Source organism: Bacillus sp. FJAT-27001, from assembly GCF_019039175.1.
GTDB lineage: Bacteria > Bacillota > Bacilli > Bacillales > Bacillaceae > Bacillus > Bacillus velezensis.
The window spans coordinates 282,477-340,147 of record NZ_JAHOAA010000001.1 but is presented as its reverse complement, the minus strand read 5'-3'; the positions used below and the strand labels follow the sequence as shown (position 1 = coordinate 340,147).

39 protein-coding genes (2 of these 39 cut by a window edge) are annotated in these 57,671 nt (G+C 46.5%); 37 read left to right on the top strand and 2 right to left on the bottom strand.

Going from position 1 to position 57,671, the window contains the following annotated elements:
• From BGM27_RS01050 to mutL, 27 genes are all read left to right on the top strand, one after another.
• Positions 1-587, top strand: the 3' portion of a protein-coding gene (locus BGM27_RS01050) for a ClpP family protease (RefSeq protein ID WP_003154162.1). The gene continues 151 nt to the left of window position 1, outside the view; only the last 587 of its 738 coding nucleotides appear in the window; its start codon lies off the left edge, out of view; its stop codon occupies positions 585-587.
• Positions 584-793: a YlzJ-like family protein gene (locus BGM27_RS01045; RefSeq protein WP_003154161.1), complete on the top strand. Its 210-nt coding sequence runs from the start codon at positions 584-586 to the stop codon at positions 791-793. The genes BGM27_RS01050 and BGM27_RS01045 overlap by 4 nt, the downstream gene beginning before the upstream one ends.
• Positions 794-927: 134 nt before the next feature.
• A complete protein-coding gene (locus BGM27_RS01040) occupies positions 928-3,288 on the top strand; it encodes an FtsK/SpoIIIE family DNA translocase (RefSeq protein ID WP_007409812.1) in 2,361 nt (786 codons plus the stop codon).
• Positions 3,289-3,412: 124 nt separating this feature from the next.
• The gene (locus BGM27_RS01035) at positions 3,413-4,138 is read left to right on the top strand and encodes a GntR family transcriptional regulator (protein ID WP_007409813.1); all 726 of its coding nucleotides are present in this window, start codon (positions 3,413-3,415) and stop codon (positions 4,136-4,138) included.
• A gap of 111 nt (positions 4,139-4,249) precedes the next feature.
• Entirely contained in the window at positions 4,250-5,479 is a 1,230-nt protein-coding gene (bcbE, locus tag BGM27_RS01030) for a bacillibactin exporter BcbE (RefSeq protein ID WP_007409814.1), read from the top strand.
• Positions 5,480-5,585: 106 nt separating this feature from the next.
• Entirely contained in the window at positions 5,586-6,041 is a 456-nt protein-coding gene (locus BGM27_RS01025; protein WP_003154157.1) for a MarR family winged helix-turn-helix transcriptional regulator, read from the top strand.
• Positions 6,041-9,160: an MMPL family transporter gene (locus tag BGM27_RS01020; RefSeq protein WP_007409815.1), complete on the top strand. Its 3,120-nt coding sequence runs from the start codon at positions 6,041-6,043 to the stop codon at positions 9,158-9,160. The genes BGM27_RS01025 and BGM27_RS01020 overlap by 1 nt, the downstream gene beginning before the upstream one ends.
• Before the next feature lie 151 nt (positions 9,161-9,311).
• On the top strand, positions 9,312-10,592 hold the full coding sequence (yfmF, locus tag BGM27_RS01015; protein WP_007409816.1) for an EF-P 5-aminopentanol modification-associated protein YfmF: 1,281 nt from the start codon (positions 9,312-9,314) through the stop codon (positions 10,590-10,592).
• Complete coding sequence (gene yfmH / locus BGM27_RS01010) at positions 10,589-11,875, top strand: EF-P 5-aminopentanol modification-associated protein YfmH (RefSeq protein WP_007409817.1); 1,287 nt, start codon at positions 10,589-10,591, stop codon at positions 11,873-11,875. The genes yfmF and yfmH overlap by 4 nt, the downstream gene beginning before the upstream one ends.
• A gap of 59 nt (positions 11,876-11,934) precedes the next feature.
• Complete coding sequence (gene ymfI, locus BGM27_RS01005; RefSeq protein ID WP_007409818.1) at positions 11,935-12,663, top strand: elongation factor P 5-aminopentanone reductase; 729 nt, start codon at positions 11,935-11,937, stop codon at positions 12,661-12,663.
• A 75-nt stretch (positions 12,664-12,738) separates the two neighbouring features.
• Positions 12,739-12,996, top strand: a complete 258-nt coding sequence (locus tag BGM27_RS01000) for a DUF3243 domain-containing protein (protein WP_003154150.1) — start codon at positions 12,739-12,741, stop codon at positions 12,994-12,996.
• Positions 12,997-13,123: 127 nt separating this feature from the next.
• Positions 13,124-13,915: a DUF3388 domain-containing protein gene (locus tag BGM27_RS00995; protein ID WP_007409819.1), complete on the top strand. Its 792-nt coding sequence runs from the start codon at positions 13,124-13,126 to the stop codon at positions 13,913-13,915.
• Between the two features lie 18 nt (positions 13,916-13,933).
• Positions 13,934-14,830: a helix-turn-helix domain-containing protein gene (locus tag BGM27_RS00990; RefSeq protein WP_007409820.1), complete on the top strand. Its 897-nt coding sequence runs from the start codon at positions 13,934-13,936 to the stop codon at positions 14,828-14,830.
• Positions 14,831-14,902: 72 nt separating this feature from the next.
• Positions 14,903-15,484 carry a CDP-diacylglycerol--glycerol-3-phosphate 3-phosphatidyltransferase gene (gene pgsA, locus BGM27_RS00985; protein ID WP_007409821.1) on the top strand — a complete coding sequence of 194 codons (582 nt, stop codon included), beginning with the start codon at positions 14,903-14,905 and terminating at the stop codon, positions 15,482-15,484.
• A gap of 17 nt (positions 15,485-15,501) precedes the next feature.
• Complete coding sequence (locus BGM27_RS00980) at positions 15,502-16,752, top strand: competence/damage-inducible protein A (protein ID WP_007409822.1); 1,251 nt, start codon at positions 15,502-15,504, stop codon at positions 16,750-16,752.
• A gap of 170 nt (positions 16,753-16,922) precedes the next feature.
• Complete coding sequence (gene recA, locus BGM27_RS00975) at positions 16,923-17,966, top strand: recombinase RecA (protein ID WP_003154145.1); 1,044 nt, start codon at positions 16,923-16,925, stop codon at positions 17,964-17,966.
• 167 nt (positions 17,967-18,133) lie between these two features.
• Positions 18,134-19,315: a serine hydrolase domain-containing protein gene (locus BGM27_RS00970; RefSeq protein WP_007409824.1), complete on the top strand. Its 1,182-nt coding sequence runs from the start codon at positions 18,134-18,136 to the stop codon at positions 19,313-19,315.
• A gap of 292 nt (positions 19,316-19,607) precedes the next feature.
• The gene (gene rny / locus BGM27_RS00965; protein ID WP_003154140.1) at positions 19,608-21,167 is read left to right on the top strand and encodes a ribonuclease Y; all 1,560 of its coding nucleotides are present in this window, start codon (positions 19,608-19,610) and stop codon (positions 21,165-21,167) included.
• A gap of 60 nt (positions 21,168-21,227) precedes the next feature.
• Positions 21,228-22,022 carry a TIGR00282 family metallophosphoesterase gene (locus tag BGM27_RS00960; RefSeq protein ID WP_003154137.1) on the top strand — a complete coding sequence of 265 codons (795 nt, stop codon included), beginning with the start codon at positions 21,228-21,230 and terminating at the stop codon, positions 22,020-22,022.
• A gap of 199 nt (positions 22,023-22,221) precedes the next feature.
• On the top strand, positions 22,222-22,482 hold the full coding sequence (spoVS, locus tag BGM27_RS00955) for a stage V sporulation protein SpoVS (RefSeq protein WP_003154135.1): 261 nt from the start codon (positions 22,222-22,224) through the stop codon (positions 22,480-22,482).
• A gap of 257 nt (positions 22,483-22,739) precedes the next feature.
• Positions 22,740-23,786, top strand: coding sequence for an L-threonine 3-dehydrogenase (gene tdh / locus BGM27_RS00950; RefSeq protein ID WP_020954011.1), 1,047 nt, complete (start codon positions 22,740-22,742; stop codon positions 23,784-23,786).
• Between the two features lie 12 nt (positions 23,787-23,798).
• Positions 23,799-24,977: a glycine C-acetyltransferase gene (locus BGM27_RS00945; protein ID WP_113629803.1), complete on the top strand. Its 1,179-nt coding sequence runs from the start codon at positions 23,799-23,801 to the stop codon at positions 24,975-24,977.
• A gap of 142 nt (positions 24,978-25,119) precedes the next feature.
• Positions 25,120-26,649 carry a tRNA (N6-isopentenyl adenosine(37)-C2)-methylthiotransferase MiaB gene (miaB, locus tag BGM27_RS00940; protein WP_007409828.1) on the top strand — a complete coding sequence of 510 codons (1,530 nt, stop codon included), beginning with the start codon at positions 25,120-25,122 and terminating at the stop codon, positions 26,647-26,649.
• 2 nt (positions 26,650-26,651) lie between these two features.
• The gene (ricA, locus tag BGM27_RS00935; protein ID WP_003154113.1) at positions 26,652-27,083 is read left to right on the top strand and encodes a regulatory iron-sulfur-containing complex subunit RicA; all 432 of its coding nucleotides are present in this window, start codon (positions 26,652-26,654) and stop codon (positions 27,081-27,083) included.
• A 252-nt stretch (positions 27,084-27,335) separates the two neighbouring features.
• Positions 27,336-27,881, top strand: coding sequence for an outer spore coat protein CotE (gene cotE, locus BGM27_RS00930; protein ID WP_003154111.1), 546 nt, complete (start codon positions 27,336-27,338; stop codon positions 27,879-27,881).
• 118 nt (positions 27,882-27,999) lie between these two features.
• Complete coding sequence (gene mutS / locus BGM27_RS00925) at positions 28,000-30,585, top strand: DNA mismatch repair protein MutS (protein ID WP_007409829.1); 2,586 nt, start codon at positions 28,000-28,002, stop codon at positions 30,583-30,585.
• Between the two features lie 15 nt (positions 30,586-30,600).
• On the top strand, positions 30,601-32,478 hold the full coding sequence (mutL, locus tag BGM27_RS00920; RefSeq protein WP_007409830.1) for a DNA mismatch repair endonuclease MutL: 1,878 nt from the start codon (positions 30,601-30,603) through the stop codon (positions 32,476-32,478).
• 50 nt (positions 32,479-32,528) lie between these two features.
• On the opposite strand, the gene BGM27_RS00915 is transcribed toward mutL, so the two are convergent.
• Positions 32,529-33,134: a site-specific integrase gene (locus BGM27_RS00915; RefSeq protein ID WP_007409831.1), complete on the bottom strand. Its 606-nt coding sequence runs from the start codon at positions 33,132-33,134 to the stop codon at positions 32,529-32,531.
• 437 nt (positions 33,135-33,571) lie between these two features.
• Here BGM27_RS00915 and BGM27_RS00910 point away from each other — a divergent pair, with 437 nt between their 5' ends.
• Positions 33,572-33,874, top strand: a complete 303-nt coding sequence (locus BGM27_RS00910; protein WP_007409833.1) for a hypothetical protein — start codon at positions 33,572-33,574, stop codon at positions 33,872-33,874.
• Between the two features lie 1,226 nt (positions 33,875-35,100).
• On the opposite strand, the gene BGM27_RS00905 is transcribed toward BGM27_RS00910, so the two are convergent.
• Positions 35,101-35,310 (bottom strand): hypothetical protein, encoded by a 210-nt coding sequence (locus tag BGM27_RS00905; RefSeq protein ID WP_007409837.1) that lies wholly within the window; start codon positions 35,308-35,310, stop codon positions 35,101-35,103.
• A 963-nt stretch (positions 35,311-36,273) separates the two neighbouring features.
• Here BGM27_RS00905 and BGM27_RS00900 point away from each other — a divergent pair.
• The 9 genes from BGM27_RS00900 to BGM27_RS00860 all read left to right on the top strand — a co-directional run.
• Positions 36,274-36,951 (top strand): MBL fold metallo-hydrolase, encoded by a 678-nt coding sequence (locus BGM27_RS00900; RefSeq protein WP_003154103.1) that lies wholly within the window; start codon positions 36,274-36,276, stop codon positions 36,949-36,951.
• Positions 36,952-37,265: 314 nt separating this feature from the next.
• Entirely contained in the window at positions 37,266-38,135 is an 870-nt protein-coding gene (fabD, locus tag BGM27_RS00895; protein ID WP_007409838.1) for an ACP S-malonyltransferase, read from the top strand.
• A 136-nt stretch (positions 38,136-38,271) separates the two neighbouring features.
• Positions 38,272-39,246 carry an acyltransferase domain-containing protein gene (locus BGM27_RS00890; protein ID WP_007409839.1) on the top strand — a complete coding sequence of 325 codons (975 nt, stop codon included), beginning with the start codon at positions 38,272-38,274 and terminating at the stop codon, positions 39,244-39,246.
• A 1-nt stretch (position 39,247) separates the two neighbouring features.
• The gene (fabD, locus tag BGM27_RS00885; RefSeq protein ID WP_007409840.1) at positions 39,248-41,488 is read left to right on the top strand and encodes an ACP S-malonyltransferase; all 2,241 of its coding nucleotides are present in this window, start codon (positions 39,248-39,250) and stop codon (positions 41,486-41,488) included.
• 65 nt (positions 41,489-41,553) lie between these two features.
• On the top strand, positions 41,554-41,802 hold the full coding sequence (locus BGM27_RS00880) for an acyl carrier protein (protein WP_007409841.1): 249 nt from the start codon (positions 41,554-41,556) through the stop codon (positions 41,800-41,802).
• A gap of 51 nt (positions 41,803-41,853) precedes the next feature.
• Positions 41,854-43,116: a hydroxymethylglutaryl-CoA synthase family protein gene (locus BGM27_RS00875; protein ID WP_007409842.1), complete on the top strand. Its 1,263-nt coding sequence runs from the start codon at positions 41,854-41,856 to the stop codon at positions 43,114-43,116.
• A complete protein-coding gene (locus BGM27_RS00870) occupies positions 43,113-43,886 on the top strand; it encodes an enoyl-CoA hydratase/isomerase (protein WP_007409843.1) in 774 nt (257 codons plus the stop codon). The genes BGM27_RS00875 and BGM27_RS00870 overlap by 4 nt, the downstream gene beginning before the upstream one ends.
• A 9-nt stretch (positions 43,887-43,895) precedes the next feature.
• On the top strand, positions 43,896-44,645 hold the full coding sequence (locus tag BGM27_RS00865; protein WP_003154094.1) for a polyketide synthase: 750 nt from the start codon (positions 43,896-43,898) through the stop codon (positions 44,643-44,645).
• Between the two features lie 39 nt (positions 44,646-44,684).
• Positions 44,685-57,671, top strand: the 5' portion of a protein-coding gene (locus BGM27_RS00860) for a non-ribosomal peptide synthetase (RefSeq protein WP_020954016.1). 1,965 nt of this gene lie beyond the right edge of the window; only the first 12,987 of its 14,952 coding nucleotides appear in the window; its start codon is at positions 44,685-44,687; its stop codon lies beyond the right edge, outside the window.

The following is a 57,671-nucleotide window of genomic DNA, read 5'->3' as shown; positions in this document are numbered from 1 at the left end:
AAATTGAGGGGCACGTCCAGCTCCCGCCGCAAAATAAAACAACCAAATATGAACACGTCATTCCGCAAATCGTCGCCATTGAGCAAAATCCGAAAATCGAAGGACTTCTGATCATCTTAAACACCGTCGGAGGCGATGTGGAAGCGGGGCTTGCGATTGCGGAAATGCTCGCATCCTTATCAAAACCGACCGTCTCAATCGTACTCGGCGGGGGACACTCGATAGGTGTGCCGATCGCCGTGTCATGTGATCATAGTTTTATCGCGGAAACAGCGACTATGACCATTCACCCCGTTCGGCTTACAGGTCTGGTTATCGGGGTTCCGCAAACATTTGAATACTTGGACAAAATGCAGGAGCGGGTCGTCAACTTTGTGACCCATCATTCAAATATTTCCGAAGAAAAATTCAAAGAGCTGATGTTTTCAAAAGGAAACTTAACCAGGGACATCGGGACGAACGTAGTCGGGAAAGATGCGGCTGATTACGGATTAATTGATGCCGTGGGCGGCGTCGGACAGGCGATAAAAAAGCTGAATCAGCTGATTGAGGAACGAAAGGGCGAGGAAGGAAGGATGATTCAATGATCCTTTATACCGTCATGCCCCAAGAAGTCGTTTACGGTCAGGATATAGAGCAAAGCGTGCATGAACAGGTAGATTATGCCGGCGTGCCGCTGCTAGTTGAGATGAAGGGAAATGAAGCTGAAGTCGTACAGATTTTAAGTACGAACCCGATGGATTTCTTGAATCCGGACATCGCTCCGGGACAAAAAATCAAGCTGAAAATCTAACCGGCATTCAGTCCGTTTCTCGGGGGCAAAATATGCTATAATAGGGGAATCCTACAGAAAAATGCAGCCGGCAAAAGGCTGCTTTTCTTCATGATGTATGATTTTACATTTTTTAACGCAGTAAGGTGATGAGTGTGGCAAAGAAAAAACGGAAATCTAAAAAGAAACAAGAGAGTAAGCTCAATCTAAAATACGAACTAAGCGGACTGCTCTGTGTTGCAATCTCGATTATTGCTGTTTTGCAGCTCGGCGTTGTGGGACAGACATTTGTGTACTTGTTCCGTTTTTTTGCCGGAGAGTGGTTTATTTTATGCTTAATTGCGCTCTTCCTTCTCGGAATTTCGCTGTTTTGGAAAAAGAAGAGTCCAAGCCTTTTAACGAGAAGAAAGGCAGGGCTGTACTGTATTATCGCCAGTATATTGCTGCTGTCTCACGTGCAGCTCTTTAAAAATCTGTCTTATCACGGGTCGATTCGGTCGGCAAGTGTCATCGGCAACACGTGGGAGCTGTTTATGATTGACATGAAACAGCAGGCTGCTTCCCCTGATTTGGGCGGCGGCATGATCGGCGCGGTACTGTTTGCAGCTTCCCACTTTTTATTTGCATCAACGGGTTCACAGATCATGGCGATCGTGCTGATCTTAATGGGGCTGATTCTTGTAACGGGCCGTTCACTGCAGGAAACGCTCAAAAAGTGGACGAGCCCCGTCGGCCGGTTTATCCGCAGTCAATGGCAGGCATTTCTTGAGGATATGAAAACAGTCAGAACGAACATGTCTTCACCGAAAACAAAAACAAAATCGGGCAAAAAACAAAAACGGGTTCAAAAGAAAAAAGAAGAGCCTGAACCGGAGGAAGAGGATGAGGAAATCATTTCGCCGATCATCCATTCAGAGCCGATTATTTCAAGCTTTTCAGACCGTCAGGAAGAGCCCGCCGAACCGCTGATCCCGGAAAAAACGCAGGAGGCTGCACAAGCGGCAAAAGATGAGCCTTCCGGCGGCGCTCAAGACAGTGGCGAAACGGCTGCGGCTCCGCCGATGACGTTTACAGAGCTTGAAAATAAAGATTATCAAATGCCTTCACTGGACATACTGGCTGACCCGAAACATACCGGCCAGCAGACCGATAAGAAAAACATTTACGAGAATGCAAGAAAACTCGAACGGACTTTTCAAAGCTTTGGTGTAAAGGCGAAAGTGACGCAGGTTCATCTCGGTCCGGCGGTCACAAAATATGAGGTGTACCCGGACGTCGGGGTCAAAGTCAGTAAAATCGTGAATCTGAGCGATGACCTCGCGCTCGCGCTTGCCGCGAAGGATATCCGGATCGAAGCGCCGATTCCGGGTAAATCGGCAATCGGCATCGAGGTGCCCAATGCTGAAGTTGCGATGGTTTCGTTAAAAGAAGTGCTTGAATCCAAGCTCAATGACAAGCCGGACGCGAAGCTTCTGATCGGCTTGGGACGAAATATTTCCGGGGAAGCCGTGCTTGCCGAACTGAACAAAATGCCCCACCTGCTCGTAGCGGGGGCAACGGGAAGCGGAAAAAGCGTCTGTGTCAACGGTATTATTACGAGCATTCTGATGAGGGCCAAACCGCATGAAGTGAAGATGATGATGATTGACCCGAAAATGGTTGAGCTGAATGTGTATAACGGCATTCCTCATCTGCTTGCGCCGGTCGTGACAGATCCGAAAAAGGCCTCGCAGGCTTTGAAAAAGGTCGTCAATGAGATGGAGCGCCGCTATGAGCTGTTCTCCCATACGGGTACGAGAAATATAGAAGGCTATAACGATCATATTAAGCGGTCAAATGCCGAAGAAGAAGTCAAGCAGCCTGAGCTGCCGTACATCGTCGTCATCGTTGACGAGCTTGCCGATCTGATGATGGTCGCTTCTTCCGACGTGGAAGATTCAATTACGAGACTTTCACAGATGGCGCGGGCGGCGGGAATTCATTTGATTATCGCGACACAGCGGCCTTCAGTCGACGTTATTACCGGTGTTATTAAAGCCAACATCCCGTCAAGAATCGCCTTCAGTGTCTCCTCTCAGACCGATTCACGGACAATTTTAGACATGGGCGGCGCTGAAAAGCTTCTGGGGCGCGGAGACATGCTGTTTCTGCCTGTAGGCGCAAATAAGCCGGTGCGTGTGCAAGGGGCATTCTTATCCGATGAAGAGGTTGAGCATGTCGTTGATCATGTCATTACGCAGCAAAAAGCGCAGTACCAAGAAGAGATGATTCCGGAAGAAGTTTCGGAAACACACAGTGAAGTAACGGATGATCTCTATGACGAAGCGGTCGATTTGATTATCGGCATGCAGACGGCATCAGTCTCCATGCTCCAAAGGCGGTTCAGAATCGGATATACGAGAGCTGCCCGTCTGATTGACGCAATGGAGGAACGGGGCGTCGTCGGGCCGTATGAAGGAAGCAAACCGAGGGAAGTACTATTATCTAAGGAACAATATGATGAGCTCTCTTCTTAAAAAGGAGAGAGTTTTCACTGAAAATGATATCACCAAAATCATTCCTATTTATTTTTTTATTAAAACATGATATAGTTGTCCCAATTGTTCAATAATTTATGAAAGTGGTTTACGGAGGGGAAACATGTCTACAAAAGCTGACAATCGTCACTTGTATCTAAAAGTGATTGAGCGAATCAAAGAGGATATACAAAACGGAATTTACACCGAAAAGGAAAAGCTTCCTTCTGAATTTGAGCTTTCAAAATCAATGGGTGTCAGCCGGGCAACTCTGCGTGAAGCTTTGCGTATCCTTGAAGAGGAGCATGTGATTATCAGAAGGCACGGTGTGGGCACTTTCGTCCATACAAAACCGCTGTTTCTTTCAGGTATTGAACAGCTCAACAGCGTGACGAAAACGATTCAGCAGGCGAACATGGTGCCGGGTACGATTTTTTTGTCGTCTCAGGTCATCACGCCGTCTGATGAAGATATCGCTAGATTCCGGCTTGAGCCTGAGCAGGAGCTTTTTTATTTGGAACGCGTGAGAACGGCAAGCGGCACTCCGGTCGTTTACTGTTTAGATACGATTCCGATGCACATTCTGCCGAATTCTTTCTGTCATGAACAGGAGTCTATTTTTGATCTTTTGGAAAAAAACTCCGGGTCTGTAATCAGCTATGCCGTTGCTGATATCGAACCGATCGGATATCACGATACGATTTCACCGGTTTTGGAATGCGAGCCGGAGACGGCGCTTTTATTGCTGAAGCAAACCCACTATAATCAGAATGATGAACCTGTGCTGTATTCATTAAATTATTTCCGGGCTGATAAGTTCAGTTTTCATGTTGTAAGAAAACGTTTTTAAGACAGACGCGTCATGTGTCTGTTTTTTTATTTGCCGTTTCAGTACATACTTTGTTTTCTGCAAGGCACAATAAAACAGGAAACAACCAAGTATAGTGAATGGGTGAATAAGTTGAGTAAGAAGAAAAATGGAACGAAAAATATCATTGCTCTGGCTTCTGTACCGCTCGTGATGACACTCGGGAATTCCATGCTGATTCCTGTGCTTCCGATGATTGAAAAGAAGCTGTCCATATCGTCTTTTCAAGTATCGTTAATTATAACGGTCTATTCGATTGTGGCGATTATTTGTATTCCGATTGCCGGATATCTGTCCGATAAATTCGGAAGAAAAAAGGTTCTTCTGCCTTGTCTTCTCATAGCCGGTGCGGGCGGAGCGCTTGCCGCGATAGCTTCCACCGCGTTCAAGCATCCTTATCCCATTATCTTGGCGGGGCGGGTGCTGCAGGGAATCGGTTCGGCGGGGGCGGCTCCTGTAGTGATGCCGTTTATCGGTGATTTATTCAAAGGGGATGATGAGCGGATTACCGCGGGGCTCGGCGATATTGAGACGTCTAACACTGCCGGGAAAGTAATAAGCCCGATTCTCGGTTCGCTCTTGGCTGCATGGTTTTGGTTTATGCCATTTTGGTTCATTCCGTTTTTTTCGCTCATCAGTTTTTTTCTCGTATTGTTTTTGGTGGCAAAGCCGGAGGAACAAAAAGAAGCGCCTTCTATTTCCGAATTTGTGAAAAATGTCGGCCGCATATTTAAGCGTGACGGACGCTGGCTCTTTACGGTTTTTATCATCGGCTGCGTGATTATGTTTTTGCTGTTCGGGGTTCTTTTTTATTTATCAGACTCACTGGAGAAGAAATACGGCATTGACGGTGTGGCTAAAGGAGCGCTTTTGGCAATCCCGCTTTTATTTCTATCCGTCAGTTCATATATAGCAGGCAGGAAAATCGGAAAAGACCAAGGCAAAATGAAGTTTTGCATCGTTTTCGGAATGAGTGCCGTGACACTGTCGTTTATCGGCCTATGGTGGAATCACAGTTTTTATTTATTATTTATCTTTTTGTGTGTCAGCGGTATCGGTATCGGAATGGCATTGCCGGCTTTAGACGCTGTCATCACAGAAGGCGTAGACAACGAGGAATCGGGAACCATTACCTCATTTTATAACAGCATGCGGTTTATCGGAGTAGCGGCGGGACCGCCGATCTTTGCTGCCCTGATGTCAAATGCAGGCTGGCTGATTTTTATTTTATCCGCTTTTTGCGGCATTGTGTCTGTATTTTTAGCGCTGTTAAATATCTCATCACAAGCAAAAGAAAAAAAGGAATCATTAAAGACGGTGTAATCTGCACTGTCTTTCTTTATTTTATTTTGAAGATTGACATGATACCGTCAAGTCGTTATCCTTTTTAATAGTTAAACATATTAACTATCGGAAGGAGGGGGAAAAGGTGCATGAAGAAAAAGTAAAGCAGCTGATTCAGCGTTATTCCGATGTATACCTGCACGTCTTAAAAAAAATTGACAGCATTATCGCTGAAAAAGTGAACAAAGAACTGACATTGGATCAATATTACATCCTCCGCTATATTATGCTCAATCCCGATTGCAAATCAATTGAACTGGCCGCGGTGTGCCACGTCAATAAAAGCGCCATTACATCTATGACGAACCGCCTGTATGAAAAAGGCTACATCAATAGAGAACGCAGCCAAAGCGACCGCCGGAGCATACTTTTAAATGTCACGGAAAAGGGGACGGAAGTATTTCACCGTGTGGAGCGGCGGATTGAGGAACTCGTCCGATCATATATTATGTATTTTGATGAAGACGAGGCGGAGATGTTCGTGAATACATATGAAAAATTATATCGATTGATGATGACTGAGGAGGATCAGCAGACATAATGAAAAACATTATCCGAGCCCGCTGGATCATCGCCGCGGTGTGGGTCGCCGCAACGGTGATATTTATGCTTACAGCGCCTGATATGGCTGAATTGACACGGGAGAAAGGGCAGATTTCCGTACCGGACGGATATTCCTCTTCTTACGCCCATGAATTGCTTGATGAAATGTCTGATTCCGATGCACCGTCTTCTTCTGCCGTCATCGTATTTCACGAAAAAGGCTTAATGACAGACAAAAAAGATCGTCTGGAAGAAGCCGTCAGCACTTTGTCTGAACATAAAAAAGCGCTTCAGATTAAAACGGTGACTTCATACTTCGGGGAGAAAAATGACGACATTAAAAAACAGCTGCTGTCAAAAGACAGACAAACGATGCTCGTTCAGCTGCAGCTTGATACATCCAAAAACGATATCATCGAAATAAAAAATAAAATTGATAAAGAGCTGAAACCGTACGGCGTATCATACGGCATTACAGGCCAATCGCTGATCGACGAAGATGTGTTAAAAAGCTCACAGGACGGCTTGAAAAAGACTGAATATATAACGGTCGCTTTTATCCTGATCGTGCTGATCCTTGTATTTCGGTCAGTGGTCGCTCCGTTCGTGCCGCTTTTATCAGTATTGATATCTTATTTAGTCAGCCAGTCGATTGTCGCATTTTTAGTCGATCAGCTGAATTTTCCGCTCTCAACTTTTACGCAGATTTTTATGGTTGCGATTATGTTCGGGATCGGCACAGACTACTGCATTCTGCTTCTCAGCAGATTTAAAGAAGAACTGTCGCATGGCGCTGACATAAAAGAAGCGATCGTCGTCACCTACAAAACGGCCGGAAAGACGGTTTTGTACAGCGGCGGTGCGGTGCTGATCGGATTTGCCTGCATCGGATTTGCGACATTTAAGCTGTATCAGTCGGCAGCGGCCGTTGCGGTCGGTGTCGCGGTGCTGCTGCTTGCGCTCATGACGATCGTGCCGTTTTTTATGGCTGTTTTAGGAAAAAGCCTGTTTTGGCCTGTTAAGGGCGATATTTCGCATCCTCAAAGCAAAGCATGGGAAACGTCAGGGCGGTTTTCATTTAAAAGGCCGCTCATCAGTCTTGCAATCGTTGCGGTATTCACCGTCCCGCCTATCCTTCTTTACAAAGGTTCGCTGTCTTACAACAGTCTTGACGAAATCGGGGATAAATATGAATCCGTGCGCGCGTTTCATACGATTTCAGACGCATTCGGCCCGGGAGAACTTCTTCCGGCCACAGTCGTCATCAAAAATGATGAGACATTAAATACCGAAAAACACCTGATTGATATCGAAAAAATCAGCAGAGAACTTGAAAAAACAGAGGGTGTAAAAACGGTCAGAAGCGCCACGCGCCCTGCTGGAAACGGATTGAATCAATTATTTGTCACAAATCAGGCAAAGCAGCTTCAAGAAGGGCTTGATAAAGGCAATACAGGACTTGAAAAAATCACGGACGGATTAGGGCATGCCGCAAAGTCGTTAGCTGATTCACAGCCGCAGATCGAAGAGTCGGGCAAAAGCGTCAATCAGCTTATTGACGGAACATTGTCTCTGAAATCCGGGCTTTCTGATATAGGAGAAAACCTGAATAAACTGCAGGCTGGCGTGAACGAGAATAAAGCCGGCGTCGCCCAGATGAGAAAGCAGATTGAAGAGCAAAAACAAATGCTGACTTCACAGCTCAAACAAAACAGCGGTCTCGCTTCAGAAACGCAAAACGCTTTAAAATTGGTAAAAACCGTCCTGCCGATGAAAGATGAAGCCAGCAGACAGCTTGCCGATTTGAACAAGCAGCTTGCCCGGCTGCCGTTTGCAAAATTGGAAGCGTCAATACCGTCAGTCAAAACCGATCCCTCTTACCAAGAAATCAAATCGGCCTTTACGGGTGTACAGTCAGCCGTTTCCAAGGCAAACGCGGATGCAGAAGCGTTTTCTAAACAGGTCGACAGTCAAAAGGCTCATCTGCAGCAAGCGGAAAAACAATTTGCCCGACTGGCAGCCGCTCAGAAGAAGATTGACACTCAAATTAACGCAATGATCAATGGTCTGACCAGTATTGAAAACGGTCTGCAGCAAGTGTCAGACGGACAGGGGGCTCTCGCGGGACAAATGCCGCGCCTTGAATCGGCGGCAGGACAGCTCGCCGAGGGCCAGAAAAAAATGAAGAGCGGTCTCGGTGATTTTTCTTCCCGGCTCAGCGATCTTTCTTCAGGCCTTAACGATAGTGTAAAAGGGCTTAAGAAAGTATCAAGCGGCATGATGGGGGCGAATGATTACCTGGGTGAGCTTCACAAGGCGTCAGACAAAGAAATGACAGGCTGGTTTGTGCCGAAAGACGCGTTGACAAACAGTGATTTCACAAGCGTGTTTAATACGTACATGTCAGATGACAGAAAAACGACAGAATTGACCGTCGTTCTTGATAACAATCCTTACTCAAATACGGCCATTCAAGATATTCAAGCGATCAAAGCGAGCGTAAAAAGGGCCATTCCGAACACGGATCTGAAGAATGCCTCTTTCGGCGTTTCGGGAGTCTCCAGCATGAATGCCGATCTGAAAGAAGTATCGGATTCAGACTTCAAACGGACGGCCATGTTTATGCTGGCGGGAATTTTTCTGATTCTCATCGTGATGCTGCGCTCCCTCATTATGCCTGTTTATTTAGTGGCGTCGCTCGTACTGACGTATTTCGCATCCATCGGCGTGACGGAATACATCTTTACACACTTCTTCGGGTATCCGGGCGTAAACTGGGCCGTGCCGTTCTTCGGCTTTGTCATTTTGATGGCTCTAGGCGTGGATTATTCCATCTTTTTAATGGACCGCTTTAATGAGCTTAAAAAAGAAGGAACGGAACCCGCAATGATCAGCAGTATGAAAAATATGGGTTCCGTCATCATTTCTGCAGCCATTATTTTAGCGGGAACCTTTGCGGCCATGCTGCCGTCAGGCGTTCTTTCCTTATTACAGATTGCAACCGTGGTATTAACAGGCCTTCTCATGTACGCAATTGTCGTCCTTCCGTTTTTTGTACCGGTCATGGTGAAAATATTCGGAAGAGCCAACTGGTGGCCTTTCAATTTGAAAAAATAACGTTCAATGACTCTGCCTGTTTTCGGGCAGAGGTTTTTTGTTTCCTTATAAATCCTCCAGTTGATATAATTACATCTGCGCACTCTTTTTTGCGAATGCTGAAATTTGGTCATAATACATACTATGAAAGAATGAACGAAGGAGGTTTCACATGACTTACGTAAATGAAATGAAGTCAAAGCACGGCGGGATCACCGCCCACATCGTAAAGACCGAGAAATTTAAAACCGTTTCGCTGACGTTTAAAATGCTGGCTCCTTTAACGAAAGAGCTCGTAACAAAAAGGGCGCTGTTTCCGCATGTGCTTCTGCGCGGAACAGAAAGCCGCCCGAAAACCGCTGATCTGCGGTCTTATTTTGATGAGCTGTACGGCACATCCGTTTCAGCTGATCTGACAAAAAAGGGAGAACGTCATGTCATTACGTTCAGACTTGAGATTCCTAATGAAAAGTATCTGAAGGACCGCACACCGTTATTGGAAAAAGGCCTTCAGCTTTTATCAGAGCTTGTCTTTTCGCCCGCTTTGGAAAACGGCGCCTTCCTGCCCCTTTATGTCACGCAGGAAAAACGGACGCTTAAACAGCGGATTCAAGCCGTATATGATGATAAGATGAGATATTCTAATCTGCGTCTCGTTCAGGAAATGTGCAAAAGCGAACCGTATGCCCTTCACGTCAACGGTGAGTTCGATGATGTTGAACACATTACACCGCATGATTTGTATGAAGCCTATCAAAAAGCCATACGCGAAGATCAGCTGGACCTGTACGTCATCGGCGATGTTGATACAGATCAGGTGGAAACGGCCGTTGATACGTATTTTAAAACGGAAGAACGGAAGCTGCAGCCTTTTGAAAGAAGCGCGGCGAATGAACAGCCCGATCCGAAGGAAGTCATTGATGAAGAGGACGTCAAGCAGGGCAAGCTGAATATCGGATTCCGGACCAATACGACATATACAGATCCGGATTATCCGGCATTGCAGGTGTTTAACGGGCTGTTCGGGGGGTTCTCTCATTCAAAGCTGTTTATAAATGTCCGTGAAAAAGCGAGCCTCGCCTATTATGCAGCCTCAAGGGTGGAAAGTTTCAAAGGGCTTTTGATGGTCATGTCGGGCATTGAGGTGAAAAATTACAAGCAGGCCGTCACCATCATTGAAGAACAGTTTCAGGCTATGCAAAACGGTGACTTTTCAGAAGATGATATCGCCCAAACGAAAGCCGTTATTAAAAATCAAGTATTAGAAACCATTGATACGGCATACGGTTTAGCGGAATTTCTGTATCAGCAGGCCTCAGCCCAAGTAGAGATACCGATCGAAAGATTCCTTGACAATATCGAGAAAGTGACAAAAGAGGACATTATCAATGTCGGAAAGAACATTAAGCTGGATACGACTTATTTCTTAAAAGGGACGGGGGGAGCATCTTGACTAAACCGATAAACTTCGAACAGCTTCAGGAAACGCTGTATCATGAAAAAATGGCAAACGGCCTTGATGTCTATGTGCTGCCGAAACAGGGTTTTAATAAAACATACGCCGTGTTTACGACAAAGTACGGTTCCATTGACAATCAATTCGTTCCTTTAAATAAGGAAGAAATGGTACACGTCCCTGACGGAATCGCGCATTTTCTGGAGCATAAACTGTTTGAAAAAGCGGACGGCGACGTGTTTCAGGACTTCAGTAAGCAGGGGGCGTCGGCAAATGCCTTTACATCATTTACACGAACCGCTTATCTGTTCTCCAGCACTTCTAATGTGGAGAAAAACCTGGAAACACTCGTGGATTTTGTTCAGGACCCGTATTTCACGGAAAAATCAGTTGAAAAAGAAAAAGGCATCATCGGCCAGGAAATCAATATGTATGATGATAATCCGGATTGGCGGCTGTTTTTCGGCCTTATCGAAAATATGTATAAAGACCACCCCGTGAAAATTGACATTGCCGGAACGGTGGAGAGCATCTCACATATTACGAAAGATCTGCTGTATGAGTGCTACGAAACGTTTTATCACCCGAGCAATATGCTGCTCTTTATCGTCGGTCCCGTAGATCCTGAAGCGGTCATCAGCCAGGTGCGGAAAAACCAGGAGAAAAAGCCGTTTACAGACCAGCCCGAAATCAAACGTGAAGAAGTTCAGGAGCAGGAAGCGGTTTTCCGCCGGGAGCAGGAATTAAAAATGAACGTGCAAGGCTCAAAATGTCTTGTCGGCTTAAAGGCGAAAGACCCTTATAAAACGGGGCAGGAGCTGTTGAAGCACGAGCTCAGCATGAACCTCATGCTTGAATGTCTCTTCGGAAAAAGCTCACCGCATTACGGTGACTTGTACGACAAAGGCTACATTGATGAAACTTTCAGCTTTGATTACACGGCTGAATACGGATTCGGTTTTGCCTCTGTCGGAGGAGATACACCGGAGCCGGATAAGCTCGCTGACGAATTAAAACACATGCTGCTTGATGCAGAATCAGCCGTGACTGCGGAAAAACTTGATCTTGCGAGAAAAAAGAAGATCGGGTCATTCTTAAAAGCGCTCAATTCGCCTGAATATATCGCCAACCAATTCACACGCTACGCCTTTTTAGATATGAGTCTGTTTGATGTCGTAACCGTACTGGAGCAGATTACGCTGGATGACGTAAAGCGGGTCATTAAAGAAGAACTATCAGAAGACAGGCTGACAGTCTGCAAAGTCGTGCCAAAATCATAACAAAAACATCCCTCACGCCCTGAGGGATGTTTTTCTGGGGAAAGAAGGAGTATTGATTGATGAAACAGACAGCGCTCGTAACCGGAGCAAGCGGCGGAATCGGACAAAGTATAAGTGAAGTCCTCGCAAAAAACGGGTATGACGTCCTTTTGCATTATCATTCTAATAAGGAAGCCGCACACAGGCTTGCGGAAAGGCTGAGCGCATCATTCGGCGTAAAAGCCTCCGTTGTTCAGGCGGATCTGTCCTCACCGGATGGCGCGGAGACACTCAGCCGTTCCGTTAAGCAGCCTGTGGATGCTCTGATATTAAACAGCGGCAAAAGTCATTTCGGCCTGATTACGGACGTTACGGATGACACGGCGCGGGAGATGGTGCAGCTGCATGTAACGAGTCCGTTTCTTTTGGCGCGTAATCTGATGCCCGGCATGATCCGGAAAAAAAGCGGGGGCATCGTCGCGATCGGTTCCGTCTGGGGAGAAACAGGCGCATCGTGCGAGGTATTATACAGCATGGTCAAGGGAGCGCAGCATTCGTTCGTCAAAGCGCTTGCCAAAGAGCTTGCTCCGAGCGGCGTCCGCGTGAATGCAGTCTCGCCGGGTGCCGTTGATACAAATATGCTTGATCAGTTCACGTCTGATGAAAAAGAAGCGTTGGCAGAGGAAATTCCCGCGGGCCGGCTGGCAAAGCCGGAGGAAATCGCCGAAGCGGCGGCCTTTTTATTATCGGACAAGGCTTCCTATATTACGGGGCATATATTATCCGTAAACGGCGGCTGGCACTGCTGAAAAAAATGTGTGTATAGTTTGCATCTGTACGGACAAAATAATTTTGTAACAACAGATGAAATGGAGGAACCCAACATGTCAGTATTAGAAAACTGGGATAATTGGAAGAATTTCCTTGGCGACAGATTGAACTATGCGCAGGAAAAAGGGATGAGTGATGAAACGATCACTGACCTCGCTACAGAAATCGGCGGTTACCTTGCGAACGAAGTCGACTCGAAAAACCATCAGGAAAAAGTGCTTGCTGATCTTTGGAGCGTTGCTTCTGAAGATGAACAGCGCGCCATCGCAAATATGATGGTGAAGCTTGTTGAAAATAACAGCACTCATTAAGAGGGGGGATTTCTCCTCTCTTTTTTTATGTTTTCCTCTATAGAGCAACATTCTTCTTTCTAATTAGAGAAAAATGTTTTATGATAAAGGAAGGTAAAAATTTGCCACAATGGAGGGGGTATATCATTTGGCAAAGCTCGAATGGTATTTTGAATATGAAATTCAAGTGAACCGCCCCGGCCTGCTCGGGGATATTTCATCTCTTCTCGGGATGCTGTCAATTAATATTGTCACAATTAACGGTGTCGACCTTTCCAGAAGGGGAATGCTGCTCAGATGCCGGCATATAGATCAAATTAAACGATTGGAATCAATTTTAAAAACAATGGAGACCATTAAAGTAACGAAGCTGAGAGAACCGAGGCTTCGCGACCGTCTCGCAGTCCGCCACGGAAGATACATTCAGCGTGATGCCGATGACAAAAAAACCTTCCGTTTTGAAAGGGACGAGCTCGGTCTTCTGGTTGACTTTATGGCCGAGCTGTTTAAAAAAGAAGGACACAAACTGATCGGAATCCGGGGAATGCCGAGGGTCGGAAAAACGGAGTCCATCGTTGCGTCAAGCGTTTGTGCCAGCAAAAGATGGCTTTTCGTATCATCAACGCTGCTAAAACAAACGATCCGGAGCCAGCTGGTTGCCGATGAATACAGCACGGAAAACGTGTTTATCCTCGACGGCATCGTTTCGACAAGACGGGGATCTGAGCGCCATCTTCAGCTCGTCAGTGAAATTATGCGGCTTCCGGCGACAAAGGTCGTGGAGCACCCCGATATTTTTGTTCAAAATTCGGAGTATACGCTCGATGATTTCGATTATATTATCGAACTCAGAAATGATCCTGACGAAGTTATTACATATGAACATGCAGAAGAACCGCAAATATTTGATCAGACCGGTTTTTCAAGCTTTGATTTTTAATATTGGAAGGTGTTTGTTGTGACAGAATTAGCAATCCGGCTTAAAGAAGCCAGAGAGGAAAAAGGGATGTCATTGGATGAACTCCAGGCGGCGACGAAAATTCAGAAAAGATACTTAACCGCTCTGGAAGAAGGCAATTATGACGTCATTCCCGGCAATTTTTATGTGCGGGCGTTTATCAAGCAATACGCTGAAGCTGTCGGGCTTGATTCAGATCAGTTATTTGAAGAATATAAAAAAGACATCCCTAACACGTACCATGACGATGTGTCGGAAAAAATCTCCGGTCTCGCCATGCAAAGGGAGCTTCCTAAGTCCGCTTCAAAGGCGGCGGAATGGCTTCCGACCGTCCTTGTCGTCATCGGTGTCATTATCGTCATCGCGATCATTTATGCGATTATTCAGCTCGGAATGAGCAAATCCGGGCAGACAGACGGAGATAAGGCCGTCACCCAAAGTGAGAGCAAGTATGAGATTCCTAAGGATTCTGCGCTGAAAAACGACGGCAATACAAATGACGAAGCGCAATCTGACAGCAAAAAAGACAAAAAGGACACAAAAGCGTCAGAGCAGAAGAAAGAAAAAAGCAGTGAAAAGACGGAGATCAAAGCGGCCGGAACGGAAGGCTCGGCTTCTTCATACAACGTCTCCGGGGCAGATAAGTATAAGCTTGAACTGATTGCTTCTGACAGCGCATGGATCCGCGTCCGTGATGACAGCGGCGGTTCTTTAAAAGAAGGAACGCTGCAAAAAGGCGAAACCTTTAAAAAAGACGTCACGGATCAAAAGCAGATTGAAATCCGCACGGGCTATGCCCCTAACCTGAAAATTAAAATCAACGGAGAGGTTCTGTCCTATGAACTCAATCCGCATGATGTGATGGCGCAGACCATCACAATCAAGATGAAAAAATAAAAGGGGAAAAGTCATCTGAACGATTAAGATGACTTTTTCTTCACGTCCGAGTACATATATTGGAGGGGCTTTATGTTTAACTTACCGAATAAAATCACACTGGCAAGAATCGCTTTAATTCCTGTATTTATGATTATCATGCTTGTTCCTTTTCAGTGGGGCAGCGTTCATATAGGGGATGAATCGATTCCGGTCGCGCATCTTACGGGAGCTGTTTTGTTCATTATCGCATCAACGACTGACTGGGTGGATGGCTACTACGCCAGAAAACTGAACCTCGTGACAAATTTCGGGAAATTTTTAGATCCGCTGGCTGACAAACTGCTGGTGTCCGCGGCATTAATTACGCTTGTGCAGTTTGACCTTGCGCCGGCGTGGATGGTCATCATCATCATCAGCCGCGAATTTGCCGTAACGGGATTAAGACTTGTGCTGGCGGGAACGGGGGAAGTTGTAGCCGCCAATATGCTGGGGAAAATTAAAACATGGGCTCAGATCATCGCTGTTGCCGCGCTTTTGCTGCATAATCTTCCGTTTGAGCTCGTTTCTTTCCCGTTCGGCGATATCGCTTTATGGGTGGCCGTGCTCTTCACAGTCATTTCCGGCTGGGATTATTTTGCGAAGAACTGGGATGCGTTAAAAACATCTAACTAAGAAAGAAGGACTTAAAGATGGAAATAGCAAAAAAAGCAGAAATCATTGCAGTCGGCTCGGAGCTTCTGCTCGGCCAGATCGCCAATACGAACGCGCAGTTTATCAGTAAAGAGCTGGCGGAAATCGGTGTAAACGTGTTTTATCATACCGCTGTCGGTGACAATCCGGAGCGGCTTAAGCAAGTCATCCGCATTGCCGAAGAGCGCTCAGACCTGATTATTTTTTCAGGCGGCCTCGGACCGACCAAGGACGATTTGACGAAAGAAACCATTGCAAACACACTGGGGCGCCCGCTCGTTCTGAATGACGAAGCGTTCCGGTCGATCGAAGAATATTTCGCGAAAACAAAACGGACCATGTCGCCGAATAACCGCAAACAGGCGCTCGTCATTGAGGGCTCAGACGTTTTGGCGAATCATTTCGGCATGGCGCCGGGAATGCTTGCAGAGCACGGCTCAAGGCTTTATATGCTGCTTCCCGGGCCGCCGAGCGAGCTGCGTCCGATGTTTGAAAATGAAGCGAAGCCGCTGCTTCTTAAAAAGCTCGGTTCTAATGAGAAAATCGTTTCAACCGTGCTGCGGTTTTTCGGAATCGGTGAATCCCAGCTTGAAGCTGATTTAGAAGATATCATTGATGCGCAGACGAACCCGACGATTGCCCCGCTCGCTGCTGACGGAGAGGTCACGCTGCGTTTAACGGCGAAACATGCCGACGAAAAAGAAACAGAACGGCTTTTAAAAGAAACGGAAGCCGCCATTTTAGAACGTGTCGGTGAATTTTTCTACGGATATGATGATACGTCTCTGGTGAAGGAGCTTTCAAAAGCATGCAGACAAAACGGAATTACGATTTCTTCTGCCGAAAGCTTTACAGGCGGCCTGTTTTCAGAGTGGGTGACTGATTTAAGCGGTGCGTCTCAACTATTTGCAGGGGGCGTTGTCTGCTATTCCGACAGCGTGAAACAGCATGTGCTCGGCGTGAAAGCTGAGACGCTCGCAGAAAGCGGAGCGGTCAGCAAAGAGTGTGCGAAAGAGCTTGCAGCCGGTGTGAGAAAGCTGACCGGAAGCGATATCGGCATCAGCTTTACCGGGGTTGCGGGTCCCGACCCGCAGGAAGGGCATGCGCCGGGCCGCGTCTTTATCGGCATTTCAGCGGAAGGAAAAGAAGAGGTGCACGAATTTAACTTTGCCGGCTCAAGAACCGGGATCAGAAAGCGCGCCGCTAAATACGGCTGCCATCTCATTTTAAAAATGCTGGATCAAAAATAAAGTTTTAAAGAGCCGTTTTCTCTGATTTTTAAGTTTTATAAGGGAAATTATGCTCTTTTGCAGAAAAGCGAACGCGGAAAAAATCCGAATATGCGTTCGCTTTTTTCTTGGCAAATGCCAGTAAACAAGGTATAGTATATGTAGTGGCAAGATAAAGGAGGAAAAAATAAATGAGTGATCGTCAGGCAGCCTTAGATATGGCTCTTAAGCAAATAGAAAAACAATTCGGCAAAGGTTCCATCATGAAGCTCGGAGAAAAAACGGATACAAGAATTTCAACGGTGCCAAGCGGTTCCCTTGCACTTGATACCGCTCTCGGAATAGGCGGATACCCGCGCGGACGGATTATTGAAGTATACGGACCTGAAAGCTCAGGTAAAACGACTGTAGCGCTTCACGCAATCGCTGAGGTTCAGGAAAAAGGCGGACAGGCAGCATTTATTGATGCTGAGCATGCTCTTGATCCTGTTTACGCGCAAAAGCTCGGTGTCAATATCGAAGAGCTTCTGCTTTCTCAGCCGGATACGGGAGAGCAGGCGCTAGAGATTGCTGAAGCGCTGGTGCGAAGCGGAGCTGTTGATATCGTAGTCGTTGACTCTGTTGCGGCGCTTGTTCCAAAAGCTGAAATTGAAGGTGACATGGGTGATTCACACGTCGGTTTACAGGCGCGTCTCATGTCTCAGGCGCTCCGAAAGCTTTCCGGCGCCATCAATAAATCTAAAACAATCGCAATCTTTATTAACCAGATTCGTGAAAAAGTCGGCGTTATGTTCGGAAATCCGGAGACGACACCGGGCGGCCGCGCGCTGAAATTCTATTCTTCCGTGCGCCTTGAAGTGCGCCGTGCCGAGCAATTAAAGCAGGGCAACGACGTGATGGGGAATAAAACGAGAATTAAAGTCGTAAAAAACAAAGTCGCTCCTCCGTTCCGTACGGCTGAAGTGGACATTATGTACGGTGAAGGAATCTCCAAAGAAGGGGAAATCATCGACCTTGGAACTGAACTGGATATCGTGCAAAAAAGCGGTTCGTGGTATTCTTATGAAGAAGAACGTCTCGGTCAGGGCCGTGAAAACGCCAAGCAGTTCTTAAAAGAAAATAAAGACATCATGCTGATGATTCAGGAACAAATCCGTGAATATTACGGTTTAGACAATAACGGTGTAACGGACAAAGCGGAAGAAGTTCAGGAAGAGATGGAATTAGAAGAATAAAAACACGATCAAAAGAGCGGAATAAGCAATTTCCGCTCTTTTTTTGTGTGTTTCAAAAAAACACTGGCTGTTTCGGAAAATTTTATCTGGAATGTTACAACTTTTTTCACCCTTCACTCGTCTAACATCATGGCGAAAGTTGAAATTATATCTGAGGAGGAAAAAAGATGACGAGCCCCCGCCGCACAAGAATAAATAAAAAAAGAAAGAAGAAGCTGATGAAAACGGGAGGGCTGTTTCTTTTTCTGCTGCTTGTCACTGTTTTTATTATGATCTGGACCGTCACAGCGCATCACCGGGAGAAGGAATCCGTTAAAAACGCTCCCGCCGCTCAATCTGATACTTCAAAAGACCAGACTCAACAGAAAAAAGAAAAGACGCAAAAAGAGAAAACACCTAAATCAATCGATCACAATAAACAGATCAGCAATTACTTGCAACAGATCGGGTTCAGCGGCACAGCAATGATCGTAAAAGATGGAAAAGTTGTGCTGAAAAAAGGCTTTGGCTATGCGGACCGAAAACAAAAAATTAAAAACAATCCGGAGACATCATATTATATCGGTTCTTCACAAAAAGCGTTAATCGCGACGGCTGTCCTGCAGCTTGAAGAAAAAGGGCTGCTGCAGACGAGTGACCCCGTCAGTACATACTTGCCGAATTTTCCTAACGGCACGCGCATCACATTGAAAAACCTGCTCAATCATACGTCCGGCATAAACGGGCATATTGAGGGTCAGGGACCGATTTCTCCAATTGATTTAATCAAGGATATAGAATACCGCGGAATTAAACGGCAGCCCGGGGTTTGGGATTACAGGGATTCCAACTATTCAGTGCTTGCTTATATCGTATCTCAGGTCAGCGGGGAGTCTTATGAACAATATATAAAAGAACACGTGTTCAAACCGGCCGGAATGAAGCATGCCGGATTTTACAAAACATTTGCTAAAGCCAAATATCCTGCCGTCGGCTACAAAGTCGATGAGAGCGGCAGTCTTGTAACGCCGCACCTTTTGGACTTATCGCAGCTGTACGGGGCGGGCGACATGTATATGAGCGCTGAAGATCTCTATAAATTTGATAAAGCGATCGTAAACGGCACGCTCCTTTCAAAAGAAAGCTTCACAAAAATGTTTACAGCAGGAAGCAGTGCCGCTTACGGCATGGGGTTTTACATTGATCCGGGAAGCTATTCCAATCACGGTGTTATGCCCGGTTACAACATTTTGAACAGCTTCAGCCATTCGGCAAGCAAATATGTCATATTACTGTCAAACATTCAGAATAACGCCAAATTAGGACAGGTAAACAATAGAATTTACCAATTGCTTAACCAGCCGGACTAACAGAGCCGTCATTCACGAAAAGCGGATCTAGGTATGGTATGATATATACATGGGCGAAGATCCGAGCTGAAGGCGAATCGTTAAGCTGGCAAGCTTGACAAGTATTTCCGACACAATTACAATGAAGTTGTAACATTTGTTTTTTTAACATGATTGTTAAACCATTTAAACTTGACAAGGGCGTGAGAGACTCATTCCCTGTGAAGGTTCTGTATGTTGAGAAAATCAGACAATGTACATGCCGGCACTTATTTAAGCAAAAACCAAGTTCATAGCAAGAGGAGGTGAAAGTATGACCCCAATGACGGTTCTCATCTCCATTTTGCTGACTCTGCTCGGTTTAGTTGTTGGCTACTATGTTCGTAAAACCATTGCCGAAGCAAAGATTGCGGGCGCACGCGGTGCTGCCGAGCAAATCCTTGAAGATGCAAAGCGTGATGCTGAAGCACTGAAAAAAGAAGCTCTGCTTGAAGCAAAGGACGAAATCCATACACTTCGAATAGATGCTGAACAGGAAGTTCGTGAAAGACGAAATGAGCTTCAAAAACAAGAAAACCGTTTACTTCAAAAAGAAGAAAATCTTGACCGTAAACATGAAGGAATTGATAAACGGGAAGCGATGTTGGAGAAGAAAGATCATTCTCTGAATGAACGACAACAACATATTGAAGAGATGGAAAGCAAAGTGGATGAGATGATTCGTATGCAGCAGTCAGAACTCGAACGCATTTCGAGCCTGACACGGGATGAAGCGAAACAAATCATTCTTGACCGGGTTGAAAATGAGCTTTCACATGACATCGCCATCATGACAAAAGAAACCGAAAACCGTGCGAAAGAAGAGGCAGATAAAAAGGCGAAAAACATTCTGTCGCTTGCTTTGCAGCGCTGTGCAGCAGATCATGTTGCCGAAACGACGGTATCGGTCGTCAATCTTCCGAATGATGAGATGAAAGGACGTATCATCGGCCGTGAAGGGCGTAACATTCGTACGCTTGAAACGCTTACAGGTATTGACCTGATTATTGATGACACACCTGAAGCAGTCATTCTTTCCGGATTTGATCCGATCAGACGGGAGACGGCAAGAATCGCTCTTGATAAACTCGTTCAGGATGGCCGTATTCACCCGGCGCGCATTGAAGAAATGGTTGAAAAATCCCGCCGTGAGGTAGATGACTATATCCGGGAAATGGGTGAGCAGACGACGTTTGAAGTCGGCGTTCACGGCCTCCACCCGGATCTGATCAAGATCCTCGGCCGGTTGAAATTCCGTACAAGCTACGGGCAGAACGTACTGAAACATTCTATGGAAGTTGCGTTTTTAGCAGGTTTAATGGCTTCCGAGCTTGGAGAAGATGCAAAGCTTGCCAAGCGGGCCGGTCTTCTGCATGACATCGGAAAAGCAATTGACCATGAAGTGGAAGGAAGCCACGTGGAAATCGGAGTGGAGCTTGCGACCAAATATAAAGAGCATCCAGTCGTCATTAACAGTATTGCGTCACACCACGGAGACGAAGAGCCGACTTCCATTATCGCCGTTCTGGTTGCTGCCGCTGATGCACTGTCAGCCGCAAGACCGGGTGCGAGAAGTGAAACGCTCGAAAACTATATCCGCAGACTTGAAAAGCTTGAAGAAATCTCCGAGTCTTACGAAGGTGTTGAAAAATCATTTGCGATTCAGGCCGGCCGTGAAGTTCGCATCATGGTGAAGCCGGACTCCATTAATGATTTAGAAGCCCATCGTTTGGCACGTGATATCCGTAAACGAATTGAGGACGAGCTTGATTATCCGGGCCACATTAAAGTGACCGTAATCAGAGAAACTCGAGCCGTAGAGTATGCAAAATAAAGTGATGCTTAGCGCATCACTTTATTTTTTTGAGTCCCTGAAAAGGAAGGAATGGAATGTATGAGAATTTTATTTATCGGAGATGTTGTCGGTTCCCCGGGCCGCGACATGGTAAAAGAATATGTCCCGAAACTGAAAGCGAAACATAAACCGCATTTTACAATTATTAACGGAGAAAATGCAGCACATGGAAAAGGACTGACAGAAAAGATCTACCACAGCCTGATGGAAGCGGGAGCAGATGCCATTACAATGGGAAACCATACGTGGGATAAAAGAGAGATCTTCGACTTTATTGATGATGTGCCGCATCTTGTCCGGCCGGCGAATTTCCCGGAAGGTACGCCGGGCAAAGGCATTACTTATATTAAATCGAACGGAAAAGAGCTTGCCGTCATTAATTTACAGGGGCGGACGTTTCTTCCGCCGCTTGATGATCCGTTTGCTAAAGCGGATGAATTAATAGAAGAAGCGAAAAAGCGCACGCCGTACATTTTTATTGATTTTCACGCCGAAGCGACAAGCGAAAAAATTGCGATCGGCTGGTACACAGACGGAAGAGCCTCTGCCGTGGTAGGCACCCATACACACGTGCAAACGGCAGATAACCGCATTTTGCCGAAAGGAACGGCATATATTACTGATGTAGGCATGACGGGTCCGTACGACGGAATTCTCGGTATGGACAGAGAAACGGTCATCAAGCGGTTTAAAACCAATCTTCCCGTCCGGTTTACGGTGGCGGAAGGTAAAACTACACTGAGCGGAGTGCTCATTGACATCGACGATCAAACGAAAAAGGCCGTAAATATCGAACGGATATTAATCAATGATGACCATATGTTCTTTGAATAGGTGATCATGTGTTTATTTTATAAAAATATTAAAAGGAAAAGCAGGAATATAGCAACTTCTTAGTGAATATAGTAGAAATGGAAGGTAGCCCGCTATTTTTGAAAAGCATTGTGGGGATGGCTTTTTGGATAGCAACATCTAATAATGATTGTTCTAATGAACACTCACTTATCCATTGTAAAACTAAGGGGGAGCAGAAATGGAAATCTTAAAAGTTTCAGCAAAATCAAGTCCAAATTCAGTAGCAGGCGCGCTTGCCGGTGTATTGAGGGAACGCGGAGCCGCCGAAATTCAAGCAATTGGGGCGGGTGCCTTAAACCAGGCTGTTAAAGCGGTTGCGATTGCCAGAGGCTTTGTCGCGCCAAGCGGCGTAGATTTGATTTGTATTCCGGCTTTTACAGATATACAGATTGACGGAGAAGAAAGAACGGCGATTAAGTTAATCGTCGAACCCCGTTAAAAACAAAAACATGATATTCTCAACCTGCTTGCGTAAGGCGAGCGGGTTGTTTTTATTGTTGTCATATTTTCTCACAATATTATATTGATAGTACGAAGAGATGATAAATGGCTTTATTCATATAATATTCAAAAAAAATCCCGCCCATTTTTCCGGACGGAAGCAGTTGTTTTCTTGGAGTGGACACTGGTATTTACCTCCTTTTTATATCATGTTACAATCCAGTTATTACAGTGTTTTTTCGAGGAGGAGTGTACGTGTTGGGAGGAAAGATGAAAGCTATCGTCAAAAATGAAAACGCTTTCGGAGCAAATCTGAAAGAAATTCCCATACCTTCCATTAATGAGAATGAAGTTCTCATTAAAGTACAGGCCGCATCTATATGCGGTACAGATGTGCATATTTATAATTGGGATCAATGGGCGCAGAAACGAATCAAAACACCTCAAGTATTCGGACATGAATTCAGCGGTATCGTAGCGGAAACGGGCAAGCACGTCACAAATGTCAAAATAGGTGACTACGTTTCGGCTGAAACCCACTTCGTCTGCGGTACTTGTGTCCCTTGTTTAACAGGAAAACATCATGTGTGCACCCATACAAAGATCCTCGGCGTAGATACAGCCGGTTCCTTCGCTGAATATGTCAAAGTGCCGGCTCGAAATGTTTGGAAAAATCCCGCTGATATGGACCCCGCCGTCGCTTCTGTTCAAGAGCCGCTCGGCAACGCGGTGCATACGGTGCTGGAAAGCAGCCAGCTTGCGGGCGGTTCCGCTGCAATTATCGGCTGCGGACCGATCGGGCTGATGGCGGTGGCAGTGGCTAAAGCGGCCGGTGCATCCCGTATTGCGGCCATTGATAAAAATGATTACAGGCTGGCTCTTGCGAAGAAATTGGGAGCCACGATCACCATTTCAGCTGATAAGGAAGATCCGCTTGAGGTGATCGACACTTTAACAGGCGGAGAAGGGATCGACCTTGTCTGCGAAATGTCAGGCCACCCGGCAGCTATAACACAAGGATTAAAGATGGCGGCCAACGGGGGAAGGTTCCACATGCTGAGTCTGCCGGAACGTCCGGTGACGGTTGACCTGACAAATGACGTGGTGTTTAAAGGACTTACCGTCCAAGGCATCACAGGCAGAAAAATGTTTGAAACATGGCGGCAGGTATCGCACCTGCTTGAATCCGGCCTTGTTGATCTGACGCCGGTGATCACGCATCAGTTTCCGCTTGAAGACTTTGAAAAAGGGTTTGACCTGATGAGAAAGGGCCAGTGCGGCAAAGTCATTTTGATTCCATAAGGGGAGGATTCTATAATGAAAGAATTTGAATTTCTAAAAGCCGAGCTTGATAAAATGAAAGAAAATAAAACGTGGCAGCAAATGAAACAAATTGAAACGAAGCAGGGTCCGTCGGTAGAAGTCAAAGGGGAAAACGTGATACAGCTTTCATCGAACAATTATCTCGGTTTGACGTCGCATCCAAGGCTTGTCGAAGCGGCCAAACGCGCCGCGGAAGAATTCGGAGCGGGTACGGGGTCCGTCCGGACAATCGCCGGAACATTCACAATGCACAATGAGCTGGAGAAAAAATTGGCAAACTTTAAAAAAACAGAAGCGGCACTTGTTTTTCAATCGGGGTTCACAACGAATCAGGGTGTCCTATCAAGCATTCTTACAAAAGAGGATATCGTGATCTCTGACGAACTGAACCATGCTTCCATCATTGACGGGATCAGGCTGACGAAAGCAGATAAAAAGGTGTACCGCCATGTTGATATGGACGATTTGGAAAGGGTGCTGAAAAAATCAATGAATTACCGCATGCGCCTGATCGTCACCGACGGCGTATTCTCAATGGACGGCAACATCGCTCCTTTGCCTGACATCGTCAAACTTGCAGAGGCGTACGATGCCTTTGTGATGGTCGACGACGCGCATGCTTCCGGCGTACTCGGAAAAAACGGAAGGGGAACGGTTAATCACTTCGGGCTTGACGGAAGAGTCCACATACAGGTGGGCACATTAAGCAAAGCCATCGGAGTGCTTGGCGGTTATGCCGCAGGGTCGCAGGTTCTGATCGATTACCTGCGCCATAAAGGGCGTCCTTTCTTATTCAGCACTTCTCATCCGCCTGCGGTAACGGCCGCATGCATAGAAGCCATTGACGTCCTGCTGGAAGAGCCTGAGCATATGGAAAAGCTATGGGAGAACACGGCGTATTTCAAAGACAGACTGGTTCAAATGGGGCTGACCCTCACAAAAAGCGAAACACCGATCGTGCCGATATTAATAGGGGAGGAAGAAAAAGCCCAGGCATTATCAGACCTTTTATTGACCCGCGGCGTGTTTGCACAAAGCATCGTGTATCCGACGGTCGCCCAAGGAAAAGCGAGAATCCGCACCATTATTACGGCGGAGCATACAAAAGAGGAGCTTGACCGGGCCCTGGAAGTAATCCGTTCAGCCGCAAAAGAGCTTCAGCTTGTGTAAGGGGGAAATGATTCCCTCTTTTTTATTTCTTATTGATTCTTATTCTCAATAAGGTGTACAATAATAGGCTGGCGGTTGTGCCAAACGCTTTTAACCAGTATACTTGAGGGTGGAAGTTTCGGTTGAAAGGAGACATTCGAACATGAATGAAAAGCAAAAGCAGGAAAGCGGACAAGTGAATCCGGCGGACAAAACATCCGAAAAGGATTACAGCAAGTATTTTGAAGCCGTATATATTCCGCCTTCTTTAAAAAATGCGAAAAAACGGGGCAAAGAATCCGTTCAATATCATAACGATTTTAAAATCTCAGAAGAATTTAAAGGCCTCGGTGAAGGCAGGAAATTTTATATCCGCACGTACGGATGCCAAATGAACGAGCATGATACGGAAGTCATGGCGGGTATTTTTATGGCGCTCGGTTATGAAGCGACAAATTCGGTTGATGACGCGAACGTTATTTTATTAAACACTTGCGCTATCCGGGAAAATGCTGAAAACAAAGTGTTCGGCGAGCTCGGCCATTTAAAGGCGCTCAAAAAAAATAACCCGGACTTGATTCTCGGCGTCTGCGGCTGCATGTCACAGGAAGAATCAGTCGTAAACCGCATCCTTAAGAAGCACCCGTTTGTCGATATGATTTTCGGCACGCACAACATTCACCGTCTGCCGGAACTGTTATCAGAGGCATATTTATCAAAAGAGATGGTCATTGAAGTGTGGTCGAAGGAAGGGGATGTCATTGAAAACCTTCCGAAAGTCCGCAACGGAAAAATTAAAGGCTGGGTCAACATTATGTACGGCTGTGACAAGTTCTGCACATACTGCATCGTACCGTATACCCGCGGAAAAGAACGAAGCCGCCGTCCTGAGGAAATTATCCAGGAAGTCAGAAGACTTGCAAGCGAAGGTTATAAAGAAATCACACTGCTCGGTCAAAACGTGAATGCGTACGGAAAAGATTTTGAGGATATGACGTACGGTCTCGGTGATTTAATGGACGAACTGCGTAAAATTGATATTCCGAGAATCCGATTCACGACGAGTCATCCGCGTGACTTTGATGATCATCTGATCGAAGTGCTCGCCAAAGGCGGCAACCTTCTTGACCATATCCATCTTCCGGTTCAATCAGGAAGCTCAGCGATGTTAAAAATGATGGCGCGCAAATATGACAGAGAACGCTATCTGGAGCTTGTCGGAAAAATTAAAGCAGCGATGCCAAACGCTTCACTGACGACCGATATTATTGTCGGTTTTCCGAATGAAACCGATGAACAATTTGAAGAAACGCTTTCGTTATATCGCGAAGTGGAATTTGACAGCGCATATACGTTTATTTACTCTCCTCGTGAAGGCACGCCGGCAGCGAAGATGAAAGACAATGTTCCGATGAGGGTCAAGAAAGAACGTCTTCAGCGCCTCAATGATTTGGTGAAAGAAATTTCAGCCAAAAAAATGAAGGAATATGAAGGCAGGACTGTCGAAGTATTAGTTGAGGGAGAAAGCAAAAATAACCCTGACATTCTTGCCGGCTATACGGAAAAAAGCAAGCTCGTCAACTTCAAAGGGCCGAAAGACGCCATCGGCAAGATTGTACGCGTCAAAATCGAACAGGCGAAAACATGGTCGCTTGACGGTGTGATGGCAGGAGAAGCAATCGAGGTGAAATAATAATGACGCTTTACTCAAAGAAAGACATTGTACAGCAGGCTAGGAACCTTGCGAAAATGATTTCTGAAACAGAAGAAGTTGATTTTTTCAAACGCGCCGAGGCGCAGATTAACGAAAATGAAAAAGTCTCTGCGATTATTAATCAGATTAAAACCCTGCAAAAGCAAGCCGTTAACCTGAAGCACTACGAAAAGCTTGAAGCGCTGAAACAAGTGGAAAGTAAAATTGACGCCCTGCAGGAAGAGCTTGAAGGGATTCCGATCATTCAGGAATTCAGAGATTCCCAGATTGAGGTCAATGACCTTCTTCAGCTTGTCGCACATACGATCTCAAATCAGGTGACAAACGAAATCATTACATCTACCGGAGGCAACCTGCTGACGGGAGAAACCGGTTCAAAAGTAAAACATTCGAATAACAGCTGTTCTATTTAAACACGGGGCCTTCATCGGCCCGTGTTTTTTTGCTGTTTGAGAACTAATTGTAATATGTACTAAATTTTCATTGACTCACCGTTTTGTCCCATTTTACTGGAAAGTTTTATCATACTTAAAAGTAAAGTTTCTGGGCAGGGCTGCATACAATGAAACAGAAACTTTGTATTTTTATATTTTTATTATAAAAATGCACATGAGACAAATGCCCAGCATAAGATAACACGAAGAAGAACAAGGAGGCCTGCCGGAATGTCTGAATACAGGGAAATTATTACGAAAGCGGTAGTTGCGAAAGGAAGAAAATTCACCCAATGCACCAACACGATCTCACCTGGAGAAAAACCGTCAAGTATATTGGGCGGCTGGATTATCAACCACAAGTACGATGCCGAAAAGATCGGGAAGACTGTAGAAATTGAAGGGTATTATGATATAAACGTCTGGTACTCTTACGCCGATAATACAAAAACGGAAGTTGTAACCGAGAGAGTAAAGTATGTCGATGTGATTAAACTCAGATACAGAGACACAAATTACTTAGATGACGAACACGAAGTCATTGCCAAAGTGCTGCAGCAGCCGAATTGTCTTGAAGTCACCATTTCTCCTAACGGAAATAAAATCGTGGTTCAGGCAGAGAGAGAATTTTTAGCAGAAGTGGTCGGTGAAACGAAAGTCGTCGTCGAAGTAAATCCTGACTGGGAAGAAGACGATGATGATGATTGGGAAGACGATCTTGATGAAGAATTAGAGGACATTAACCCGGAATTTTTAGTCGGAGATCCTGAAGAATAAGTTGAGGCTAGGGGAGTTTAACACCCCAAGTCTCTTTTTTATATATAAAGATATCACTCTTTTGTTTATGTTATAATGGGATTCGGATAAGAGAAGATACATAGTGAGGGATTAAATGATGGCTAGTTACACGCCTATGATACAGCAATACTTGAAGATAAAGGCAGAGCACCAAGATGCCTTTTTATTTTTTCGGCTTGGTGACTTTTATGAAATGTTTTTTGAAGATGCAAAAAAAGCGTCACAAGAGCTTGAAATTACACTGACAAGCAGAGACGGAGGTTCGGCTGATAAAATTCCGATGTGCGGCGTGCCGTATCATTCCGCGGCGGCTTATATTGAACAGCTGATTAAAAAGGGCTATAAAGTGGCGATCTGTGAGCAGACGGAAGATCCGAAGGCGGCTAAAGGCGTTGTAAAAAGAGAAGTCGTCCAGCTGATCACACCGGGAACCGTGATGGATGGAAAAGGCATCCACGAGTCGGAAAACAACTTTATCGCTTCCGTTTCCGAATTCCGTGACGGATACGGTCTCGCTTTATCGGACTTAACGACTGGAGAAAACCTGGCCGTATTTATTGAGCGGATTGAAGATGTCATGTCAGAAATTTACTCAGTCGGCGCAAAGGAAATTGTCGTATCGAGCAAGTTTAACGAACATACAGCTGCTCAGCTGAAAGAACGGTGCGGCGCCACGATTTCCATCGAAGACGGGGAAATAACAGAACGCATTGAAATCGCAAAGCACTTGCCGGGCGAAGAGCTGACAGAGACGTTTATGCGTTTATATACGTATTTGCAGAAAACGCAAAAACGGAGCCTGGATCACCTGCAGCCGGTTCAAGTATATGAATTGGAAGAAGCGATGAAAATTGACCTGTATTCAAAACGGAATCTTGAGCTGACGGAAACGATCCGTTCGAAAAGCAAAAAAGGGTCATTGCTTTGGCTTTTAGACGAGACGAAAACAGCGATGGGCGGCCGGCTTCTCAAACAATGGATTGACCGCCCGCTGATCAGGGCATCCCAAATCGAAGAACGCCAGGAAATGGTCGAGACGCTGATCAATCATCTGTTTGAGCGTGAAGATCTGCGAGAGCGCCTGAAGGAAGTATACGATTTAGAACGTCTGGCGGGCCGGGTCGCATTCGGAAACGTCAACGCAAGGGATTTAATCCAGCTGAAAGAATCTTTAAAACAAGTGCCGAGCATCAAAGAGCTTGTAGGGTCTCTTAACCATAAAAAAGCAAAAGAACGCGCCGGCTTGATTGATCCGTGCGGAGATTTGCTTGACCTGTTAGAAGAAGCCCTTCATGAAAACCCGCCGTTATCGTTAAAAGAAGGCAATTTAATTAAAGACGGCTATCATCAGAAGCTCGATGAGTACCGTGACGCCAGCAAAAACGGTAAAGACTGGATTGCCAGACTGGAGCAGCAGGAACGCGCTTATACGGGCATCCGTTCATTAAAGGTCGGTTTCAATAAAGTGTTCGGCTATTATATTGAAGTCACAAAAGCAAACCTTCATCTGCTTGAAGACGGACGGTATGAGCGGAAACAGACCCTCACAAACGCCGAACGGTACATTACGCCGGAATTGAAGGAAAAAGAAGCGCTTATTTTAGAAGCGGAAAACAACATCTGCGAGCTGGAATATGAGCTTTTTGCCGGACTGCGTGAAAAGGTGAAACAATTTATTCCGCGCTTGCAGCGTCTTGCCAAACAAATGAGTGAGCTGGACGCACTGCAATGCTTTGCTACGATCAGTGAAAACAGGCATTACACAAAGCCCGTCTTTTCTGATAATGAAGTAAAAGTCATTGAAGGGAGACACCCCGTCGTTGAAAAGGTGATGGACAGTCAAGAATACGTCCCGAACAACTGCCTGATGGGCGATTCGCGGGAAATGCTCCTGATTACGGGTCCGAATATGTCAGGTAAAAGCACGTACATGAGACAGATCGCACTTCTATCGATCATGGCCCAGATCGGCTGTTTTGTGCCCGCGAAAGAAGCGGTTCTGCCGATTTTTGATCAAATCTTCACGAGAATCGGGGCAGCGGATGATTTGATTTCCGGACAAAGCACCTTTATGGTGGAAATGCTGGAAGCGAAAAACGCGATTGTGAACGCCACAAAAGACAGCCTGATCCTGTTTGATGAAATCGGCCGCGGGACATCAACGTACGACGGAATGGCGCTGGCACAGGCGATTATTGAATATGTCCATGATCATATCGGCGCTAAAACACTGTTCAGCACGCATTATCATGAGCTGACGGTGCTTGAAGATAAGCTTCCTCAGCTGAAAAACGTTCATGTGCGCGCAGAGGAATATAACGGAACGGTCGTGTTTCTCCATCAAATCAAAGAAGGAGCCGCAGATAAAAGTTACGGCATTCATGTCGCCCAGCTTGCCGAGCTCCCGGACGATCTGATCAGCCGCGCGCAGGAGATTTTGAAACAGCTTGAGCAGACGGGAGATAAACCGGAGCTTCCGGCGGTATCTGAGAAAAAGTCCGCCGTCAGAGAAGAACCGGCACAGCTGTCCTTTTTTGCTGACGGTGAAAAAGAACAGAAGGCACCGGCTGTTTCTAATAAAGAAAAACAAGTGCTTGAAGCTTTTAAGTCAATCAATATTCTCGATATGACGCCGCTTGAGGCGATGAATGAAATGTACAAGCTGCAAAAAAAATTAAAATAGAAAGAGGTGACGGACTTGGCAAAAGTCATCCAGCTGTCAGATGAACTCTCGAATAAAATAGCGGCCGGCGAGGTGGTCGAACGGCCTGCCTCAGTCGTTAAAGAATTGGTGGAAAACGCCATCGACGCAAACAGCACAGTCATTGAAATCGACATAGAGGAAGCGGGGCTTTCGTCGATTCGGGTGCTCGATAACGGCGAAGGGATGGAAACCGATGATTGCAAGCGGGCTTTCCGCCGCCACGCGACCAGTAAAATCAAAGATGAAAACGACCTGTTCCGGGTGAGAACACTCGGTTTCCGCGGAGAAGCTTTGCCAAGTATCGCGTCTGTTTCTCATCTGGAAATCAAAACGAGCATCGGCGAGGGAGCGGGAACCCATCTCATTCTTCAGGGCGGGAATATCATTTCTGAGCAGAAATCCTCCAGCAGAAAAGGAACGGAGATTATCGTTACCAACCTGTTTTTCAATACACCCGCCAGATTGAAATATATGAAAACCGTGCATACGGAGCTCGGCAATATTACGGATGTTGTCAACCGGATCGCTCTTGCGCATCCGGAAGTATCGATCCGTCTCCGCCATCAGGGGAAAAATCTGCTGCAGACAAACGGTAACGGGGACGTGCGCCATGTGCTGGCCGCAATTTACGGGACGGCGGTTGCGAAAAAAATGATACCGCTCCATGTCAGCTCGCTTGATTTTGAAGTCAAGGGCTACATTGCGCTTCCGGAAATCACGCGTGCATCCAGAAACTACATGTCATCTGTCATTAACGGAAGATACATTAAGAATTTCCCGCTTGTAAAAGCGGTGCATGAGGGCTATCACACACTACTGCCGATCGGCCGCCATCCGATTACGTTTATCGAAATTACGATGGACCCGATTTTGGTCGATGTCAATGTCCATCCCTCGAAGCTTGAAGTCCGCCTCAGCAAAGAGACGGAGCTGCATGAGCTGATCCGTGACGGGATAAAGGAAGTGTTTCAAAAGCAGCGGCTTATTCCGAGCGCCCAGCTCCCGAAAAAATCCGCGCCGGCACCGGCCAAAAACGAACAGCAATTTATGACATTCGAGGAAAGCGCGCCTGAGCGGAAACTTCCTGAAAAAACGCCGGAGCCGTCTTACTCACCAATGAAGCTGAGTTCGGTCGTAAAAGAGCCTGAGCCGGTAATAGAAGAAGAGTCCCTGCCGGATGAAGCGGGTCACGGAGTGCCGCCGAAGATCGGCATGCCGGTAACGGAAGCGCATGTTTCCGATATTCCGGAGCCTGAAGAGGAGGCTGACTCTGAAGAAATACGGGAAGAAAGAGTTCCGGTGATGTATCCGATCGGCCAAATGCACGGGACATATATTTTAGCCCAAAACGAAAACGGCTTGTATATCATTGACCAGCATGCGGCACAAGAACGGATTAAATACGAATATTTCCGGGAGAAAGTCGGGCAGGTTGAGCCAGAAGTGCAGGATATGATCGTGCCGCTCACCTTTCATTATGCGGCAAATGAAGCGCTGATCATTGACCAGCATCAGCATGAGCTTGAAAGCGTCGGAGTATTTTTAGAAGCATTCGGCACGAACAGCTACATCGTCCGCTGCCATCCGGCCTGGTTTCCAAAAGGGGAAGAAGCTGAACTGATTGAAGAAATCATTCAGCAGGTGCTTGACGCCAAACAGATCGATATTAAGAAACTGCGGGAGGAAGCGGCCATTATGATGAGCTGCAAAGGCTCAATCAAAGCGAACCGCCATTTGCGAAACGACGAAATCAAAGCGCTCTTGGACGACCTGCGCCGAACGACAGACCCGTTCACATGCCCGCACGGCCGGCCGATCATAATTCACCACAGCACGTATGAGATGGAGAAGATGTTTAAGCGTGTGATGTAGAAGGGTTCAGTGTGGGATGTACCCTCGTGCCCACATTTTGCCCACTGATTTTAGCTGTTTAGGTATTCATCAAACCGATTAATGCTTTTTTGATTGATATGGATATAGACATCAGTTGTCATTTTCACATCCGTATGACCGAGTCTCTCACTTGCAAATTTGATATCTGCACCACTTTCTAGCAGCATAATGGTGTGTGTGTGTCTCAAACCATGTGGAGTAATGTGGTGCAGATCAGTTTTCTTTAGCAAGGAATCTATGACTTTATCAATTCCAAACGGTCCAAGGTCATCTCCCTTATGGTTGGTAATAAAAAAGGGAGACTGGTTATAATTATCACCGTGTTTTATTTTATTTTCTTCTTGCCATTCCTTAAACTTTTTCATCTCTTTAATTAAAGTGTCATCGATGCTTATAGTTCTAACACTTTTACGGGTTTTAGGTGCTATGATTCCAAACTCGTTCTTAGATTTAGCAATCCTTAAAGTTTTGTTATTAAAGTCAATATCGGACCAATATAAAGCAATGAGTTCACCTTTTCTTAAGCCGGTCCTTAAAAGAGTTAAAGCGATCATGTAATGATGATATTTAGAAGATTTTGCTGCCTCCATAAAGACAGATACTTGTTCCTTGTCCAGGTAATTGTCTTTAAGCATTCTATAATCCGAATCTTTTTTTATAGAAATGTTTTGATATTATCAGGAATTGTCTTAACCATCTTACTAAAGCCGCAAGCTGATGAGCGGACTGAATAACTTCAAATACAGATTCACAGCAGACCGCAATCATATTGCGGTTTTTCCATTTGTGCAAATTACGGGGATAGTAGGAAAATCAAATAAAAGAAAAACAGGGGAGGACTAAAAAAATTAATCGTGTAGCTTTAAAATAAAGATTGATTATGTAAAACAAAGTCCGATAATTTATAAAAAAGTTTGATAGAATCACATTAACAATACAGATTTTTAGAATTCAACAAACGGTCCATTTAATGGCACAATTAATTTGTGATGCAAGTTAAAATTTGTTATCATCAATAACAATAGAATTAAACTAAAGATTATTTAAACAGCATAGAAAGGGGGGAAATGCTTTGAATATAAATTTAATATTATTTGTCTCATCAATTAATCAAGAACCTACAGAGGAAAATACTCAAACATTAGTGAAAACATTTGAATCTGACTTTCGCCCTCAAGTAGGAGATATAATTGACGATCCTGGATTTGATTCAGGTTTCCATAATGGATACGAGGTGGTAAAAGTTACAATAAATTATACTTCAAATGAGTGCCTTGTTTCACTGACGCCGTTAGCAATTGAAGTTGAAAAAATTAGTGTTGAAGATTATATAAAAAAGCTTAAAACACATGGGTGGAGTATTCAGTCTAGGTAGCACTCAGCAGTTTTTATTATAAGGTACTATTCCTCAGACTGCGCGTTTGTTGAAGATTCTAGACATAAAATGATCAAACTTTTTTATAAAACGATGATTGAAATGAATATAGAAAAAACGTGTTTTGATCAATCTTTTTTTCAAAACACGTTTTTTCTATTTGTACTTTTATCAAGGTTTATTAAGTTCATTTAATCAAACTTTATTTTAAGGCTACAAATCGCTTTCTCCCCGCTTAAATTAAAAGCCCAACTTTTTAGAGTTTGGGCTTTTTTAGATGATGCAATTTTGTATTTTGTCTTACGGAACCTCTCCTTGTCGCATGAGACTTTTTACAACTGCACGTAAATCTATTTCGCTTTTTCCTGTTTTTCTCTTTAACTGGCCTTTTACATCGGTAGCTCATGTTAAGTATAATACGGTATATTTCCTTTCTGAGTCAGCATATCTTTCATTCCCTTAAATTAAAAAGTTAAGACTATTTCTTAGATATATAAACATCCGCTATATTTATAATAGGGGTTCGCTTAAATTTAATTTTGTAACCATTCTCGGTCCACTCATCATCATATTTATTATCATCAAAAAAGGAGGCTGCTCTCTTTATGTCTAACCATGCTAATTTAATAAAAATATTTACCCAGAAAACTATTAGAAGCTCTGAAATATCAATGTTTTGAGTAATCATGGTTTATTGTCAAAAAACTAAAAATAACAGTACGTATGAGATGGAGAAGATGTTTAAGCGTGTGATGCAAGAACAATGATTTATGTGAGACTAAACCGTTATTTGCCCACAAGTAGCCTTACTAGTTTGAATGACCCAGCCTGTCAGAGATAACTTTTGAGTTTTTTAATTTCTGGTATAATTGTTGCATCTGTATGCCGTAAATCATGAAAATAATTTGTTTAACATCCAGCTGCTTTTCTTTCATATAAAAATTGTTTATGGATAGTATTTGGGGTGACAGCGCAGCATCTTGTGTTTGGTGTAACCGTCTATATGTCACTGCATTAATAGTGAAATAATGGAGAAAGCGATTCCTTAAAATCTTAAAGTTATCTGTGAAGAACCAGGTGACTACCCTGAGTTATATAGATGGGTACCTGCTTTTCCAAATTCACAGGGAGGAGATGGAGGGGGAATTTAAATAAAATTGGAATTTGGCAGGTTATACTATCCGCAAGTTAGTCAAGGGGGACTAGTAATTAGCCCCCCCTTACATTTAGTTCTTCCTGCGGTTTTTTCTATTTTTGATCAAACTGAAAACCACTAAGAGAACCACACCGATAGCAACGATATAAAATGAAATTTCTGCTGCTGCGGTATTAATATTCTTAAGAACAAGGATAAGCCCTATTAAAACTATAGGAATAATGTAAGTTAGAATTTTTATAACTTTTGGGCTCGGGTCAGCGTTACTTTTATCTTCCATAGTTACCTCCTGTCTTAACACTTTAGAAATAATCACTTTAAAGCTTAACACAGGATAAATTTGTTAAACGCCAACAATAGCCCCGTTTAAATGAAAAGCTTAAGAGTTTTAGTAATCCACCAAGCGGCTGTTGGGTTGCCAGTTCTTTTAGAGCACCCGCATAGCACGCATCTTCAACTGCACCAGTAAAATTGTCGATCGTATTAAGAATTATTTCAAAACGCCGATTCCGCCCATAGCAGCTTTAACTTTAGCAGGTATTGCATCCCAATCTGCTCTTAGTGCTTTTGCATCCCAGAGCAATTTACCTTGAGCAGTAAACTCCGACCCATATAACATAGTCTATTTGTCTAATGATTAATATTTACTTTTTACACTTAATGATTTTATGTTATTTTTGTTTTTGTACAGTAAAAAGCTGCGCGACGCTTTCGTGAATTGTTGTAGCTAGGGCTGATTTGAAAAGAGTGTAAATTACGCCGTACTTTTCTAAGTTCAATTATGTTAATGTCAACATAACGTTGAATTCGGTGTAAGAACTAAGGTATTCTGATATATTTCGAGAGCCCGTATGATTTAGTTTATCTTGAAGAAAAGGATTGAAATAATAATCTTGATTGCGGATCATTTCTAAAAACTGATTATTCCCTTTGGCCGCTTCGGCAATTGCTTTTCAAAACAAAAGCTCAATTTGTTTTCTTTTTATCCGAAACCCATATTCATCCTTCATTTTCTGAATAAAATTCCCTAAAGAATTCATCTAAATTAATATTCTGATTTCCTTATATATCAGCATAGCAAATTGTAAAAAAGGTCCAGACTGGTGCTTTTGGCGGGAGCAGAAAGTTTTTTTAACTTTACCGGAAAATCCATGGAAAAACGTGGTGTCATCTGGTAAAGTGGTTACAGTCGGCTGGGCGGCGGCAGCAGTCTGCCCGGATCTTTTAAATGGGAATGGTGACAATGGATCATACATATGAAGTGCATCAAATCAAAACTTATCACCAGATGTGGTCCAACTATTGTTATATTATCGCAGACCGCTCAAAAAAATCTGCGATAGCGGTGGACCCGTCCTGGGAAATCGATAAAATAACCGATAAACTGCATGAATTGGATGTTGATTTATCAGCTATTTTATTAACACATTCGCATTATGACCATGTAAACTTGGCGGAGCCGCTTCAGCAAATCTATCATTCTGATATATACATGTCGTCGGCGGAAATCGATTTCTATCAATTCCGGTGCAGAAACTTAATAGCGCTTGAAGACGGCCAAACCTTTGCGGCCGGAGGGTTTATCATCAGAAGTATACTGACCCCGGGACATACGGCCGGGGGAATGTGCTATTTGCTATCTGATCATCTTTTTACCGGTGACACCGTGTTTACAGAAGGGTGCGGTATATGTGAGGACAGGGGCAGCTCAGCTGAAGATATGTTTCACAGTATACAGAGGATCAAAGCCTCCATTCCGCCGCATGTGCGTGTGTATCCGGGGCACTCCTTCGGGGAGAAGCCGGGTCAAAAAATGGAGAGTCTTTTGAAAAACAATATTTACTTTCAGATTGAAAAAAAAGAACATTTTGTGAATTTCCGCAACAGAAAAAATCAAAAAGGGCTGTTTCATTTTAAGTAATGTGTAATTTAGTTCTTTCTAACTAGCTTTTCTTTTGAGGCAAAGAAGTTCTGAAATGGAATGGTAGTTATTACTAGATTTCTGGTGATGAATGGCTGAGTAACGGGAGTTTGCGGAAGAGAACGCCGGGCAGGCCGGATGGGACATTCTGCTTACGCCTGTTCCGAAAGCCCTGAGTCCGCCTTTCGACAGGGAAAAATAGGCATTATTCAGGAGTTCACATAGGATAAATTAACTTGACATGGTATTTTTGTGAAGTTACTATCAACTTGAACATGCTTCTTATCTGAATCCGAGAAAGGATGGCTGAGAAAATGATCACATACTTATTCCCCGGACAAGGTTCTCAAAAGCAGGGAATGGGGAGCTCATTGTTTGATGAATTTAAAGACTTAACGGAGCAGGCTGATGAAACACTCGGATATTCCATGAAACGGCTTTGTCTTGAGAATCCGTATTCCAACCTTCACAAGACGCAGTTCACCCAGCCTGCTTTATATGTTGTAAACGCGTTAAGCTATTTGAAAAAAATCCAAGACAATGACATAAAGCCGGATTATGTGGCCGGCCACAGTTTGGGAGAATATAATGCGCTGTTTGCAGCAGGTGCGTTTGATTTTATTACCGGCCTGCAGCTCGTCCGTAAAAGAGGCGAATTAATGAGTATGGCCACTGACGGAAAAATGGCCGCTGTTATGGGGTTAACTGCAGCTCAAGTGTCAGACACCCTTCAAACGCACGGATTACATACAATTGATATTGCCAATATGAATTCTCCTCACCAAGTTGTCATATCCGGACGCAAAGAAGACATTGAAAGAGCCAAAAGCGTATTCGAAGGATTAAAAGACGTTACGATGTTTCATCCGTTAAACGTAAGCGGCGCTTTTCACTCGAGGTATATGAGTGAAGCAAAACAAGAGTTCGAAAAATTTTTACAGTCATTTCATTTTTCTGCTATATCAATTCCTGTCATTTCTAATGTGCATGCCAGACCTTATGAGCAAGACGGAATCCACTCCGTTCTGGCCGATCAGATCGACCATTCAGTGCGATGGAACGACAGCATCCGCTATCTGCTGGACAAAGGGCGGATGGAATTTGAAGAAGTCGGCCCGGGCCATGTGCTGACAGGACTTATTCACCGCATCAAAAAAGAAACTGAAGCTTCACCCGCCATGTAGCGGAACGCAAGTCAAAATTCTTATCTCACACAATAGTGCCAGCCATACAACATCACGACCACTTCACCTGCACACGACATCACGAAAAACTCACAAATCAATATTTTGAAAAAATAAAGAGCAAAAAGGAGAACAAATGAACCAGCCAATTGTTTTCATGTTTTCTGGACAGGGTTCCCAATACTATCAAATGGGGAAAGAGCTGTTTGCACATAACGCCGCTTTTCGGCAGAAAATGCTTGACTTGGACGATTTTGCAGTCAGCCGTTTCGGTTACTCTGTCCTTAAAGAGATGTATCATACAGGCAATCGTCTGTCTGATCCATTTGACCGCCTTCTTTTCAGCCATCCTGCCATTTTTATGGCTGAGTACGCACTTGCATATGCTTTGGAGCAAAGAGGCATACGTCCCGATTATGTGATCGGAGCAAGCCTCGGAGAGTATGCAGCGGCCGCTGTGTCGGGCGTGCTGAGCGCCGAGGATGCTTTAGATTGCGTGCTGGAACAGGCCCGAATCGTTACGGAAACTTGCCGTAACGGCAGCATGCTTGCGATACTGGGTGATCCGGCTTTATATCAAGATGATCCGCTGCTCGGCGAACATAGTGAATTGGCATCTGTAAACTATCATTCTCACTTTGTCATCTCGGGAGAGCGGGAACATATCAAAAAGATCATGGACGATCTGAGAGAAAAGCAGATTCCTCATCAGCTATTGCCGGTATCTTACGGGTTTCACTCAGCGCTGGTTGATCAGGCGGAACAGCCGTACAAGCGCTTTTTAGCTCAGAAATCAATCCGGACTCCGTTTATACCGTACATCTCCAGTGCGATCGGAGAGGCTGAGACCGATATACAAGCGGACTTTTTCTGGGATATCGTAAGAAAGCCGATTCGATTCCGCGAAGCGCTTCAATTCGCAGACAGCCGCCAAAAAGGATTCTATATTGATGCCGGGCCTTCCGGAACATTGGCCGCATTTGCCAAACAGATTCTTCCTGCAGGATCGGCTGAACGCATCCGTGCCATTATGACGCCGTTTCATAAAGAACAAACACATTTGCAGCAAATAGAAGACAGCATTTTATCACCGCCCGGAAGGAGACTGTAAGATGATCAGCTTTGTTTTTCCAGGCCAAGGCTCGCAAAGAATAGGGATGGGGGAGGACCTGTTCGGCCGCTATCCTGAATTAACCGCAAAGGCCGATCACATTCTCGGATATTCCATTCAGGAGCTGTGCCGGGACGGAGAACGTCTCAATCAGACTCAATTCACTCAGCCGGCGCTCTATGTCGTCAATGCCCTCAGTTATTTGAAAAAAACAGAAGAAACCGGCTTGAAACCGGATTTTACCGCCGGACACAGTTTGGGCGAATATAACGCGTTATACGCTTCGGGCGCCTTTGATTTTGAAGAAGGCTTACAGTTGGTCAAAAAAAGGGGCGAACTGATGAGCCGCGCAAAAGGAGGCGGCATGGCAGCGGTGATCGGCCTGACTCATGAGCAGGTGACGGATGTTTTAAGAGAAAATCACTTGGATATGATTGATATCGCCAACATGAACACACCGCAGCAAATTGTCATTTCCGGATATAAAGAAGATATTGAAAAAGCAGCATCCGTTTTTGAAGCCGTAAACGGCGTAAAAATGGTTCACCGCTTAAATGTCAGCGGCGCCTTTCATTCCAGATACATGCTGGAAGCGAAGGAAGAGTTTTCACGGTTTATTGAATCTTTCCATTTTAAGCCGCTGTCCATCCCGGTCATTTCAAATGTGACGGCAAGACCCTATGAGCAGAGAGAGCTGAAAGAGACACTCACCGGACAAATAACGGGATCGGTGAACTGGACAGACAGCATCCGTTTCTTAATGGGAAGAAAGAACATGAGCTTTGAGGAAATCGGTCCCGGAAAAGTGCTGACGGGGCTGATACAAAGAATTACGACTGAAGCGGAGCCGATAACAGATGAAATCAAAGTCCCGGCTGAGGCTGGAAAAAGCTCAATTACGGCGGCGTCTTTAGGAAATGAAGAGTTTAAGCGCGATTATCAATTGAAATACGCCTACTTGGCCGGCGGCATGTACCGCGGAATTTCTTCGAAGGAAATGGTTGTCAAACTGGCTGAAAAAGGAATGATGGGCTTTTTCGGAACGGGCGGTTTGAACATCGCGCACGTTGAGGACGCCATTTTGTCAATTCAGCATGAGCTTCGTGACGGCGGTTCCTTCGGCATAAATGTTGTACATAACATGAAGCATACAGATTCAGAAGAAAAAATGATTGATCTTTTACTGAAGCATGGGATTCAGAACTTGGAAGCATCAGCGTTTTTAACGGTTACTCCCGCTTTAGTAAGGTTTCGCGCTAAGGGGTTAAAACGCGGTGCCGGCGGACAAATAATAGCGCGTCAGCGGATTATCGCCAAGCTGTCCCGTCCGGAAGTAGCGGAAGCGTTTCTCAGCCCGGCGCCTGATCACATTCTGCAGAAACTTGCAGCCGAAAACAAAATTACCGCTGAAGAAGCAAGTCTGATGAGAGAAATACCCGTTGCGCATGACATCTGCGTAGAGGCTGATTCAGGCGGCCACACTGACGGCGGAGTTGCTTACAGTCTCATGCCGGCGATCATCCGTTTACGAGATGACATGATGAAAAAATACCGATACGGCAAAACTGTCCGCGTCGGAGCCGCAGGGGGAATCGGAACGCCCGAGGCTGCCATGGCCGCATTTATGCTCGGCGCTGATTTTATTGTGACCGGATCTATTAACCAATGCACCGTTGAGGCAGCGACGAGCGGCCTCGTAAAGGACCTCCTGCAGCAGATGAATGTACAGGACACGGCCTACGCGCCGGCCGGCGATATGTTTGAATCAGGCAGCAAGGTGCAGGTATTAAAGAAAGGGCTGTTCTTTCCGACCCGCGCCTCTAAGCTGCATGAACTGTATCAGCGTCACCGCTCAATTGAAGAAATTGATGAAAAGACACTCAGACAAATAGAAGAGAAGTATTTTAAGGCAAGTGTAAGCAGTATTTATGACAAAGTGAAGGCTCATTATTCGAATGAAGACATTTCAAAAGCCGAACGGAATCCGAAACAGAAAATGGCGCTCATATTCAAATGGTATTTCAGGCAAAGCTCTGCTTCGGCGATTAAAGGAGACCCGGATGCCAAGGTAGACTTCCAGATTCATTGCGGCCCGGCATTAGGCGCCTTTAATCAATGGGTGAAAGGTACGGAGCTGGAGTCCTGGAAAAACCGCCATGCCGATGGTATCGGCATGCGGCTTATGGAAGAGACGGCCTCGCTTTTGAATCAGAAGTTAGGTTCATTTTTGCAAACGTGTTGACAAGACGAAATGATAGATTGAAAACATGGAATATTCATAAAAGATGAAACAGGGAGGAACTGACAATGAGTAAAGAAAGAATCTTTGAATTGCTGCAGAACACAATCTACGAGGTTTTACCTGATTTAGAAGGCGAACAGCTTTCGCAGGAAGACCGGTTAGTTGATCTGGGGGCGGATTCAGTGGACCGCGCCGAAATTATCACGATGATGCTTGAAGAATTATCACTGCAGATCCCGCGTGTTGAGCTGACGGGAGTGTCAAACATCGGCGAATTGGCGGCAAAGCTTTATGAAAAGGTACAGGCTGTCTGATAAAACGGTGAAATAATCGGAAACTCAAAATTCATATTGGAGGCGAAGTTCATGGCGGCTGCCGGAATAGAAGCGATAAATGTGTTTGGCGGGACAGCATACCTTGATGTCATGCAGCTGGCGGAGTACAGAAACTTAGACCCTGCCAGATTTGAGAATTTACTGATGAAAGAAAAAGCGGTGGCGCTTCCGTACGAAGACCCCGTTACATTCGGCGTTAACGCGGCAAAGCCGATTATCGACCGATTGACAGAGGCTGAAAAAGACAGAATCGAGCTGCTGATTACCTGCTCGGAGTCCGGCATCGACTTCGGAAAATCACTCAGTACATATATTCATGATTACTTAGGCCTCAACCGGAACTGCCGTTTATTTGAACTGAAACAAGCCTGTTATTCAGGAACGGCGGGTTTGCAGATGGCGCTTAACTTTATTTTGTCGCAGACATCCCCCGGAGCGAAGGCGCTTGTCGTCGCGACGGATATTTCCCGGTTTTTAATTGCCGAAGGCGGCGATGCGTTAAGCGAGGATTGGTCTTACGCAGAACCGAGCGCCGGAGCGGGTGCCGTCGCCTTATTGATCGGTGAAAATCCAATTGTATTTCAGGCGGATGTGGGCGCTAACGGCTACTACGGCTATGAGGTGATGGATACATGCCGTCCGATCCCGGACAGTGAAGCCGGTGACGCCGATTTGTCATTGATGTCTTACCTCGATTGCTGTGAACAGACATTTCGCGAGTACAAAAACCGTGTGCCGGGCGCTGACTACAAAGAGACGTTTCACTATCTTGCCTTCCATACACCGTTTGGCGGCATGGTCAAAGGGGCCCACCGGACGATGATGCGCAAGCTTGCAAAAGCGAAAAACGCTGAGATCGAACAAGATTTTCAAACCAGAGTAGAGCCGGGGCTCCGCTACTGCCAAAGAGTCGGAAACATTATGGGGGCAGCCTCTTTACTGGCTCTTGCAAGCACGATTGACCAAGGGGCATTCGGCACTTCTAAGCGGATCGGCTGTTTCTCCTACGGCTCCGGATGCTGTTCGGAATTTTACAGCGGCGTTGTGACGCCTGAAGGGCAAGCGCGGCAGCATTCTTTCAAAATAGAAGAGCATCTGAACAACAGGTACAGGCTGTCCATGGAAGAATATGAAGAACTGTTTAAAGGCAGCGGTTTGGTGAAGTTCGGTACCCGGAATGTCAAATTGGATATGAATATGGTTCCGAACATTTTAGACCATCATGCCGGGAGTCCCCGTTTATATTTGGAAGAAATCACGGAATTTCATCGGAAATACAGGTGGATATCGTGACCTATGAAACGATAAACGTCCGTTTTCAGCAAAATGTCTGCTTCATCACCTTTGATCGGCCTGAAGCCAACAATACGATTAATGAGCGTTTAGTGGAGGAATGCCTGCATGTTCTTTCTGAATGTGAAGACTCCGTGACCTCCGTAGTGCTTGAAGGGCAGCCGGAGGTATTTTGTTTCGGGGCGGATTTTGATGAGATGTACCGGAAAATGAGGCAGGGAATGCAGCATGCGGAATCGCAGGAGCCGCTTTACCGTTTGTGGCTGGCATTAAAATCCGGGCCGTACATTACAATCGCCCGCGTCCGCGGACAAGTAAATGCGGGAGGTGTCGGTTTTGCCGCCGCGTGCGATATCGTCATAGCAGAGGAGAATGCTTCGTTCAGTTTATCTGAACTGTTATTCGGACTTTATCCGGCCTGCGTTCTGCCGTTTTTAATTCAAAGAATCGGATTTCAAAAGGCGCATTATATGACGATCATGACAAAGCCCGTGCCGGCACGCCAGGCGCTTGAATGGGGACTTTGTGACGTATGCGTCCCGGACTCAGCAACAGAGCTGAGAAAGCATTTGCTGCGCCTCCGCCCGCTGTCGAAAAAAGCAGTCATCCGCTATAAAAAATACATGGATTCCTTAAACGACCTTGTTCATCGTTCGAAATCCATTGCTCTAGCCGAAAATCAAGCGATGTTTTCAGATCCGGATAACCAATCAGCCATCACCCGTTATGCAGAAACGGGGCGGCTTCCTTGGGAAACGGAGAACAGTTAGGAGGATATCATGCCGAACGCCGCAGTTGAACTGCTCGAAATTGAACCGGATATTATCCAAGTGACAATGCAGGATAAAGCCCATAAAAACGCCTTCTCCAAAGAACTGACGGATGGATTGATGGAAGCATTCACCCGTATAAAAAAATCGTCAGTCTATAAAGCTGTGATTTTAACAGGATACGGCCATTACTTTGCTTCCGGAGGCACACAGGAAGGCCTGCTCAGGATTCAGCAGGGCATCACGAAGTTTACGGAAGACCGCATGTACTCTTTGGCGCTGGAATGTGATATTCCCGTCATTTCCGCCATGCAGGGCCACGGAATCGGAGGCGGATTTGTCATGGGGCTTTTCAGTGATTTTGTCATTTTAAGCAAAGAAAGCGTGTATACCGCAAACTTTATGAAATACGGTTTCACCCCCGGAATGGGCGCTACCTTTATCGTTCCGGAGAAGCTTGGGGCAAGCCTCGGCCATGAAATGCTGTTAAACGGCGGCCATTACCGCGGCGGTGACCTGGAGAAAAGAGGGGTGCCTTTTCCGGTGCTTCCTCGGCAGGAAGTACTAGACTATGCGCAGGAATTGGCCCGTGAGCTAGCAGAAAAACCGAGAAACTCTTTAATTACATTGAAAAGGCACTTGGTGACGCCGTTTCGCGAGCAGCTTCCGGCCGTCATTGAGAAGGAGTTAATCATGCACGATGAGACGTTTCATGATGATGAAGTGAAAAAACGAATCACGACGATGTACGGAGTATAAGACATACATCTTACATACAGATGAAATGGAGGCAGCTCTATGAAAAGTGATATGAAGGCAAGCGGGTTACTCAAGCCATCTGTCAGCTATGGAAAATCATTGCGGCTTTCAGCGGATCAGCCGATGACGATTCCTGAAGTCCTGCACAAAACCGCCGCGGCAGCGGGAGATCAAAAGGGCATCACATTTATACAGCCTGACGGCACCAAAGTGTACCAGACTTACAGCGGCCTGAAAAAGATCGCTCTTTCGATTGTGAAAGGGCTCCGCCAATCAGGAGTGAAGGCTCAGGATGAAGTCATATTACAGCTCAGTGACAATTCCCAGCTCATTCCTGCTTTTTGGGGCTGTGTTTTTTTAGGAGCGATCCCGGTTCCGCTTGCGGCCGCTCCTTCTTATACAGAAATGAACAGCGGGACGCAAAAACTGAAAGACGCTTGGACGCTTTTGAATCAGCCGTATGTCATCACAAGCCGTGACGTGCTGCCGGAGATGACTGAATGGGCGGAGGAGCAGGAGCTTTCCGGGTTTTGCGCTTTGGCGGCAGAAGATCTCAGTGCGCACGAAATGGATACGGACTGTCATCATCCCCGTCCGGAAGATTTGGCGATGCTGCTTTTGACCTCGGGAAGCACGGGCACGCCGAAAGCCGTGATGCTCAGCCATGAAAACATCGTCTGCATGGTCAAAGGAAATATTCAGATGCAGGGCTATACAAGTGAGGATGTCACGTTTAACTGGATGCCTTTTGACCATGTCGGCGGCATCGGAATGCTTCATCTGCGTGATGTTTATCTCGGATGTGAGGAAATCAACATACCGAGCGAATCCATTTTGATGGACCCTTTAAAATGGCTCGACCTGATTGATCATTACCGCGCTTCGGTCACGTGGGCCCCAAATTTTGCCTTTGGGCTGCTTGCTGATTTTGCAGAAGAGATTCAAACGCGGAAATGGGACTTATCTTCCATGCGTTACATGCTGAACGGCGGGGAGGCCGCGGTTGCGAAAGTCGGACGCAGAATTATGGAGCTTTTAGAGCCGCACGGTCTGCCGGCTAATGCCATCCGTCCCGCATGGGGAATGTCCGAAACGTCTTCGGGCGTTATTTTCTCAGATGAGTTTACACTGGAAAACACGAATGACGACGATCGTTTCGTCGAGATCGGTCTGCCGATCCCGGGATTTAATATGAGAATTACGGATGACCGCAATCAAGTGGTGGAAGAAGGAGAAATCGGCCGCTTCCAAGTGTCGGGTCTGACTGTAACGAGCGGATATTATGAGCGCCCGGACTTAAATGAGAGTGTCTTTACAGAAGACGGCTGGTTTGAAACGGGAGATCTCGGATTTCTGCGTGAAGGCCGCCTGACGATAACGGGGCGCACGAAAGATGCCATCATTATCAACGGTGTGAATTATTACAGCCATGCCATTGAATCAGCCGTTGAGGAATTGCCGGAAATTGAAACGTCATATACAGCGGCATGCGCCGTCCGGCCGAATCAAAGCACGACAGATGAGCTGGCGATTTTCTTTGTGACATCTGTTCCGTTGGATGAGAACCGCATGACGAAGCTTCTTCATCACATTCACCAGCACGTGACACAGAGAATCGGCGTTACCCCTGATTATCTGCTTCCGGTCGCAAAAGAAGACATTCCTAAGACGGCGATCGGGAAAATCCAGCGCACTCAGCTGAAACATTCATTTGAACAAGGGCAATTTGATTCATTACATAATAACAGACAAGAAGGCAGCAATTCAGACACGGCTTCTGCAGAGAAAGAAATTGAACGGGATTTTATCCGTTTTCTGAAAGAGGAACTTTCCATCGCGGATGAGCTCGTTGATCCAAATACGCCGTTTCAAAGTCTTGGCGTCAATTCCATCAAGATGATGAAACTCGCCAGATCAATTGAAAAAACGTATCACATCCGGCTGACGGCAAGAGAGCTGCACAAAAACCCGACGATTGGCGCTTTAGCGGCTTATACTGCTGAAAAAGCGGCAAACATGTCAGCGGACCATCATCCCCAAAAAGCCGAACCGCCGGCAGAACGGGAGAGACGGCAAACGGCGCCAGCGCTTTCAGAAGTCCAAAAAGGGCTGTGGACATTGCAGAAAATGTCGCCTGAAACGACTGCATACCATGTCCCGCTCTGTTTCCGATTCACATCCGGAATCGACAAAGAGAAACTGAAACAGGCGTTTCAGCTCGTATTAAAGCAGCATCCGATGCTCAAAAGCGCCGTGAATGAAACAGACGGCGGGTTTTATTTCATAGAAGCGGCAGATCCTTTTGTATTCTCGGAAGAAGATATTTCTGACGTCAATGAATCACAAATATCCGCTCTGATCCGGAAAAAAGTGAAAGAGCCGTTTGTCAAAGAAAGCGGACCTTTACTGCGCGTGCAGCTGCTTTCAAAATCCGCCGAGGAACATTATCTTTTGACGGTCATTCACCACATCGTGTTTGACGGCATTTCATCCATTACATTTATTCACAGTCTGCTGGATCATTATCAGGCGCTGCTGGAGGGAAAAGAAGAGTTTACAGCTGCCGCTCCCGGTATTCATCCCGATTTCGCGGCTTGGGAAAAGCGGTATTTAGCGGGTGAAGAAAGCAAAGCTGCCCGCGCTTACTGGATGAAACAGCTCGAGGGCGATCTGCCTGACCTTCAGCTTCCGCCGATGCGCACGGACAGCAGTGTTCCGGAGTTTACAGAAGATACGCTGACACGCCGTCTTCCCGAACGGCTGCTGAATAATATAACGGCGTTTGCCGCATCCCGTTCGATTCATTTGTCTACCGTCATGCTGAGCTGCTATATGGTGCTTTTAAGCAAATATACGGATAAGGAAGATATTGTGACAGGCATGCCTGCAATGGTCAGACCCGAAGAACGTTTTGACCGAGTGGTCGGCCATTTCCTCAACATGCTTCCCATACGGAGCAGAGCCGGACGAAAAGAAACATTTGCTGACTTTGTTCAAAAGGTGCAGGATGCCGTTCTGGACGGACTGGATCACTCCTTTTATCCGTTTCCGAAAATGGTGCGTGATGTGCATGCGAAACCCCGGCAGAACGGTTCGCCTGTTTTCAGCAATGCCTTTTTCTATCAGAACTTTCTGCAGCATTCCAGCTATCAATCGATGCTTGATGAATACAAGGAATTCTCCTGTGAGTTTGTAAAAGACATTCATCAAGAGGGGGAATATGATCTTGTATTTGAAATGTGGGAAGAAGCATCAGGCATGGATCTTACGATTAAATACAGCACCGAATTATTCGACGAAGCAGGGGCGGCCAGACTTTTCAGCCAATTTGTACAGGCTGCTGAAGCTTTGACGGCGAATCCGGATGCGCCGCTTGAGAACGTTTCTCTCATGACAAAAAGAGAGGAGCACATGATTCTTAAGTCTTGGAATGAGACAAGCCGTGAATATCCGGATGCCTGCTTCCATGAATTATTCGAACGTCAGGCGGCAGAAACGCCGGACGCTTGTGCGGTCGTGTATGAACAGCAAAAGCTGACGTACCGTGAGCTTGATGAAAAAAGCACGAAGCTGGCGCTCTATTTGCAGGCGCACGGTGCAGGCCCTGATGATCTCATCGGCATTTATACAAACCGTTCATTGCATATGGCTGTCGGCCTTCTCGGCATTTTAAAAGCCGGGGGAGCGTATGTGCCGCTTGATCCTTCTTATCCCGCTGACAGATTGGAATATATGATCGCCGACAGCAGGATTTCAATGTGCCTGACGACAGCTGATTTAGAGCACTCTTTGAACTGGGGAGGCGTGCAGACAACTGCCATTGACCGCGATTGGTCTCATATTGAAAGTACAGCCGCGGAAAGAACGTCGCTGAAGCGGTTAGTGACACCTGACGATCTGGCGTATGTCATTTACACGTCGGGCAGCACGGGCAAACCGAAAGGCGTGATGATTCCGCACCGGGCGCTGACCAATTTCTTACTCTCGATGGCGAATGAACCGGGGCTTTCGTCCGAAGACAAACTGCTTGCCGTCACGACATATTGCTTTGACATCGCGGCACTAGAGCTTTACCTTCCTTTAATCAAAGGAGCGGAGTGCAACATCTGTAAGACAGAAGTCACAAAAGACGCACGGAAGCTGAAAGAGCTGATTCAAGAGTACAAACCGACGATCATGCAGGCGACCCCGTTTACATGGAAAATGCTCTTTCATTCCGGATGGTCAAATGAAGAAAATGTGAAAATCCTTTGCGGCGGAGAGGCGCTTAGCGAACAATTGAAGCAGCAGTTTCTCGATACGAAAAGTGAGGCTTGGAATATGTTCGGGCCGACAGAGACGACAATCTGGTCCGCGGTGCAGCGGATAACGGAGAATGAGAGCGCGCTTACGATCGGACGCCCGATCGCCAATACCCGCGTGTATATTATGGATTCCGGTCTCAACCCTGTTTTAGAAGGGGTGCCGGGAGAACTTTGTATTGCGGGAGACGGATTGGCAAGAGGGTATTTCAACAAGCCTGAGCTGACAGATAAAGCTTTCGTCAGCCACCGGCTCGAACTGGGATCAAAGCTTTATAAAACAGGCGATATGGCGCGCTTTCTTCCCGGCGGCCGCATTGAATACATGGGACGGATGGACACCCAAGTCAAAATCCGCGGCTACCGGATTGAACCCGGAGATATTGAGAGTCGGCTGAATGCCCATCCGGCCGTACAGGAAAGCGTAGTGGTTGTGAACAATCACTCAGGAAATGAGAAGCTTTGCGCGTTTTATATCCTGAAAAACGGAGAGCCGCTTCCATCTGCAAAGGAATTGCGCAATCATTTGAAACAAGCGCTGCCGGCCTATATGACGCCAGCTTCGTTTATCCGTCTTGAAGAGCTGCCGCTCACACCGAACGGAAAAGTGGACCGCAAGCTTCTTGCTGCCCGCGATCTGACGGAAAAGCAGCCGGACACACAAACATTTTCATCATCTCATATCCAGCAGGCGGTGCTGGCGATTTGGCAGGATGTATTGAAAAGCAAAGATATAGAGCTTGATGACCGCTTTTTTGATGCGGGGGGAGATTCGCTTCTTGCCGTGACTGTCACTGACCGGATGACGCAGGAATTGGATTGTGAATTCAGTGTAACGGAGCTGTTTGAATACGCGACGGTAAAAGACATCAGCCGGTATATCGCTGAACAAAAACCGAAAGAAGCCGTTTTGGCTCCTGTACCGCAAAAGAAAGTGAATACAGAAGATCGGGAACACCCGGCGGGAGAATTTCCCGATTATTATGAGGACAGCCTTGCGGTTATCGGTATATCCTGTGAGTTTTCGGGAGCGAAAGATCATTATGAATTTTGGAATAACATCAAAGAAGGCAAAGAAAGCATCACCTTCTTTTCAAAAGAAGAGCTCCGCCGATTCGGTATTTCTGAAGAACTGGCTGATCATCCCGGCTTCGTTCCGGCTAAATCAGTTTTAGAGGGGAAAGAAATGTTTGATCCCGGTTTCTTCGGCTTTTCACCGAAAGATGCGGAATATATGGACCCTCAGCTGAGAATGCTTTTGCTCCATTCATGGAAGGCAATCGAGGATGCGGGGTATATCTCCAAAGAAATTCCGGAAACAAGCGTGTATATGTCTGCCAGCACGAACTCTTACCGCAGCCTGCTGCCGGAGGAGACGACAGCACAGCTGGAAACGCCGGATGGCTACGTGTCATGGGTGCTTGCCCAAAGCGGTACGATTCCGACGATGATTTCTCATAAACTCGGGTTGAAAGGGCCGAGCTATTTTGTCCATGCCAACTGTTCATCTTCGTTAATCGGCCTGCATTCGGCTTTTCAAAGCCTGCAGTCCGGCGAAGCCAAGTACGCCCTTGTCGGCGGTGCGACCCTTCATACGGAATCAAGCGCCGGATATGTTCATCAGCCGGGGCTGAATTTTTCAAGCGACGGGCATATTAAAGCGTTTGACGCGGATGCTGACGGAATGATCGGCGGTGAAGGGGCCGGCGCCGTGCTCTTGAAAAAAGCGTCGGATGCCGTTAAGGACGGCGACCATATTTATGCGCTGCTGCGCGGAATCGGCGTCAATAACGACGGAGCGGATAAGGTCGGATTTTATGCGCCGAGCGTCAAAGGACAGGCTGAGGTCATTCAGAAGGTCATTGATCAGACGGGCATACATCCCGAAACGATCGCGTACGTCGAAGCTCACGGCACAGGAACAAAACTCGGCGATCCGATCGAACTGTCCGCACTTCAATCGGTGTACGGCCGATATACAGATAAAAAACAATACTGCGGCATCGGTTCAGTCAAAACAAATCTCGGGCATTTGGATACAGCGGCCGGAATGGCGGGCTGCATCAAGGTTGTCATGAGCTTATATCATCAGGAAATCGCGCCGAGCATCAATTACAAAGAGCCGAATCCGAATCTTCATTTAGAAGACTCTCCGTTTTACGTAGCGGGAGAAAAGAAAGAGTTAACCCGTGAGAACAGAGCGCACCGCATGGCTTTAAGCTCTTTCGGTCTTGGCGGAACAAACACACACGCGATTTTTGAACAATATCCGGATGCATCCGAAGCAGCAGACGCTGCCGGTCCGTTCATCATTCCGTTGTCTGCCAGAAAAAAAGATCGTCTGAAGGAGTACGCAAAACAGCTGCTGGCTTTTCTGGAAAGAAAAACGGACACAGACCTCGCTGATCTTGCCTACACGTTCCAAGTCGGAAGGGAAGCGATGGAAGAGCGCGCGGCCTTTATCACAAGCGGCACTGCGGAGCTGAAGCGGCAGCTTGCCGATTTTATCAATGATAAGCCGGCAGTAACAGGCTGCTTCAGAGGAGAAAAACAGCAGGCGAAAGATATTGCCTGGCTTTCTGATGATGATGACAGCGCTGAACTCATTGAGAAATGGCTTGCGAAAGGAAAAGGACCGAAGCTCTGTGAAATGTGGAGTAAAGGCGTCGCCATTAATTGGCACAAGCTTTACAAAGACAAGCATCCGAAACGAATCAGCGTGCCGGTCTACCCGTTTGCAAAGGAGCCGTACTGGCCGAAAAAAGCAGAAAAGAACACATCTGCCGCACACACCGGAGTCTCAGTTTTACACCCGATCGTGCAGCAAAATACGTCAGATTTGGCCGTTCAGCGGTTCAGCTCACGGTTTACAGGCTCAGAATTTTTCCTGAAGGATCATGTGGTCAGGGAAAAAGCGGTGCTGCCGGGAGCGGCATATTTGGAAATGTCTTATGAAGCGGTAAAACGGGCGCTTGGCGGCTTATTAAAAGACCAAGACAGAATAACGCTCCATCATACCGTCTGGATGAAGCCGATCGTCGTTCACGAACAAGAGCGCCAGGTCCATATTGCGCTGTTCCCTGAAGAGGACGGCATCATCTCATATGACATTTACAGCGTAAACGCTGACGGCGAAGAAGTGCTGCACAGCCAAGGACGGGCCGAAATCATTAAGGCTGAACAAGAGCCTGAGAGAGACCTTTCTGCCATACAAAACAGATGCACAGCGGACATTCTTGATCCGGCGGCCTTTTATCGGGAAGGCCGGAGCAGGGGGATGTTCCACGGAAAAGCCTTCCAAGGCATTAAGTCCGCCTTTATCGGCGAGAAAGAAGTGCTCTCGGACATACAGCTTCCGGATTCTGTTTCTTACACGAACGGACAATTTACGCTTCATCCGAGCATCATTGATTCGGCTATTCAGACGGCGACGATCTGCATTATGCAGGAGTTTTCCGGACAAAAGCTGATTCTGCCGTTTGCGCTGGAATATCTTGAAGTCATCAAAGCATGCACGCCGACTATGCGGGCGCATGCACGCTTCAGCGAAGGATATCAAACCGGTGATTCCGTGCAGAAAGCCGACATTGACCTGTTCGACGAAACAGGAGCGCTTTGCGTGAAGGTGAGAGGATTCTCTACGAGAGTGCTTGAAGGCGATGCAGAATCGGCTCAGCGGCTATCAGGCTCGGAAAAGGTCTTGTTTGCACCGATCTGGAAAGAAGCCGCCGCATCCGAGAAAGCTTCTGTCCATGCTGATGAGCATTTGATCATACTTTGTGAAGATGCCTGCCGTATAAAAGATGAAGCGGCATCCGGCCTGAAAGACGCCGAACTGCTGATTGCAGAAGGTGAGGGTGAAACAGCCGCTGAACGATTCCAAAGCTATGGGCAGACGATCGCTGAACACATCCGGCGGATCATCAGCGAAAAAAGGCAGGGCCGCATTCTGATTCAGACCGTTATCTCAGCAGACGGCAGCCAGCAATTGTTTGCAGGGTTAACAGGTCTGTTAAAAACAGCCGAGCTGGAATACGGAAAACTTGACTGTCAGCTCATCGAAATGGAATCAATCGGCGAAATGCCGGCTGTCGCTCAAAAACTGAAAAACGACAGTCATCGGCCGCATGATAAACATATCCGTTATAAAGGAGAAAAACGGTATGTGAAGGCTTGGGAAGAAATGCATCCTGCAGGAGGCGGCACCGTCTGGAAAGACGAAGGTGTATATCTGATTACCGGAGGTGCAGGAAGCCTGGGCTTGATGTTCGCAAAAGAAATCGCAGGTCGCGTAAAACACCCGAAAATCATTCTGACGGGCCGCTCAAATCTGGCAGAAGCCAAACAGCGTGAGCTTGCTATGCTTCAGCACTCAGGCGCAAATGTCGTCTACAAAAAGCTGAATGCGGCAGATCGGCGGGAAAATGAAGCGCTGATCAAAGAGATTACGGCGGAATTCGGAAAGCTTAACGGAATTATTCACGCTGCGGGAGTGATACAAGACCGCTTCCTGCTGCAAAAAACAAAGGAAGAGTTCAGGGAAGTGCTTGATCCGAAAGTCATCGGAACCGCTTATTTAGATGAAGCCAGCAAAGACTGCAATCTTGACTTTTTCGTATTGTTCTCCAGTGTTTCCGGCGTTCTCGGCAATGTCGGGCAGGCTGATTATGCCGCCGGCAACGCGTTTATGGATGCATACGCCGCTTACAGGCAATCCCTTACGGAGAATGGCCTTCGGCACGGAAAAACGGTCGCCTTTAACTGGACGCTGTGGAAAGATGGCGGTATGCAGGCGGGAGACGAGACGGAGAGAATGATGAAAAAAGCTTTCGGCATGGTTCCGCTTCAAAAGGCGTCAGGCCTGGCTGCATTTTATGAAGGAATGGCTCAGGAAAAGCCGCAGCTTTTAGCATCTGAAGGACACGCTGCAAAATTAAAACAGTCGTTCCTATCCGTTTCTGAAACTGAAAAGCCGCAGGTGGAGAAAATAGAGCCTGTATCCGCCGTTTCGGGAGACAAATGGCACGGTGCGCTTATCAGATTGGTCAGTTCAATTTTAAAAGTCGGCCAAGACGAGATTGATATTGATACGGAACTGAGTGAATACGGTTTTGATTCCGTATCCTTTACCGTCTTTACGAATCAATTAAATGAAGCGTATCAGCTGGAGCTGGCACCGACGATCTTCTTCGAACACGGGACGATCCGCAGTTTAGCAGAGTATTTGACGGATGAGGCAGAAGCCGGCCTTCCTTTTCAGCCGGAAGAAAAACACGATGCAGAAGAATCTCTTCAAACACTTCACACCGCTTTGACAGCCATGGTAAGCGGCATTTTAAAAGTTGACCGTGAGGACATTGAGACAGATACGGAATTGAGTGAATACGGTTTTGATTCCGTATCCTTTACCGTCTTTACGAATCAATTAAATGAAGCGTATCAGCTGGAGCTGGCGCCGACGATTTTCTTTGAGTACGGAACGATCAGCGGTCTCGCCGGATATCTGGCAAAAGAGCATCCGGGCCGTTTCGGCGAAAAGAAGAAAGAGTCTCCGAAAAAAGAGCAGCCAAAAGCCCAAAAACCGAAAATGCAGCGGAAAAAGCGCTTCGCAACGGTAATGAACGCTTCGGCAGCGACACAAGAGCCGCGCCGCTTTGACCCGGTTGCCATTGTCGGAATCAGCGGCCGATTCCCGGGCGCGAAGGATATAGAGGAATTTTGGCGCAATTTGAAAGAAGGAAAGGATTCGATCACAACCATTCCGAAAGAACGCTGGGATTGGCAAGCGTTTGATGGCGACCCGAATCTTGAAGGGAACAAAACGAATATCAAGTGGGGCGGCTTTATCGACGGAATAGCTGAATTTGATCCGCTGTTCTTTGGGATTTCACCGCGGGAAGCCCAATATTTAGATCCGCAGCAGCGGCTGTTATTGACTTATGCATGGCGGGCGATAGAAGATGCGGGCTGTAAGCCGGAAAGCCTTTCCGGTACAAATACGGGCGTCTTTATCGGCACCGGAAATACCGGTTATAAAGATTTGTTCACAAGGGCAGGTCTTGCGCCGGAAGGACATGCGGCGACAGGCAGCATGATTCCTTCCATAGGTCCGAACCGTTTGAGCTATTTGTTAAATCTTCACGGGCCGAGCGAGCCGATTGAAACGGCATGTTCAAGCTCGCTTGTGGCGATTCACCGGGCGGTATCCGCTATAGAAAACGGAGAATGCGACATGGCGATTGCCGGGGGAATCAACACGATTCTGACGGAAGAAGCGCATATCAGCTACAGCAAAGCAGGCATGCTCAGCAAAGACGGAAAATGCAAAACCTTCTCCAAAGATGCCAACGGGTATGTCAGAGGAGAAGGCGCGGGAATTCTGATGCTGAAGAAACTGACAGATGCAGAACGTGACGGCAATCCGATTTACGGCGTGATCCGCGGTACGGCTGAAAACCACGGCGGCCGGGCGAATACGTTAACCTCGCCGAATCCGAAACTGCAGGCTGATTTATTGGTGAAAGCATATCGGAAAGCGGGAGTGGACCCGAGCACCGTCACGTATATTGAAGCGCACGGTACAGGAACGGAATTGGGCGATCCGATTGAAATAAACGGTCTGAAAGCGGCGTTTCACGAGCTGGCGAAAACAAATCAAGAGCCCGAAGTCTCCGGTCACCGCTGCGGCATCGGTTCGGTCAAAAGCAATATCGGCCATTTAGAGCTTGCCGCGGGGGTATCAGGCGTCATGAAAGTGCTTTTGCAAATGAAACACAAAACGCTGGTGAAAAGCCTGCATTGCGAGACGATCAATCCGTACATTCAGCTTGATGACAGTCCTTTCTACATCGTGCGGGAAAATCAGGAATGGACGGCAGCAAAAGATAGAAACGGAAATGCCATTCCGCGTCGGGCCGGGGTCAGCTCATTTGGCATCGGCGGGGTCAACGCCCATATCGTCATTGAAGAGTATGTCCCGAAAGCAGCCGCTCAGCCTGAGCACAGCCCGGAAAATCCGGCAATCATCCTTTTGTCCGCCAAATCAAAAGAAAAATTGTTTGAACAGGCGCAGCAGCTGCAAAAAGCGATCCGTCAAACGCCGTATACAGATCAAGACTTGGCGGGCGTCGCTTATACGCTGCAAACCGGAAGGGACGAAATGGAAGAGCGCTTGGCCATTCTTGCAGCGACGATGGCGGAATTGGAAACAAAGCTGGAAGCATTTACGAAAAATGAGAAAAACATCGCCGGGCTGTATACCGGCCAGTCTCACCGCAATAAAGATACGTTTGCCTTGTTCACGGCCGATGAAGATATGGACATCGTCATTGACGCTTGGATCAGAAAAGGCAAATTCGCCAAGCTGGCAGAGGTATGGGTGAAAGGCGGCGTGTTGAATTGGAACCGGCTGTATGAAAAGGGTACGCCGCGTTTACTCAGTCTTCCGTCTTATCCGTTCGCAAAAGACACGTATTGGGTGCCTGAGAATCCTGACAAAAAGAAGGTCCATACAGAGGAACGGATGAAACGTATTCTGACGAAACAATGGGAACTGAGCCCGCTCGAACTGCGTGAACCGTGCGCACGTTCCGTTGCGATTTTGACAGGCGGGGACACGATCAATCTCGCAGAAGAGATTGCAGCGCATATGCCGAATCACCGTATCATCACCGCATCAGACCTTTCCGGTGAATATGACTGGCAGGCGTTTGACGGAGTCATCGACCTCCTCGGCGCAGCGAAAGAAGATTCTCAAGACATGGCCGGAATCAAATGGCTTCAGCAATTGATTGAGCATGGGCATAAAGAAGGGATGACACTGCTTTGTGTCACGAAAGACCTTGAGTCATTAAATAAAGAGGCCAATCAAACAACAGGAGCAAAACGGGCCGGTCTGTACAGAATGCTGGCATGTGAGTACGGTCATCTGTCTTCAAGGCATCTCGACCTTGAAGGAGCGCTTTCTGATGACAAACTGGCGAAGCAGATTGCCGATGAGTTTCATGCCCGTACTGATGACGCGGAAGTTTGCCGGAGGGACGGCTTGCGCTACCGCGCCGTATTGAGCGCCTCAGAAAATATGAATATGCAAGGCGAGAGAATTGATTTTCCGGACAACCATGTGCTTCTGATCACCGGAGGGACGAGAGGGATCGGTCTTTTATGCGCACGCCATTTTGCCGAACATTACGGAGTGAAAAAACTGGTGCTTACAGGACGTGAGACCCTTCCGCCGCGAAGTGAGTGGACAGGCGGACTGAATGGGGTGACGGCTTCTGTAAAAGCGAAAATTGAAGCTGTTCTCGACTTGGAATCCAAAGGTGTACAAGTGAAGGTATTGTCAGTCCCGTTAGCTGATGAAGCCGGGCTGAGACAGGAACTGAGTCAGATAAAACAGACGCTCGGACCTATCGGCGGCGTGATTCACTGCGCGGGTGTGACCGATAAAGAGACGCTCGCATTCATCAGAAAAACCGATGAAGACATACAGCGCGTGCTCGAGCCGAAAGTAGACGGGCTTCAGGCGTTATACAGTGTGCTCAGCGAAGAGCCGCTGAAGTTTTTCGTCTTGTTCTCTTCCGTGTCAGCTGCGATACCGGCGCTTTCGGCAGGACAGGCCGACTATGCCATGGCCAATGCGTATATGGACTATTTTGCAAACTCATACAAAGAGCAGCTGCCGATCGTAAGCATTCAGTGGCCGAACTGGAAAGAAACCGGAATG

Coding starts and splice junctions, on each gene's coding strand:
- BGM27_RS01045 (WP_003154161.1), top strand. CDS start 584: ATGATCCTTTATACCGTCATGCCCCAAGAAGTCGTTTACGGTCAGGAT.
- BGM27_RS01035 (WP_007409813.1), top strand. CDS start 3,413: ATGTCTACAAAAGCTGACAATCGTCACTTGTATCTAAAAGTGATTGAG.
- BGM27_RS01020 (WP_007409815.1), top strand. CDS start 6,041: ATGAAAAACATTATCCGAGCCCGCTGGATCATCGCCGCGGTGTGGGTC.
- yfmF (WP_007409816.1), top strand. CDS start 9,312: ATGACTTACGTAAATGAAATGAAGTCAAAGCACGGCGGGATCACCGCC.
- ymfI (WP_007409818.1), top strand. CDS start 11,935: ATGAAACAGACAGCGCTCGTAACCGGAGCAAGCGGCGGAATCGGACAA.
- BGM27_RS01000 (WP_003154150.1), top strand. CDS start 12,739: ATGTCAGTATTAGAAAACTGGGATAATTGGAAGAATTTCCTTGGCGAC.
- pgsA (WP_007409821.1), top strand. CDS start 14,903: ATGTTTAACTTACCGAATAAAATCACACTGGCAAGAATCGCTTTAATT.
- BGM27_RS00980 (WP_007409822.1), top strand. CDS start 15,502: ATGGAAATAGCAAAAAAAGCAGAAATCATTGCAGTCGGCTCGGAGCTT.
- recA (WP_003154145.1), top strand. CDS start 16,923: ATGAGTGATCGTCAGGCAGCCTTAGATATGGCTCTTAAGCAAATAGAA.
- BGM27_RS00970 (WP_007409824.1), top strand. CDS start 18,134: ATGACGAGCCCCCGCCGCACAAGAATAAATAAAAAAAGAAAGAAGAAG.
- rny (WP_003154140.1), top strand. CDS start 19,608: ATGACCCCAATGACGGTTCTCATCTCCATTTTGCTGACTCTGCTCGGT.
- BGM27_RS00960 (WP_003154137.1), top strand. CDS start 21,228: ATGAGAATTTTATTTATCGGAGATGTTGTCGGTTCCCCGGGCCGCGAC.
- spoVS (WP_003154135.1), top strand. CDS start 22,222: ATGGAAATCTTAAAAGTTTCAGCAAAATCAAGTCCAAATTCAGTAGCA.
- miaB (WP_007409828.1), top strand. CDS start 25,120: ATGAATGAAAAGCAAAAGCAGGAAAGCGGACAAGTGAATCCGGCGGAC.
- ricA (WP_003154113.1), top strand. CDS start 26,652: ATGACGCTTTACTCAAAGAAAGACATTGTACAGCAGGCTAGGAACCTT.
- cotE (WP_003154111.1), top strand. CDS start 27,336: ATGTCTGAATACAGGGAAATTATTACGAAAGCGGTAGTTGCGAAAGGA.
- mutS (WP_007409829.1), top strand. CDS start 28,000: ATGGCTAGTTACACGCCTATGATACAGCAATACTTGAAGATAAAGGCA.
- BGM27_RS00915 (WP_007409831.1), bottom strand. CDS start 33,134: ATGCTTAAAGACAATTACCTGGACAAGGAACAAGTATCTGTCTTTATG.
- BGM27_RS00905 (WP_007409837.1), bottom strand. CDS start 35,310: ATGGAAGATAAAAGTAACGCTGACCCGAGCCCAAAAGTTATAAAAATT.
- BGM27_RS00900 (WP_003154103.1), top strand. CDS start 36,274: ATGGATCATACATATGAAGTGCATCAAATCAAAACTTATCACCAGATG.
- fabD (WP_007409838.1), top strand. CDS start 37,266: ATGATCACATACTTATTCCCCGGACAAGGTTCTCAAAAGCAGGGAATG.
- BGM27_RS00890 (WP_007409839.1), top strand. CDS start 38,272: ATGAACCAGCCAATTGTTTTCATGTTTTCTGGACAGGGTTCCCAATAC.
- fabD (WP_007409840.1), top strand. CDS start 39,248: ATGATCAGCTTTGTTTTTCCAGGCCAAGGCTCGCAAAGAATAGGGATG.
- BGM27_RS00880 (WP_007409841.1), top strand. CDS start 41,554: ATGAGTAAAGAAAGAATCTTTGAATTGCTGCAGAACACAATCTACGAG.
- BGM27_RS00875 (WP_007409842.1), top strand. CDS start 41,854: ATGGCGGCTGCCGGAATAGAAGCGATAAATGTGTTTGGCGGGACAGCA.
- BGM27_RS00865 (WP_003154094.1), top strand. CDS start 43,896: ATGCCGAACGCCGCAGTTGAACTGCTCGAAATTGAACCGGATATTATC.